This is a genomic window from Yersinia rochesterensis, assembly GCF_003600645.1.
In the GTDB taxonomy this organism is placed as follows: Bacteria; Pseudomonadota; Gammaproteobacteria; order Enterobacterales; family Enterobacteriaceae; genus Yersinia; species Yersinia rochesterensis.
Window position 1 is genome coordinate 2,304,246 of the sequence record NZ_CP032482.1, and the last position, 56,791, is coordinate 2,361,036.

Here is a 56,791-nt window from a genome sequence, read left to right on the forward strand (position 1 = left end):
GGTCAGGACGGCGTTGCCTTTGCCACTTTCCCCCGCCGTGATGACATTAATTCGCGCCTCAATGGCGGTTTGGTCCAAGCCCTTATCCCAGTCATACAATGTCAGATTCACCCCCCCGCTGAGGGGTTGCAGCTCATAGGGCCATTGCCATTGGCCGTTGATTATCTGAATTTTTTTCGGGGATAAGCGCCATGGCAACCGCGCCAGCGGGGTATCATCACCGCGCTCTGTCAGGGTTAAAACCCCCTGTTGCTGTTGCCAACTCAGATTCAATAATAACGGTTTAGACAGATAGCCCGTCGTCAATACCCCGTCGAGTGCACCTTGCTCTGGCCAATCATCCAGCGACAATGGAATTTTAATTCCACCACTCAGTTCGAAAGGTTGCGGGGTACCGGGAACAGCAATCGAGAATTGATGCAGACTAAGTTGCTGTTCTTCATCCAGTGTGGCGGCGAAGCTCAATTGTGGGCCCTGATAACGCAATTCTTGGGTGAGTTTTTTATTGTCTGGCGATGTGAGGGCCGGTTTACCAGAGAATGTCAGTTTACCGGCGTATTGCTGCCACGGCGTAATCTGCAAATTGTTGATATTCAAGTCAAGCACGGAGAGCTGCTGCTGCCAATAGGCTAAATCTTGCGGCGCACTCTCGCCACTGCTCGGTAATTGGCTCAAGCAAGCGGTATCCACAGCGACGGTATTGGCCCCTAGCTGCCAACGGCCTTGGTGATAGCCGACACTCAATTGCCCAATATTTGCCAAGGTGCAGCCCTGCACCCGGTAACCCAATTGTGAAATACGCAATGCGCCATCATGCCAAACCGGCGGGCTAGCCAAGACCAGTTGGCTACCCGCAGGCAACCAGTATTGTGCAACTTTTGGTAGCCACTGCGGCAAGGTTTTCCATAATATTCCTAAAGAAATTGCGCTGATTAACAACAACCAACCCATTATTTTTGCGCATTTAGTCATGACTTGCCTTGTTTAATACCCTAAATAATTCCAATTGCAGAAAGGCGGCAAATGAAAGCACCCCGATGAACTTACACAGGTAAGTTATTCGGGTAATTGAGCGCAGCCAACACACCGACAGTTTGAAGCATGACGGATATATCACTCACCCGACGTCCGGTGTGCTTTAATCAATCTACTGCAATCATTCTACTGCAAGAATAGATAACGCTATCCTTGTAGATTAAACAGAACTGTTGCCATTGAAAGTTGGAATAAAAACCTTACTTCATTGGCATAAGAAAGTGACATACACCCTACTTAACTTATTACTGTGCTATTTAACTTATTATTGTGCCAAATTGTATGATTTATTCAAACCTGTTAAATTGATCACAATATTTTGGCGGAGACATCACGATGAAATTAGCCGTTTACAGTACCAAACAGTATGACCGCAAATACCTCGAATTGGTCAACAAAGATTTTGGCTTTGAATTAGAGTTTTTCGATTTTCTGTTATCCCCCAAAACGGCGAAGATGGCTGCGGGCTGTGATGCAGTTTGTCTTTTCGTCAATGACGATGCATGTCGCACGACATTGGAAGAATTGAAAAACGTCGGTGTGAAGATTCTGGCTTTGCGCTGTGCGGGCTTCAATAATGTGGATTTGGTGGCGGCGAAAGAGCTGGGTATTCAGGTTGTTCGTGTGCCGGCCTATTCTCCTGAAGCTGTGGCTGAACATGCAGTCGGAATGATGATGAGCCTCAACCGCCGTATTCACCGTGCTTATCAACGTACGCGTGATGCCAACTTCTCGTTGGAAGGTCTGATAGGTTTCAATATGCATGGCCGCACGGCGGGGATTATTGGTACCGGTAAAATTGGTGTCGCCACCATGCGCATCTTAAAAGGCTTTGGTATGCGGTTGTTAGCCTATGACCCCTACCCAAGCCAAGCGGCTTTGGATTTGGGCGCGGAATATGTTGACCTCAAAACCTTGTATGCCGAATCGGATGTTATTTCACTGCATTGCCCGATGACCCCAGAAAATCATCATTTGCTTAATAAACAATCATTTGAACAAATGAAAGATGGCGTAATGATCATCAATACCAGCCGCGGTGGCCTGATTGACTCAACAGCGGCGATTGATGCACTGAAGCAACAGAAAATTGGCTCGCTCGGCATGGATGTCTATGAAAATGAACGCGATTTGTTCTTTGAAGACAAATCTAACGACGTCATTCAGGATGATGTTTTCCGCCGTTTGTCTTCTTGCCACAACGTATTATTTACTGGGCATCAAGCTTTCCTGACAGAAGAAGCCCTGACCAGTATTTCTGCCACTACTATGCAGAATATTGCCCAATTGAAAAACGGCGAACATTGCCCGAATATTATTACCGCCTAATATATCCAGAAAGTCCGCAGGGTGAGTCTCAAGGATGAGGCTCATTCATCCCGATAAGCTGACTTATATTTTATAAGTGATTCGGTAATTGAGCGCAGCCAACACATCTGCGGCTTGAAAGATGGAGATAGCTATATACCCAATAGATTTCGAGGTGCAGGAAGGCGGCAAACGAAAGCATCCCGATGAGCTTACATTGGTAAGTGATTCGGGTAATTGAGCGCAGCCAACACATCTGCGGCTTGAAAGATGGAGGGTATATCAGCGAGCCGGGCAAGCGCCGCGCATTAATGCCGATTCTTCACAACGTTTGCCATCCGGTAACTGACACATTCCTACACTGCCGCCATTGAGTTGCTTAGCCACCGTCAATATACCGCCCGCATTCGCACAATTAACGGCGGCAGGATTAGACATATTCAGATTATGATGAACATTGGCACTGGTGGCTTGTTGCACCGGCTCACTGGTCTCATTGCTGTTTAAAAATCGAGCGGCTGGAACTGTCTCTATTGGGTCATTGCTGCTGCAAGCGGCTAAAAAGAACACAGCCCCGCCCACAAACCAAGATAATGCATTCATTCTTTTGCTCCGGCATGAATAATATATAGCGCTATAATAGGTTCATATAATAACTGTTATAATTAAAACACAACATAAATAAACAGAATTCGCTAACTTAATTTCGTGTCGAACAATACTGATATAACAATCAGAGAAAAAATCAAACACCTACCGAGGGTAAAAAATAAAATGGGAGCCATTATGATCACTGATTTACTACTAAGAATTACTTTGGCGGGTGCATTAGGGGGGTTAATTGGGTTAGAGCGTCAATTGCGGGCGAAAGATGCGGGATTACGCACACATATTTTGGTTGGTATCGGCAGTGCCATGTTTATGATTGTTTCAAAATACGGTTTTGAGGATTTACTAACCTTAGAACACGTCAGCTTTGACCCCAGCCGAGTCGCGGCGCAGGTCGTGAGTGGCATGGGGTTCCTCGGTGCTGGGACTATCATGATCCAAAAGCAGATGGTCAAAGGACTTACCACGGCGGCGGGAATGTGGGTCACGGCAGCAATTGGTCTGGTGATTGGTAGTGGCCTGTATGAAATTGGTATTTATGGCACGATGGTGACGTTAGTTGTGCTGGAAATCTTCCGCCAGTTAAGTAACCGCCTGATTGGAGAGCATCATTTTGTCGCGATTAAACTGCTGCCAGACAGTGTGCCACGTATTTTGGTTGCTATGCAAAAATTGCAGCTTCGCCCGATGAACCTGTCTGTCACCCACAAACCAGAGAAACATGAGCCAGACTGTGAACTCACTTTAGAAGTGACATTGTCACCGAAAAAAAGTTTGGATCTGGTGTATGAAACATTGTTAGCCGTCGAGGGAGTACATCAGTTGGATATTAAATAGTTTGACTGTATGCGCGGCGATAAAAATCACCGTTATCCCCGTGCATGCAGCTTGTAGTATGACGGGTATATGATTAATGCATCGAAGTCTTAGACAATAGATTAATCACCAACACACCGGCAATAATCAAACTCATGCCCGTCATTGCAGCCCAGTCCAACTTCTGTTGGTACATAAATACCGCGGCAACTGACACTAAAACAATTCCCAACCCTGACCAAATAGCATAAGCAATGCCTAGGGGCATAGTTTTAACCACCTGTGATAATCCCCAGAAAGCAATGCCATAGCCAATCACGACCACAATAGAGGGCACCAAGCGGGTAAAGCCATCGGAGGATTTTAACATCGTGGTTGCCACGACTTCAGCAACAATCGCCATCATTAAATACATGAAACCACTCATTATCGACCTCTCATTTCAGTGTTGGGCAGACATTATGCCCATCCGCAATTAAATGTTCATTAAATCGATTTGTACTTCACAAATATTTCACAACCAAGCCAAATTACAGCGCATTTATTGTGCTGTTCGTAATAAGTGAAACCTCATTGTTATTATAAATAGTTTTCTAATTGTAATAATTATTATCTGAAAGCCCCAATATACCGCCAGCCCCGCAATTCACCTTATTCTCCACATAATCTGGCGGCCCCGCCGTCACACAAATGCGATAACTGACAAAAATACTCTCTGCTAGAATTTCGCTATTAGTTCAAATAATCAGATAACAGTCAGAGACGCCCCCATTAGCACTTTTATTCTCTGCATGATAAGCAATGTGAAGGTATAAATTAATGATTACTACTGACGGCAACAGTGCAGTAGCTTCTGTGGCCTATCGTGCCAGTGAAGTTATTGCTATCTACCCTATTACGCCAAGCTCTACCATGGCCGAACAAGCTGATGCTTGGTCTGGCGATGGCAAAGTCAATATCTGGGGGGATGTTCCCCGCGTAGTTGAAATGCAGTCTGAAGGCGGAGCCATTGCTACTGTGCATGGCGCACTGCAAACCGGCGCATTATCGACCTCGTTTACCTCCTCGCAGGGATTACTGTTGATGATCCCCACCCTCTACAAGCTGGCGGGCGAGCTGACACCTTTTGTCCTCCATGTTGCGGCCCGCACCATCGCGACCCACGCGCTGTCTATCTTTGGTGACCATTCTGATGTGATGGCGGTGCGCCAAACCGGTTGCGCAATGCTATGCGCCAGCAGCGTGCAAGAAGCACAAGATTTTGCTTTGATTTCCCAAGTGGCCACACTCAATAGCCGCATCCCATTTATTCATTTCTTTGATGGATTCCGCACCTCGCACGAAATCAATAAAATTGTACCACTCAGCGATGACACACTGCGCCAGCTATTGCCACAAAAAGGGATAGACGGCCACCGCAGCCGGGCGCTTTCGCCAGACCATCCGGTGGTGCGCGGTACCTCCGCTAACCCGGATACCTATTTCCAGTCTCGCGAAGCGACCAATCCTTGGTATAACAATACTTACCAACATGTTGCCGATACCATGCAGGCTTTTGCCGCGGCCACCGGGCGCGAATATAAGCCATTTGAATATTACGGCCACCCACAGGCGGAGCGCGTTATTATTCTGATGGGGTCAGCCATTGGCACTTGTGAAGAAGTGATTGATAGCCTGCTCACGCGCGGTGAGAAAGTCGGCGTGTTGAAAGTGCGGTTATTCCGTCCTTTCTCTGCTAAACATCTTCTCAGTGTCTTGCCGCCATCCGTGACTAAAATTGCCGTATTGGACCGCACCAAAGAACCCGGCGCACTGGCCGAACCGCTTTATCTCGATGTCATGACCGCGCTGGCGGAAGCTTATAGCCGGGGTGAGCGGGCAACATTGCCGAAAGTGATCGGCGGCCGCTATGGGCTGTCCTCCAAAGAGTTTGGCCCCGACTGTGCGCTGGCGGTATTCAAAGAATTATCTGTTGACCTGCCGCGCCCGCGCTTTACCGTGGGGATTTTTGATGACGTGACCGGCCTGTCATTGCCACTCACCGATGAGAAAATCGAGCAACGTGCCACTTTGGAGGCGCTGTTCTACGGCCTTGGCAGTGACGGCTCGGTTTCGGCGACCAAAAATAATATTAAGATTATCGGCAACAGCACCTCACTGTATGCGCAAGGCTATTTTGTCTACGACTCGAAAAAGGCCGGTGGCCTGACGGTCTCTCACTTGCGAGTCAGCAAAACGCCGATTAACTCAGCCTATCTCATCAGCCAGGCCGATTTTGTCGGCTGTCACCAGTTACAGTTTATTGATACTTATCAAATGGCTGAGCGCTTAAAACCGGGGGGGATTCTCTTAATTAACACCCCGTTCAGTGCGGATGAAATGTGGCAGCGCCTGCCGCAAGAAGTTCAGGCGGTACTGCACCAGCGCAAAGCCCGCTTATTTGTGATTAATGCGGCAAAAATTGCCCGCGAATGCAAACTGGGCGCGCGTATTAATACCGTCATGCAGATGGCGTTCTTCCATCTGACGCAAATCTTGCCCACCGCCATGGCGCAGGAACAATTACGGGCGGCCATTGACCGCAGCTACAGTAATAAAGGGCCGGAAATTGTTACCCGCAACTGGCAAGCGCTGGATGCTACCCTGGATGCATTAGTCGAAATTCCATTGCAACCGATTGATGAAAATAGCCCGATGCGCCCACCGATTGTCTCTGATCAAGCGCCCGATTTCGTTAAAACCGTCACCGCCACCATGCTGGCCGGTTTGGGCGATGCCCTGCCCGTTTCGGCCTTCCCACCTGATGGCACCTGGCCGGTGGGCACCACCCAGTGGGAAAAACGCAATATTGCTGAAGATATTCCTATCTGGCAGCCGGATCTGTGTACCCAGTGTAACCACTGCGTTGCTGCTTGCCCGCACTCGGCCATTCGCGCCAAAGTAGTACAGCCGGATGCTATGTTGGGTGCGCCAGACAGCTTACAATCGCTGGATGTCAAAGCCCGTGATATGCGGGGGCAGAAATATGTATTGCAAGTCGCCCCAGAGGATTGCACCGGATGTAATCTTTGTTATGAAGTCTGCCCGGCGAAAGATCGGCAGAACCCAGAAATCAAAGCCATCAATATGCAGCCACGGCTGGCACATCTGGTGGAAGAAAAAGCGCACTATGATTTCTTCCTCAAACTGCCGGAAATCGATAAAACGCAAATGGAGCGTATTGATATCCGAACTTCACAGCTGATTTCGCCGCTGTTTGAATATTCCGGTGCTTGCTCCGGTTGTGGAGAAACACCGTATATTAAATTACTGACTCAGTTGTATGGCGATCGTCTGTTGATTGCTAACGCCACCGGTTGCTCCTCAATCTATGGTGGCAACCTGCCCACGACGCCGTATACCACCAACGCGGATGGCCGTGGCCCAGCTTGGGCTAACTCACTGTTCGAGGATAATGCCGAGTTTGGTCTGGGCTTCCGTCTGACGGTTGACCAACATCGCCAACGTGTCACTCGCTTGATAAACCAGTTAGCTCCACAGTTGCCGCAGGATTTGGTTGGGCAATTACTCAATGAGGATGCAACACCCGAAGTCCGCCGTGAACAAGTCATCCAACTGCGCCAGCTATTAAAAGAGATTCCGGGCAATGATGCCCAACAATTAGCCACGGATGCAGATTATCTGGTCGATAAATCTATCTGGCTGATTGGCGGCGACGGCTGGGCCTATGATATTGGCTTTGGTGGTTTAGACCATGTACTCAGCTTGACCGAAAACGTCAATGTGCTGGTACTGGATACCCAATGTTACTCCAATACCGGTGGTCAGCAATCCAAAGCCACCCCGCTGGGGGCGGTGACCAAGTTTGGTGAGCACGGCAAACGTAAGGCACGCAAAGATTTGGGTGTTAGCATGATGATGTACGGCCATGTCTATGTCGCGCAAATTTCGTTAGGTGCGCAGCTTAATCAAACGGTTAAAGCTATTCAGGAAGCCGAATCCTACCCCGGCCCATCATTGATTATTGCCTATAGCCCTTGTGAAGAGCACGGTTATGACTTGGCCTACAGCCATGATCAAATGAAGCAATTAACCGCCACCGGTTTCTGGCCACTGTATCGTTTTGACCCACGCCGTACCGACGAGGGCAAAGTGGCCTTAGCACTGGATTCCCGCCCACCAAACAGCGATTTGACCATATATGGACGCCCCGGATGTTACAAGTACTGGTTCGATACGGTTTGCGACCATATATCCGGCGTCATAAGTAGGTAAAGTTACCTGCGCCATGATGTTATCCGAACCCTGTTTCCTTATCACTACACCGGTATATTATTACCCAGGTCAACTTCAGGCTGTTACAGGGACGGTAGCCGTTTTCTCATCAGTGCCTGCAAACTCAGAGAGACATGTTTTCTTTAACGAGTATTGAGTTAATTCGCAGTAAAAGCCTTGCTCATATTAAAATCAACGCCATCGGTCAGTATTCGCCAGATGATTCTGGTCAGTTTATTCGCCAAAGCTACGGTGGTTTTCAGAAACCCTCGCCTTGCCTCGAGCCTCTTCAGCCAAAGACCTAGGTTGTCATCACGTTTTTTCACGCAGCGCATCACTGAGCGCGCGCCATGGATGACTAATGTTCTCAGGCTGCGATTGCCGTTTTTGGTCACAGAAGACAACCTTTGTTTTCCTCCTGAACTGTGCTGCCGGGGAACCAGGCCGCACCATGCGGATAATTCTCTGCCGTTGGAGAATTGTACTGCATCAACTTCACTGATAAATGCTGCAGCGATAAGCGGGCCAACACCAGGGACTGTTAATAAATGGCGATATGCTGTTTGTTGTGAAGACAATGCAGCCATTTCTTTATCCAGATAGGTAACGCGTTCATTGAGCGCCTGCATATCTTCCCGCAATAAAGAAAGCAATCGGCGAAGTGTGAAAGTTAAATTGTTAGATGCATCTTCAATAAGTTCAGGTAGCTGCTGCTGGAGACGCTGGATCCCAACGGGAAGAATGAGGCCGTTTTCAGCGAGCAAAGAACGAAGCTGGTTAGCCAGCGCGGTTCTCTGCTCAACCATCAGTTGACGGGTATTCCGCAGTGCTTTGATATCCTGCTGTTCCGTGGTTTTAACCGGAACAAAGTGGATACCAGGGCGGCATGCTGTTTCACAAATTGCCAGAGCATCGTTTGCATCGTTCTTCTGGCTTCTGACAAATGCTTTCACGTGCTGTGCGGGTATAAGCCTTACGCTATACCCCATAGAACTGAGGGTTCGCCCCCAGAAATGAGAGGTTGAACAAGCCTCCATCGCGATTAAAGTACCCGGCTCAAACTGGCGAAGCGTATCCAGCAATTTCTGACGTGATATTTTTCTGTTCCAGGCAACGGAACCATCAACCATCCAAACACATACCTGAAAAACAGATTTGGCAATATCGATACCAACAACTCTGATTGTGTTCATGTGGTGTTACTCCCAGATTAATTCAGTCAGTAAAAGTATGGCACTGACTACCTTAGGAAGGGGCGTCCATCACATCACCACATTACTCAATGAGCAGCGCTTCCGGCGGCTCAACACACAAGAGCCAGATGTGGCGGCGCGGTTGTATGCTGAGGCTGAAAAAGACCTGAAAAAACGCTATGACTTCCTTAGCTTGTTAGCCGGAAAACCGGATAAAACGCCGACCGAATAATGGTCTAAATTAATGCGCCAGCCCCACAAGCCAGTCAGTTATCTACTGACTGGCTTTTTATTTGGTGATGATTTCTATTACTCCTACATCTAAATTTGGAATGTCCACAGAATAACTCACTGGGTTACTTTCGGCTCTCACTGACAAGGAGGATATTATGAACATGAAAAATTGGATGTCCCGGCTGAGTGATTCACAGTTATTAAGCCAAATTTCCATTCCTGGAACACATGATTCCGCATCATTTCGCTCCAATGTATTAGGTGCTGGATTTACGCAAACACAAACATGGAATATAAGAGAGCAACTTGAACATGGCATTCGATTTTTAGATGCCAGATGTCGCCTTATTAATAATGTATTCACTATGCACCACGGAGCTGTTTTTTTAAAACAACAATTTGGTGATTTTCTCACTACCTGCATTGACTTTATTAAACGCAACCCGACAGAGTTCATTATTTTATCGGTTAAACAAGAACATACCACTGAAAAAAGCACTAAAGGATTTAATGAAATTATGCAGGAGAGATATATCAATCCGCATAATAAATTATTTTATCTGCAAAATAAAATACCTAGCATTGGGGATGTAAGAGGAAAGATAGTATTATTACGGCGTTACTCTGGTGATAAAGTGGGCATTAATGCCTCTCGCTGGAAAGATGACGCCACATTTGAAATTAAAAACAAAGGCTTTAATATTTATGTCCAAGACAATTATGATGGTTATACCGCATTAAGCCTTCATTTTAAAAGAAAATTTATTGATATTCTGCTCAAAGATGCACAGAAAAAACGTGCCCAAGATATATATATTAACTTCACCAGTATATCCGGTTTGTTAACACCCTATTCCGGGGCGCAAGGTCATCATTTAATAGATGGAATGAACATTTGGTTCTGCAAACAATATCGAGAAAAACAAATAATGGGGATTATCGTTGCCGATTTTGTTGATGTTCAGGATGGGGCAATTATTAAAACAGTGGTGAATTCAAATGTTTTCGTATAAATAATCACTCAGGTCACCATGAAAAATGACTCATTAATAAATTAAATACACCTTAAATAATTCGAGTTGTTGGAAGGCGGCAAGAGAGAAACAAATCGATCGGGAACCGATTTGAACAGCATTTATGCTAGCCCGCAGGGTGAGCCTCAGGGATGAGGCTCATTAATCCCGATGAGCTTACATGAGTAAGTGATTCGGGTTATTGAGCACAGCCAACGCGCATACAGCTTGAAGTATGACGGGTATATACACTTATTGGATGATAAACTTGTGTCATAGCAACATGCCCTGTCATGCCTCTAACTGGATATGAGTCACGAACAAATGCAAGAGAAACAAGTGGTTAATAAAAAAGAACACTACGATTTGAACAAGTTAAACAAGCGTCTGCGCCGCAATGTGGGTCAGGCAATTGCTGATTTCAACATGATTGAAGAAGGTGACCGCGTGATGGTTTGCCTGTCAGGAGGCAAAGACAGTTACACCATGTTGGATATTTTGCAAAGCCTGCAAAAAAGCGCGCCGATTAACTTCACCCTCATCGCCGTTAATTTGGATCAGAAACAGCCGGGCTTCCCTGAAGATATCCTTCCGGCCTATCTGGACAAACAAGGTGTTGAATACAAGATTGTCGAAGAAAACACTTACGGGATTGTGAAAGACATTATTCCGGAAGGGAAAACCACCTGTTCACTCTGCTCGCGCCTGCGCCGTGGGATTTTATACCGCACTGCAACTGAGCTAGGGGCAACCAAAATCGCGCTTGGTCATCATCGCGATGATATTCTGCAAACGCTATTCCTGAATATGTTTTATGGCGGGAAGCTGAAAGGCATGCCACCAAAATTGATGAGCGACGATGGCAAACATGTGGTTATCCGCCCATTGGCCTACTGCCGTGAAAAAGATATTGAGCGTTTCGCTGTTGCCAGAGAATATCCAATAATTCCTTGTAACTTATGTGGCTCGCAACCCAACCTGCAACGCCAGGTTATCAAAGATATGCTACGTGACTGGGATAAACAGTATCCAGGGCGGATTGAAACTATGTTCAGCGCGATGCAAAATGTCGTGCCGTCACATTTAAATGATCACCAGCTATTTGATTTTAAAAATATTACACACAACAGTGAAATCGTTGACGGCGGAGATTTAGCTTTTGACCGCGAAGAGTTGCCACTGCAACCTGTTGGCTGGCAACCAGAAGATGATGAAGATAGTGAAAAACAGCCACTGGTTCGTCTCGACGTGCTAGAAATAAAATAAACCACTGACTGATATTGCCTCTCGACAATAAGAGTTGAGAGGCAACGCTCTCGCCCTATCCTACCTCATTGTTTTCACTAAAAAATGCAAAAAAAATGCCGATATTGAGATAACATCGGCATCGTAACAATTATGTGCTATGCAGTAATTCAAAATAAAAGTATTACAAATATGGAGCGCAACGCCCATCGCTTGACGTTGCATTCACCTGCAAAATGATAATGCCTCAGCCATCACTGCCAAATGTTGATATTGCTCAATTTTACAGTGATTAGCGCCCTATCTGACACACTCTTTTACTCAACCGTCAGTGACTCATTAGAGCCATTTACTGCGTTTTAACCACCACGCAACACCTACAACCAACAGCACCAACATCATACAAAATGTCGCAAAACCAAAAGAATAGGTATTCCCAGGAATGCCACCGAGGTTAACACCAAATAAGCCGGTCAAAAAAGTGGTCGGTAAAAACACCATAGCCAACATTGACATAGTATAGGTGCGCCGGTTCATCGCATCGGCCATTAATGAGCTAATTTCATCGGATAACACCGCAGTACGCGCAATGCTAGAGTCTAAATCCTCTAAGCCTCGCCCCAAACGTTCTGAGATTTCCTGCATACGGCGTCGATCGTCATCATTCATCCACGGCAAGCGCTCACTGGCCAACCGGGAGAAAACATCGCGCTGTGGTGCCATATACCGGCGCAATACAATCAACTGCTTACGAAGCAAAGCCATTTGCCCACGTTGTGGAATTTTTTGTTCCAGTAAATCATCTTCAAGATCGATGATTTTATCGTGTAAATCTTCAATAAATTCATTGGCATGGTCGGTCACGCCATCAGCAATCTCCACCAGCCAGTTGCCGCTGTTAGTCGGGCCGGTGCCACTTTGTAAATCATTCAACACATCATCAATAGAGTAAACTTTGCGATGTCGGGTCGAGACAATCAACTTATCCGTGATATAAACCCGGATGGTGACTAATTGGTCTGGGCGAGCATCATTATTAAAATTGATGCCCCGCAACGTTATCATCGTGCCATCACCCATGCGAGTCACTTTCGGGCGGACGCTTTCACCAGCAAGACCATCCCGAACAACCTCTGGGAGTAACGGAGTATTTTGCAGCCAGGCAGCACTTTCTGGGTGTGTGTAATCCAGATGCAGCCAGCAAGGCTGCTCTGCGGTGGCGATGGCATCGGTATCAATGGAAGTCACGCCCCCTTTACCATCAAGTTGATAGGCATAAACGGCATCAGAAACCTGAAGTGCTTTTCCTTCGACTAGATCCACGACAATTTCCTCTATTTCAGCATTTATCCTGCAATAGGCTCAGTGTAACGTCCGCAACTCAATCTTTAAAGGTAATGCATCAGGATAACTTACTGTTCCATAAAATAATCAAGGCCGTTATCTATTAATCATTTAGCAGCAATAGCAGATACATTCAGTATAAGTTTTAGGACGACAGAACTTATATCTTTAACAGTGGAATTAAGGATACATAATGATAAAGGCACAAGGGTCATGCACAGCTTTGATGTACAATTCTTGCAAATTATCAACACGATATATTCAAGGGATATTGATTATGGAAACCAACTTCATTACGTTAATGAAAGCACTCATTGGTGGCGCAGGAGCGGGATTTGCATTTACCGGTGGCCTGTCTTTTTTAGTGCCCGCATTGACAGTGACCACTTCCCTTGCATTTACATTTTCAGCTATTGGGAGCGTATTAATTGCAGGTTTTTATCTAAGCAAAGTTTGGTGAACGACATTGGAGTCACTATCTTCCCACTGGTACTCACCGCAAACCACTGATGAGTTGGCAAAATTCTATTGTATTATTTGTGTTTCTTACATGTTAGTTCATATTGCATGGGATTGTATTTCCAAAAAAACACCGCCATTTGCCTTGGAAAATCTACAATATAAACTTAACGAATTATATTCATCGTCAACATTTGCCACAAGCATATTCTTATTTGTAATAATTTTAGATATAAACAACCCACTAAGAACATCTGATGCATTTATATTTCCACTGATAGTCGCATCACTAACCGGATTTATGATCTCGATATCGGCCATTGTTCCTAAGCGGCGCAGCCGTAAATAGCCTATTTGTTTTATATGATAATCATTATATAAACATAATCCGCCACTTATGCTGGCGGATTATGCTTTTATCAACATTAACTACCAAACGTTAACCATAAAAAAACACCCATTAGTGCTTGATGATATAAATCATTTGGCTATAAGCCACATCTTCAGGATTAGTTATCGGGTAACCTTTCACCCAGGGTTTAATTAAACGCCCATTTGTGAATTGATATATGGGTGCTATTGGGACTTGTTCAGCAATAATCTGCTCGGCTTTATTATAATCATCACTTAGCGCTTTAGGATTAGTTTGCTTACCCGCTTCGCTCAGCAAACGATCATAATTTGCACTCTTAAATTTAGCGATATTCCCACTGTGAGTAGAGGTCAATAATGACAAGAAGGTGGACGGCTCATTATAATCCCCGACCCATGATGCGCGGACTACATCAAAATTACCGGTATTTCGGCTATCGATATAGGTCTTCCACTCTTGGTTAATCATTTGAACATCCACCCCCAATGTCTTCTTCCACATTGAAGCAATGGCAATGGCTAACTTCTGATTATTATCCGAAGTATTATATAGCAAAGATAATTTCAGTGGTTTATCCGGCCCGTAACCCGCCGCATGCAACAGTGCTTTAGCTTGTGCGTTGAGTTCTTCCTGGTCTTGCTGCTGCAATAAATTGGCTACCGGATGATAACCAGCAGTGACATCGGGGGTAAAGTGATACGCAGGTTTCTCCCCCGTACCCAAGACTTTTTCAGCAATAATTTTGCGGTCTATAGCATAAGATAATGCTTTGCGCACCCGAACATCATTGGTTGGCGCACGTTGGGTATTAAATGCGTAATAATAAGTGCCTAGCTGATCCGGCGTATAAACTTGATCAGGAATATCTTTTAATAGTTTCTGATACAGATTTTTTGGGAAGGACTCGGTAATATCAATATCACCAGCTTGATAGCGCTTGGTGGCATTGGCTTCCTGATTGATAGGAATGAAAGTCACTTTCGTTAGAACAGTATGGGCATGATCCCAATAATAGTCGTTGGGCACCAAGACTAATTTCTCATTTACAACTCTATCTTGTAATTTAAATGCGCCATTCCCTACCAAATTACCCACTTTAGTCCAGTCATTGCCATATTTTTCAACCACGCTGGCGGGGACTGGGAATAAACTGAAGTTTGCAGTCAAACTGGGGAAATAAGGCACCGGCTTACTGAGTTTAACTTTAAGGGTGTAATCATTAACTGCACTGACCCCAAGAGCTTCTGGCGGCATTTTCCCCGCAATAATCTGTTGCGCATTTTCCATTCCGGCCAGTTCGGCAAACCAGGCGAAAGGAGATAAACTTTTAGGGTCAACCAAACGGCGCCAACTATAAACAAAATCCTGCGCGGTCACAGGCTGACCATTCGACCATTTAGCCTCTTTGCGCAACGTGAATATATAGGTTTGGTTATCTGCCGTTTTCCAGTTGGTCGCAACACCGGGAATTATCTGGCCATGCGCATCTTGATTAACCAATCCTTCAAACAAATCACGGGCAACCTGCGCCTCGATTAACCCCACAGCTTTCATCGGGTCGAGAGAGGCTGGCTCGTCTTTAATATGACGAACAAGTTCTTGTTTATCAGCCAGTATGGTGCCCGCAGGGACATCAGCAGCATTTGCCGCGCCCAGCGTTGCACCAACTAATGCGGCACACAATGCATAACGGAAATAGCGCATGATTAATAACCTTTTCGTTGTCGATCCATTTCAGCGAAATTAGTAACAATATCTCATCAACATAAACTAGCAGATTAGGGGCCACCATGACGATGATAAAATAAAAATACTGTCTCCAGTCGCGCTATAGAGTGCAATTCTGCCATCAGAAACCAAATGCAGTATGCATCACTAATTAGGCGCATTAGTTTACCCATCACAAAATAACTTATTGATTCAATATGATAATATTAAATGCTATGTTAAATACAATACGCACCTATTCGGAATAACAGAGAATATTATGAGCCAATATCGCCCCCGAACTGCACGGGGAAATCTGGTCACTTTAGGGCAACGCTACGGCACATCCCGCTTGGGCGCGCCGCTGCTTTATTTCCCGGCCCCCACCCCATCCGCACAAACTGGGCTGATTATTGCCGGAACCCATGGCGATGAAAGTGCAGCAATTGTGGCGCTATCCTGTGCATTGCGCAGTATTTCACCGGAACAACAGCGCCACCATGTCATCTTGGCAGTCAATCCTGATGGATGCCAACTGGGGTTGCGGGCGAATGCCAATGGTGTGGACCTTAATCGTAATTTTCCGGCAAAAAACTGGCAGGCGGGCGAAACGGTATACCGTTGGAATAGTGCGGCGGATGCACGAGATGTGGTGCTATCAACCGGCGTATATGCAGGTTCAGAGCCCGAAACTCAAGACTTGTGCGCATTAATAAGCCAACTGGCCCCGCGCTGGGTGGTTTCCTTTCATGAACCATTGGCCTGTATTGAAGACCCCGACAGCTCAGCGCTAGGTGAGCGACTGGCGGCGAATCTTGACTTGCCCCTTGTCACCAGTGTGGGTTACGCCACGCCGGGGTCATTTGGTAGCTGGTGTGCAGACATTCACTTACCCTGTATTACCGCAGAATTACCGCCCATTTCTGCCGATGCCGCCAGTGAATGTTATCTGCCGGCTCTGATTGACTTGCTGACCCTGGCAGATTAAGCCGACAAATCGATAGCGCCAGTCGAAAAATGTAACCCGTCATCGACATCCTGTTGTAGCCAGGTAGGGCCATCGAGATCAACAAAACGAGCACCTGGAGCCAGGGGTAATGCAGCACGAACAGCCCGTGAAGTGCACAACATGCAGCCGAGCATAATGGCAAATCCGAGCGATTTCGCTTGTTCGGCTAACAACAATGCTTCTGTTAACCCGCCACTTTTATCCAGCTTGATGTTGACCATTTCATAACGCCCCACCAGACCCGCCAAATCAGCACGTGTATGGCAACTTTCATCAGCGCAAATAGGCAATGGGTGAATAAAATTCTGTAACGAGTCATCCTGCCCTGCGGGCAGAGGTTGCTCCAACATTGCTACGCCTAAATCTGCCAATAATTGGCAACGCGCAGCCAAGCCCTCTGGACGCCAGGACTCATTGGCATCCACAATCAATGTCGCGTCGGGGGCCGCGCTACGAATAGCCACCAAACGCTCAGCAATAAGATGGTCATCCAGCTTTATTTTCAACAGCTTGGCACCCATATTCACCAATGCACTCGCACTGTACGCCATGGCTTCCGGGGTACCGATACTGACTGTCTGGGCCATCGAGAGATGGAGGATGGGTGTCGTTTGAGTCATAAGCCATAAACTTTGCTGATTTTGCAAACATTCCAACTGCCATAATGCGCAATCTACCGCATTCCTGGCGGCTCCAGCGGGTAATAGCTGTTGTAAGGTCTCACGCGAAATGCCCTGCTCTATGGCACTGACTACCAAGGCCAACTGCGCCATCACCGAAGATTCACTTTCTCCATAATGTGGGTATGGGGTACATTCACCAACAGCACGAATACCCGCCTCCTCAATCTCGACAACCACAACTTTTGCTTCACTGCGGCTTCCGCGGGAAATAACAAACGCAGAATGGAGAGGCCAAGCCTCTGGATAGCAACGCATGGTTCTCATTATGACTCCTCAGAAAATTCGGGTGCGGACATTCAGTATTAGAACCTAACGTCAGTAAAATCTGAATTATTTAGCAAATTTCTCATATCCAAGCTGCCATTGTTACCTTAAACTGAACTTCGTGTTACACATCTGTAAAAGGGATCAAATAATGACACAGACAGTACATTTCCAAGGCAATCCAGTGACCGTTGCAGGTCAACTGCCACAACCCGGCGATAAAGCCAAAGATTTTACTTTGGTCGCGAAAGATTTATCCGATGTTGCCCTGAGCAGCTTCGCGGGTAAACGTAAAGTTTTGAATATCTTCCCAAGTATTGATACCGGTGTTTGTGCCGCGTCCGTACGCAAATTCAATCAATTGGCTGGCGAACTTGAGAACACTGTCGTTCTTTGTATCTCCTCTGACCTGCCATTTGCCCAATCCCGTTTTTGCGGTGCTGAAGGCCTGAGCAACGTCACCACCTTGTCAACTTTGCGTGGCGCAGATTTCAAACAAGCTTACGGTGTAGCGATTACTGAAGGCCCATTGGCAGGTTTGACTGCACGTGCTGTCGTGGTTCTGGATGGTCAAGACAAAGTTATCTACAGTGAGTTAGTTAACGAAATCACCACCGAACCAAACTATGATGCCGCTTTAGCAGCACTGAAGTAATTTTCTCTACTTTAGTTTAATAAAGTCTAGTTTTAATAAAGTCTAAATTTAATACAAACGGCTGGCCCATCTGGGTGCAGCCGTTTTTTATAGCAATCTATGTCTTTATAGCAATCTATGTCTTTATAGCAATCTATGTTATCGCAGCTTATGCCACGCTTTATTCTTCTTCGCTTTCATCACTGGCAGGCCGTTTACTGCTTAAACCGTATTCGCGTAGTTTATTGGCAATCGCGGTGTGAGAAACCCCTAGCCGTTTGGCAAGTTTACGTGTGCTCGGATAATTGCGATAAAGGCGAGTTAAAACAGAACGTTCGAACCGTTTACTAATATCGTCGAGTGAGCCATCAAGCACTTCATCCCCTAGCGCCGCTTCAACTTCAAACTCCGGTAAGACGATATCCTGTGGCCGCAGCTCGGCTCCATCCAATTGCGTCAAAGCACGATAGATAGCATTTTTCAGTTGGCGCACATTACCTGGCCAACCATAATTTGTCAGGAAACTGCTCAGTTCAGGCGCCAACTTTGGCCGCGGCACACCTTGCTCGTCAGAAAAACGGGCAACAAATAGCGCCGTCAGGGGCATGATATCCGCTTGTCGCTCACGCAACGGCGGTAGAGTGATGGTCAACACATTGAGGCGATAATAGAGATCTTCACGGAATTCACCGCGTTGTACTAATTCCACTAAATTCTTTTGGGTGGCACAGATAACCCGCACATCGACATGCACCTCATGCTCTTCGCCGACACGGCGGAAAGTTCCGTCATTAAGGAAGCGCAACAGTTTGATTTGCATACGAGGCGACATTTCGCCGATTTCATCTAAGAGAACTGAACCACCGTTTGCTTGCTCAAAGAACCCTTTTTTACCTTCGACTGCATTGGGATAAGCCCCGGCGGCATAGCCAAATAGCTCACTTTCTACCACATCGTCGGGTAAGGAAGCACAATTAAGGCCGAGGAAAGGCATTTTCCCGCGCGGGCTGCGCAAATGGCAAGCGCGAGCCAACAAGTCTTTGCCAGTACCGGTATCACCGATTAACAGTAACGGCGCATCCAGCATCGCTAATTTACGTGCTTGTTCAAGCACTTGGCGCATCTTAACGCTGGTGGCAACTATCTGTTTAAATTCAGTATCATCGTTTACTGATAAAGTTTGCAGTTGTTGCCCCATGCGCACAGTGGATTTTAACATGACCACAGCACCCACCGTTTGATTCTGCTGATTTTCGTCTTCTAGCTGAATCGGGGTGATCTCCAGCAGGTAATCCTGATTGTTGATCAGCACACGTTCGGTATGAGGCGCGGTTTCTCCACCTTCAAACCAACGGGCAAAGTTATATCCCCCCAGTAGGCTACCTGCTGTTTTATGACGAATTTTCTCCTCATTGAGGGAAAACAACTCGCGGGCAGCGGGATTAGCTAACTCAAGGTTACCTTTTAAATCGATAGAAAATACCGGCTCTGGCATGGATTCAAGCAGTGCCCGCAGTGAGCGGTGCTCCCGCTCTGATGGCATAAAGGAGACGGTGCGAACATCGGTAACACCATCAATACGCCGGATGTCCATCATTAATGCACTAAATACACTGAAATCCAGCTGTGAGAAATTCAGATAAATACGGCCAATCGGATCAATTTCGATCCCGCGTAAGTCAATACCGCGTAAAACCAAGAGATCAAGCAACTCTCTCGTGAGACCGATTCGGTCTTCGCAAAAAACTTCCAAGCGCATCAGTATCGCCCTTATATATGGCAGGTGCGGAATATCTGCCTATGATAATACCCTGTCCCCCCTTGCTGATGAAGCAGTCTGTCAGCAAAAGTTGACAGGAATCGGCTTTTCGCTATTTTTTTTATCCAATCAAACTCACCAAGATAAGAGGATCACCCCCTATAGCCATCATATATAGCGAGTTATTACTTTTTATAGCAATAAGTTAGAATAATATAATGATAAGTAGCGTCAACATCCTCGTCAAGAACAGGTGACACTTTGCTTTATATCGGCCATCTGGCTATAGTATACATAGCCAATTGACCGAGGAGGTTACATGAGAGCATATCACCCGACCCCAGCGACCAAAACTGGGGCGCTATGGCGAGAGATTGGTTTGCCCGCCAGCCGCGGCACTGTATTGGTCGATAGTATCAAAATGGGTTTTTCAGTTGATGTCATCGACGGTATCCATTTATGGGCTTCTATCCCTAAAGCTGAAATATTGCGGGCCACGGGTATTCCCAGCCGCAGTCTGACCCGCAGACGCACACATGATGGCCGTTTCACCCCTGAAGAGAGTGAGCGAATTGCCCGTTTCGTCCGGGTAATGGATGCCGCAGTTGATCTATTTGGCGGTGATAAGGGCAAAGCTATCGCCTGGATGTCTACCCCGATTAAAGGTCTTGGTCACCGCAGCCCCGACTCCTTGCTGGAAACGGAAACCGGTGCACTGGAAGTCTGTGATTTAATTGGGCGTTTGGAGCACGGTGTATTTTCATAACTCAGTGGCGCAAGGAATAGGCCAAAGGGAAAGTAAACTATAAGGATCTGTAGATTATGAATAAAGCCCCAATAGGCTGGCACTTATGAAGTTCTACCGTATTGTGATGCGCCGTTATCTGGCGTCAACCTGGACCGGTTATGGCGCCGAAATCTATGGTGGCCGTTGGAATCATAAGGGGCACGCCGCCATCTACTTAGCCAGCAGTGTGTCTTTGGCGATGCTGGAAACATTGGTACATATCCAAGATAGCTCAACGCTGAGCGAGTTCGAGCTATTCCAGATTGAAATCGAAGATAGCCATATTCTGTTACTTCAACCGCAAGATTGGCCTGCTGACTGGCGCAGTGATCCCGCGCCGGCGACCACAATGGATATCGGCACCGAATGGTTAGAGCTGGAATCATCACTTGCATTACTGGTTCCATCCACTCTGGTGCCGTCAGAAAACAATCTACTGCTCAACCCTCGGCATAAAGATTTTCAAGCTTGCTTAAACAGTGTTAAACCACTCTCTTTTGCCTTTGACCCACGGCTGAAATAGTTTTTATTACGGAGTCGCTTTATCTTTCTTTGGTAATGTATTTTTCAACTGGCTGATCAACTGCCGGCGGAAATCCCCCAATTTGGGTTTATCATCTCCTAACCACGGTAATGGCCTGCACAATTCCATCGCTTTAATACCCAGTCGGGCAGTTAACAACCCCGCCCCAATACCTTGCGCGGCACGTGCCGACAAACGCGCGGCTAAATCTTGCGATAACCAATCCATGCCAACCTCACGCACCAATTCAGAGGCACCCGCAAAGGCGATATTGAGCAACACCAAACGGAACAAACGCAGGCGGCTGAAATACCCCAACTCAATACCATACAAAGCGGCAATACGATTAATTAGACGAATATTCCGCCATGCGATAAATGCCATATCGACCAGTGCCAATGGGCTGACGGCAATCATTAATGCCGACTCAGCGGCATAGCGGCTGATTTCAGCCCGCGCCAGATTATCAAGTGAAGGCTGCACCAGTTTGGCATACAATTCAACAACTTCGCGATCATTATGAGTTTCATGTAGCGAAGCATGCCAGCGCTGAAGTGCCGGATGCCCTTGATCCAGCCCCGCCTGACGCGCCAGCTTTTCACAAAATACGCGCCCCTGGCCGATTCCGTGACTCACCAGAAGTTCTCGTGCAATATCACGCTCTTCTGCCCGTTGCCGTAGGCGATATAACCGCCGCCACTCCGTCACCACCGAGCCAACTCCCGCCAGCACGATAAGCCCTCCGGCCGTAGTGGCTCCCAGCGCAATCCAATCCTGCTGTTGCCAGGCCTGATTGACCCATTGCACTGACTGAGCAATTACACTGACACCAAAGAGTGCCAACCCCACAGTGACCATTTTGCGCCACAAGCTGCGTTTGGGTTTCAATGCGGCATTAACCAACCCCTCTACCCGACCTTCTTCATTTTCTGCGTCCAGTTCCGGGGCCGCTGGATAGAAATTCTCAGCGGCATGTTGGTCAAAAGCCTGTGCGGCTTTTAATACTGGCTCATCTAAGGGTTGCAACGGCTGCTCAAAATCGATCCGTGGTTTTAAAGGTTCGCTCATCGCAGTTTATCTCCCAATAAGAATTCCATTACCGCGTCGAGACGAATATGCGGTAACGGGCTGTCAACATGTACGGTTTGAGGGCGAAACTCGTCAAAATGGAACCCTTGCTGCTGCCAAAAAGCAGGGCCGGGCAAACGCGCAGGAACATCGCCGGGGAAGACCGTCAGCGGCAGACCATCGCCCAATCGGTGACCGCGTAACGCGGGGATTTTTTGCCCCTGATGGTCAACAATTCCACTTTCCGTCGCCTGCACCGAGGCCAACCCGACACAATCCATGCTGATCCCTTCAAATGCAGCATTCTGCCAAGCTTCCTGTACCAATTGTTGCAGCAAAGAGACCAAATTAGCGTGTTGATCGGCTGTCACATGGTCGGCTTTGGTGGCGGCAAACATTAGCTTATCAATACACGGAGAGAATAAACGGCGAAATAGTGTGCGCTTTCCATAATGGAAACTCTGCATCAATTGTGTCAAAGCCAGGCGCATGTCGTTAAACGCCTGCGGCCCGCTATTCAGCGGTTGCAGACAATCCACCAGCACGATTTGCCGATCAAAACGCACAAAATGCTCTTTGTAAAAACCTTTAACCACCGAGTTGCAATAATAGTTAAAACGGGCGCGTAACATCCCTAAATTGGAGTGTTTATCGGCCTGAGCTAGCCGTGATTCACCAAGGCCACTCACATCCGGCCATGGGAAGAACTGCAATGCAGGTGCCCCCGCCATATCACCCGGTAGCACAAACCGCCCCGGCTGAATGAAATGCAGCCCTTCATTTTTGCAACGAATCAGATAATCAGTATAAGCCTGAGCAATCGCCGCCAGTTGATTTTCATCGGCAGCGGCCAGCGGATCACACTGCTGACAAAGCTCCAGCCAGGGTTTAGCCCACTCAGCACGGGAACCTTGTAACAAGCCCGCCATTTGATGCGACCAACTTAAATAATCTTGTTCCAGCATGGGTAAATCCAGCAACCATTCACCCGGATAATCGACAATTTCCAGATACAAGGTTGAGGTCTCTTTAAAGTGGCGCAAAAGAGAATCGCTGGAACGAAAACGCAGCGCCAAACGAATCTCACTGACGCCACGGGTCGGAGTCGGCCAATTTGGCGGTGTACCATATAAAGAGGCCAGCCCTTCGTCGTACCGAAAGCGCTGAATGCCCAAATCTCGTTGCGGTACCCGCTTCACGCCGAGTAGGCGCTCTTCGCGCACAGCAGAAAACAGCGGTAAACGTGCGCCGCTGTGAACATGAAGTAATTGATTCACTAAAGAAGTGATAAAAGCGGTTTTCCCGCTGCGGCTCAGGCCGGTTACAGCCAAGCGCAGATGTCTATCCATCCCGCGATTAACCAATGATGTAATCTCATTTTGCAGTCGTTTCATGCTTCTCCTTAGCAAATTGGCCCACCGCTGCTCCCATCGCACGTTTCAGCATGGGTTCCAGCATCATCAGCAGTAACCAACGCAAGGGTTTACGGCTGACATTCTTGACGATAAAGCCCGCGGCACCCGCTGGGCCATAGGTCAAAGCAACACTAAAAATTATTTTAATTAGTGTAGTTAATACTACACCTGCGCGGGGACGAGCAGAGTTATTGTTCATATTTATGCCCTCCGGCAGGCTTCACTGTGAAACGAATAGGTCACATTACAACTGACGAAAACGGCTCTGTACTCCGAAAGTTTCGGAAGTCACATAGCGCTCGACCTGGCGCAAGCGTTGTTCCCCAGCCCCCAATTCATATTCTAACTGGTCAAGAAGCTGGCGCGGTGTTGCTTCCTTATGCGCACTGAAACTAGACGCAGGTGCCGGTTCCAGCATAAAAGTCAGCACGATATAAGCCGCAATAGTGAAAACAAACAGGCCAAAGAATAGCGACAACACCACCATCACGCGAATTAATCGCACCGGAATATCAAAGTAATGCGCCAACCCGGCACAAACACCTTTGACCATCCCCTCTTCGGGCACACGATAGAGTTTCTTCTTACTTAACATATTGTTTTTAAATGAATCGTTTTTAAATGAATTATTTTTAAACATATCGCCCATTATGATTGCCTCCAGTTCGGATGCTCCGCATCAAGAATTTCCTCCAAAGTCTGAATACGCTCACGCATCCGACGGGCATCGTCAGTTAACTGCGATAACCGTTGCATATCCTGATGGCTGAGTTGAGCACCACTTTGCTGGCGATTGCTGTAATGCAGCCATAACCAAATCGGCGCAACAAACAGCACAAAAATGGTCAGCGGTATAGCAAGAAACAGGATACTCATTCATTCCCCTTAAATTTATGCTCGCGGGTATCCGCGTTGTCGTCATAGCAGGCCGCCTTTCTCCCGACGGCCCGCCCGGTATTTTTCTGCAATTGAGTGCCAACTTACTGAGCTGAATTCATTTTTGCTTTCAGAGCCGCCAGTTGATTGCTGATTTCGTCATCCGCTTTCAGTTCAGCAAATTGGCTTTCCAGTGATTTTTGTTTGCCGATACCCACGGTTTCAGCCTCTGCTTCCATATGGTCGATACGGCGCTCAAACTGTTCAAAACGTGCCATCGCCTCATCCAGCTTGCCGCTGTCTAACTGACGGCGAACATCGCGAGAAGATGCCGCAGCTTGATGGCGCAGTGTCAGAGCTTGCTGTCTGGCCCGAGTTTCAGTCAGTTTACTTTCCAGCTCCGTAATTTCGTGCTTCATCCGGTTGAGTGTTTCATCAACGGTCGCGACTTCACGAGTCAGCGTATCAATCAGCGCCGCCACTTTTTGCTTTTCAATCAGGGCGGCGCGGGCCAAATCTTCTTTATCTTTGCGCAAAGCCAGTTCGGCTTTATCCTGCCACTCTTGTTGCTGACTTTCACTGTGATCAATACGCCGCAGCAATTGTTTTTTCTCAGCCAGTGCACGAGCTGATGTTGAGCGAATCTCTACCAACGTATCTTCCATTTCCTGAATCATCAACCGCACTAACTTCTGCGGATCTTCGGCTTTATCCAGTAATGTATTGATGTTGGCATTCACGATATCGGCAAAACGAGAAAAAATACCCATAATTACATCCTCTTTTAACTTATTGGTTCTTTTAACTGAAGTTAGTTTTTTTAAACTGAAGTTGGCGTTTGGTTGCGCCGCTTCATATAATCTCGATAGTGATATATCAAGAGTCGTGCCAACTTTTAGTGAAAGTTAATAAGCTGAAAAATAACAAAAAAATATTTTTGACTGTTTGAGAATAAAAGGTAGAGTGATTATTCTCACCAACTATTGGCGAATTTCATCATGAGCGAGCAAATAGAAAACCTGTTAGGCGAAGCAAACTCTTTTGTTGAGGTGCTGGAGCAAGTTTCCGGGCTGGCAAAACTGAATAAGCCCGTGTTGGTGATTGGTGAGCGGGGAACCGGCAAGGAGCTGATAGCCCATCGTTTGCATTATTTATCAGACCGTTGGCAAGGGCCGTTCATTTCACTCAACTGCGCTGCACTGAATGAAAACTTACTCGATTCAGAGTTGTTCGGCCATGAGGCTGGGGCTTTTACTGGCGCGCAAAAACGTCATCTTGGCCGCTTTGAACGCGCCGACGGGGGCACGCTATTTTTAGATGAACTGGCCACTGCGCCGATGTTGGTACAGGAAAAACTATTAAGGGTGATTGAATATGGTCATCTGGAGCGGGTGGGTGGCAGCCAACCCTTACAGGTGGATGTGCGTTTAGTGTGCGCGACCAATGATAACTTGCCCGCGCTCGCAGCCGCAGGGAAATTCCGCGCTGACTTACTCGACCGCCTGGCATTTGATGTGGTGCAACTGCCGCCGTTACGTGAGCGTCAGCAAGACATTATGCTGCTGGCAGAGCATTTTGCTATTCAAATGTGTCGGGAATTAGGTTTGCCATTGTTCCCTGGTTTTACGCCTCAAGCCAAACAGCAATTGTTAGGATATCGTTGGCCGGGCAATGTTCGTGAGCTGAAGAATGTGGTCGAGCGCTCAGTATATCGCCATGGCGATAATAATGAGGCGTTGGATAATATTATTATTGATCCCTTTGCTCGCCGGCCAAGCAGAGAAGATGAAAGTCTCGAGAGCAATAATCCTGGCACCGCAACCGGCGAATTACCCTCCCTGCCCCTTAATCTTAAACATTGGCTACATAATAGCGAACATCACATGCTCCAACAGGCCTTGGAACAGGCGCGGTTTAATCAGCGGAAGGCCGCCAGCTTGTTAGGATTAACTTACCATCAATTACGTGGCATGCTAAAAAAACACGCAATATTAATGGGAGAAAATGAACCACAATAATAAACTCATGCACAAACTATTCAGGCCAATGTGAATATACTCGCCTGATGAAGATTTAATTAACACCTTCAACTCCCCGGAGATACTTATCTTTTACACACACATTAACCTTTAAATTAATTAGATAAGCAGCTTGAGCAAAGTTGGACATCCCTTTTGACGAATCACCATGCGTTGTATCTTCTGCAATAGCGCCGTACCAATTATCATTAACTTTTATATTAACAGCATTCACTGGAGAGCGCCCAGGACGCCACATCACACTCGCATTAAATTTCTGTATCACTTTATTATAAAGCATAGTGCCGTTATCAGCATCACATTGTGATTGTAAACTACCCGGCACAACTGCAAAACTAACGCTATTGAATATGGAAATAACAATCACAATACTATAGTTGATTACTTTCATGAGTTAACCTCTATTATATTTTCTGATGGATGAAAATATTAATTTATGACTACAAAATTGTTATTAGCATGAACATTCTATTATCCCCACCTCTGTGCTCGTGAGTGTCGCGTTTAAATTCTGTATGTTCTAAATTTCCAAAACATGCATTTACCATGGGATTGGTTCCTAATCTCATCATCCAGCTACGCGCCCATTGTATTACTGGCCTTCTGGTAAACACCGTGGGGAATGGCCCATCATTAGCTGTTGATCGTGTTTGTACAAATCTGGCATTGTGAAAGATAGATTCACTGCGTATCGTCCCCCGATAGATATAATAAGCTGTTTGAGAGGCTATCTGCTCTGGTTCAATTCTGTTATGCGCCATCCACTCTGATAAGTAGGGTGTATAGCGTAATATTCTCGATATTTCGTGATGTTGACCATGGTCATAGCCCCGTAATAAAAACTCTAATGTAGTGCCTGCGCTATACATATTTTCGGTTGCCCGAATTTGATAAATGTAAACTTGTGCATTAACATCACCCTGCGCATTCATACCACGTAAAATTCGCTCAGCATAATGATAGGCAAAATTGCGATTAGATGTCGTCGAAATAAAAGAACTACTGACGCTCCCGCCACCATGCTGATGACAACTTCTGCCAGTGAGATGTTCAACAATATTATTGTTATTACCCGCCGCACTAAAACCATTATTGAATACATCGTCTAAATCACGCGTATCAACTCGCCAGACAATATCCGGTGGTTTAGCCTTGCTATTAGGCATTATCAGAGTACTCATTAAATATAATACGATAAATTTAACTAATATCATTCACAACCTCTCATGAAATATATTAATATCTAATTCTCAATCAGATGAAATATAAATAGACATAAAATGATCAAGAAAAATATATCTCAAAATCACGGTATTTTATAAACCAAAATTCCTTGATATATACATAAAACATATAAATACCAAGGTGGATTGTTGGGATTGATACTTGTTATCAATATATAAGGGAGTCATAGGTAAAAAAAAAGCCAGCACCCGAGCTGGCTTAAAAAACACTGGAAGCAATGTGAGCAATGTCGTGCTTTTCTGTCAAAAGCCTGAAACTTTAGGCCTTGTCCCGAAGAGCAAAGCGATGATAATGGTTATCAATAGCACTTGCAAACACTTTGTTGAGAATTTTTCTCATTACCATACTGATTATGATGAGATTATGCGCGACCTCAGAATAAAATATCTCTCCGCCTAACGATAGACATCCATGATTTCCCAATGAATAAACCATCATTTACTGTTTATTGCTGCAACAAGCAGCAGACGGCGCAGTTGTTTTGCTCAATGGATTGGGGGGAGTGTCAGATTACGGTACAATGAGAGTATTGCTTACTGACTGCGAAGCGTTTATGCGTGCTTTATTTATTTGGATGCTGTCGATTTGGATGCTGTCGCTGGCTTGCCTTGCGACCCCAGCACTGGCGCAACCTACCCCGGCCGCCGCCCCCACTCAACCACTGCCGGATATCCGCCAGCGTGGATTTGTCTATTGTGTCAGTGGGATACTGAATACTTTCAACCCACAGATGGCCAGTAGCGGATTAACCGTCGACACTCTCGCGGCGCAGCTTTATGACCGTTTGCTGGATGTCGACCCTTATACTTACCGGTTAATTCCTGAATTAGCAGAGCGCTGGCAAGTGCTGGATAACGGCGCGACCTACCGTTTTCATTTGCGTAAAGATGTTCCTTTCCAGACCACTGATTGGTTTACTCCCACGCGAAAAATGAATGCTGATGACGTCGTTTTCAGTTTTCAGCGAGTATTTGATCCAAAGCATCCTTATCATGATGTCAACGGTGGTGAATATCCCTACTTTGATAGTTTGCAATTTGCTGACGCGGTACAAAGTGTCCAAAAGCTTGATGACTATACGGTTGAATTTAAACTGAAAGCCCCCGATGCGTCCTTTCTTTGGCATCTGGCGACCCATTATGCGCCAGTGCTTTCAGCTGAATATGCTGATGTCTTAGCCCAAAAGGGCCGACAAGAACAAATTGACCGCGAACCAGTCGGCACTGGCCCTTTCTTGTTAAACGAATATCGGTCTGGGCAATATATCCGCTTGTCCCGTAACAGTGACTATTGGAAAGGTTTGCCGCGCATGCCGCAGGTCGTCATTGACTTGGGCGTAGGAGGAACCGGTCGGTTATCCAAATTATTGACCGGCGAATGTGATGTATTGGCCTATCCAGCCGCGAGCCAGTTATCTATTTTACGCGATGATCCCCGCCTGCGCCTGACGCTACGCCCAGGAATGAACGTCGCCTATTTGGCCTTTAATACCCGCAAACCGCCGCTAAATGACCAACGCGTCCGGCAAGCCATAGCTTTATCAATCAACAACCAAAGATTGATGCAATCAATCTATTACGGTACAGCTGAAACCGCAGCGTCCATTTTACCTCGAGCATCCTGGGCTTATGATAATCAGGCTCAAGTAACTGAATATAATCCAGAAAAAGCCAAAGAAATTCTCAAAGAACTGGGCATTACTAAACTGCAACTCAACTTATGGGTGCCGACGGCATCGCAGTCCTATAACCCCAGCCCGTTAAAAACAGCCGAGTTAATACAGGCCGATTTAGCGCAAGTCGGGATTACGGTGAATATCGTGCCAGTCGAAGGCCGCTTCCAGGAAGCTCGCCTGATGGAGATGAACCACGACCTAACACTCTCTGGCTGGTCAACCGACAGTAATGACCCGGACAGTTTCTTCCGCCCATTATTAAGCTGTGCAGCAATTCGTTCGCAAACAAACTATGCTCACTGGTGTGACCCTGAATTTGATGAATTACTGCAAAAAGCCTTACGTTCCCAGCAATTATCGGCACGTATTGAATATTATCAGCAGGCCCAGCGTATTCTGGAGCAACAGCTGCCATTGTTACCCTTGGCGTCATCCTTACGGTTGCAAGCATACCGATATGATATTAAAGGTTTAGTGTTAAGCCCGTTTGGTAATTCTTCTTTTGCCGGTGTGTTTCGCGAAAGTCAATCTCGCGGAAGTCAGAGCGACGAGGGTAAAAAGCCATGATAATCTTTACGTTACGGCGCTTATTGCTGCTGGTGATAACGTTGTTTATGTTGTCATTAGTCAGTTTTAGTCTGAGCTATTTTACCCCTCACGGCCCGTTAAGCGGCGCATCGCTATTGGATGCTTACCAGTTCTATTTCAGCAGCTTGTTCCAGTGGGATTTTGGTGTTTCCAGCATTAATGGTCAGCCGATCAGTGAGCAATTACGCGAAGCTTTCCCCGCCACCATGGAACTCTGTGTTTTAGCTTTTACTCTGGCCCTGTTTGTCGGCATTCCGCTGGGAATTATTGCCGGGGTGATGCGCGGCAAATTTGCTGATATTGCCATTAGCTCAATTGCGCTTCTTGGTTTCTCTATTCCGGTGTTTTGGCTTGCGCTGTTATTGATGCTGTTCTTTTCACTGCATTTGGGCTGGCTGCCAGTCTCTGGGCGGTTTGATCTCTTGTATCAAGTCAAACCCGTCACCGGGCTGGCCTTGGTCGATGCCTGGTTATCAACCTCGCCCTATCGTAAAGAGATGATGCTCAGTGCGCTTGAGCACATGATTTTGCCCATCACGGCTTTAGCCGTGGCCCCCACCACAGAAGTTATCCGCTTAATGCGCACCAGCACCGATGATGTTATCGGGCAAAACTACATTAAGGCGGCGGCCACCCGCGGTTTATCCCGCTTCACCATTATTCACCGACATGTCCTGCACAATGCGTTGCCCCCCATCATTCCGAAATTGGGCTTGCAGTTCTCAACCATGCTGACATTGGCGATGATAACCGAAGTGGTTTTTAACTGGCCGGGGCTAGGCCGCTGGCTTATCAACGCCATTCGTCAACAAGATTACGCCGCTATCTCCGCAGGAGTGATGGTAGTCGGCTCGTTGGTTATCGTTGTTAATGTGCTATCGGATATTCTGGGCGCGATGATGACGCCGTTAAAGCATAAGGAATGGTATGCCCTTCGATAATGTCTACCGCGAGAAGAAAATGCCCAGCCCGCTGTTGTATACCTGGCGGCTTTTCTATGCTGATGGCCTGGCGATGGTGGGGTTTTACGGTGTCCTGGGGTTGTTGGCCCTGTGTCTGTTGGGCAGCACTCTGGCCCCTTATGCCCTCGACCAACAGTTTTTGGGCTACCAATTACTGCCGCCCTCCTGGTCACGTTACGGTAATGTCTCTTTCTTTCTGGGCACTGATGATTTAGGGCGCGATATTTTAAGCCGCTTATTGGCCGGTGCGGCATCGACTTACGGCTCCGCGCTGCTGGTGACGGTGGCGGCAGCCCTGTGTGGCGTGGTGTTGGGGGTTTTTGCGGGCATCACCCATGGTTTTCGTTCGGCGATTCTTAATCACGTGCTGGATACATTGCTCTCTATTCCATCACTGTTGCTGGCCATCATTGTGGTGGCCTTTGTCGGCCCCAGTTTAGAGCACGCGATGTTCGCCGTCTGGCTGGCACTGTTACCCCGCATGGTGCGCACCATTTATAGCGCCGTGCATGATGAACTGGATAAAGAATATGTGATTGCCGCTCGTCTGGACGGCGCTTCCACCCCGCATATCTTGGCCTACGCCATTTTTCCTAATATTGCATCGGTGTTAGTCACTGAATTTACCCGGGCGTTATCGATGGCGATTTTAGATATTGCGGCATTGGGTTTTCTCGATTTGGGCGCACAATTACCCTCACCGGAATGGGGCGCGATGCTCGGGGACTCGCTGGATTTAGTCTATGTCGCCCCGTGGACAGTAATGCTGCCCGGCGGAGCCATTTTGGTCAGTGTGTTGTTGGTTAACCTATTAGGTGATGGTATGCGCCGGGCGATTAATGCGGGTGTTGAATAATATGGAGTCGAATAATGCCGTTACTTGATATTCGCAACCTCACGATTGAGTTTATGACCGCTGAAGGAATGGTGAAAGCCGTTGACCGCATCAGTATTACCCTGACTGAGGGTGAGGTTCGCGGGCTGGTCGGCGAGTCAGGGTCAGGTAAGAGTTTGATTGCTAAAGCCATCTGTGGAGTGAGCAAAGACAATTGGCGCATTACCGCTGACCGCTTTCGTTTTGATGACATTGATTTATTGCAATTGACTCCGCGTGAGCGCCGCAAGGTGATCGGCCATAATATTTCGATGATTTTTCAGGAACCGCAATCTTGTCTAGACCCATCCGAAAGTATTGGTCAGCAATTGGTGCAAGCTATCCCCGGCTGGACATACAAAGGCCGCTGGTGGCAACGATTTCATTGGCGCAAACGTCGGGCCATCGAGCTACTGCACCGGGTGGGGATTAAAGACCATAAAGATATTATGCACAGTTATCCTTATGAGTTAACAGAAGGCGAATGCCAAAAAGTGATGATTGCTATCGCGCTGGCCAATCAGCCCCGCTTGTTGATTGCCGATGAGCCGACCAATGCGATGGAACCGACCACTCAAGCGCAAATTTTCCGCCTGCTGGCGCGACTTAATCAAAATAACAACACCACGATTTTGCTGATAAGCCATGATTTACAGATGATGAGTAAATGGGCCACTCGGGTTAATGTGCTGTATTGCGGTCAGACTGTAGAAAGTGCAGTTTGCGAAGATCTGTTGGCTACCCCGCACCATCCTTATACTCAAGCGCTAATCCGCGCCATGCCCGACTTTGGTCGCGCTCTGCCACATAAAAGTCGGCTGAATACTTTGCCGGGAGCCATTCCGTCGCTGGAACATTTGCCGATTGGCTGCCGTCTGGGGCCGCGTTGCCCTTATGCACAGAAAACCTGCATTGAAACACCGCGCTTGCGCTTGGTGAAAAACCACGCCTTTGCCTGCCACTTCCCCTTAAATCTGGAGGAGCAATAATGGCCGAGACGTTGCTCGAAGTCCGAAATCTGAGCAAAACTTTCCGTTATCGTACCGGATTATTTCGCCGTCAACATGTCGAGGCGGTTAAATCGGTCAGTTTTACCTTGCGCGAAGGCCAGACTCTGGCGGTGATTGGTGAAAATGGCTCGGGTAAATCCACCTTGGCGAAAATGCTGTCGGGCATGATTGAGCCGACCGACGGTGAATTGCTGATTGATGACCATCGTCTGGTGTATGGCGATTATGCTTATCGCAGCCAGCGTATCCGGATGATTTTCCAAGACCCCAGCACCTCATTGAACCCCCGTCAGCGTATTGGTCAATTGCTGGATGCGCCGCTGAAACTGAATACCGATTTAGATGCCGCGGCACGCGAACAGCGCATTTACCAGACGTTACGCCAAGTGGGGCTGTTGCCGGATCATGCTAATTATTATCCTCATATGTTAGCCTCCGGCCAAAAGCAGCGGATCGCACTGGCGCGGGCCTTGATCCTGCAACCTAAAGTGATTGTTGCCGATGAAGCTTTGGCCTCGTTGGATATGTCCATGCGCTCACAGATTATTAATCTGATGTTGGAATTACAGGAAAAACACGGCATATCCTATATTTATGTAACCCAGCACTTGGGCATGATGAAACATATCAGTGACCAGGTGATTGTGATGCATGAAGGGGCGGTGGTGGAGCGCGGCAGCACCGCCGAAGTGCTGGCAGCGCCCTTGCATGACTTGACCAAACGATTGATTTCCAGTCATTTTGGTGAAGCGCTCACCGCAGATGCTTGGCGGCGGGATACCGCGAACTTCTGACTGACTCACTGCTGACCATGAGCGCCAACTCGGTTTTGGCGATATTGAATCTGACTCCGCGATCTCTTGATCGCGGTTTTTTTATACTCCTAAGCTGCCCTTTACCCGGTTACTGGCTAACGTAATAACATTTTTGTTATATATAATAATATGTTATTACTTTTGGTTATTGATTATGGTTTAACGTTATTTTATCTCGCAAACCCAATCGGTAATGATATCCACTGTGTTCATTCTATAAAACAACAGGATATTTCGCCGATGCTGAACCCCCGCTTCTGCCATAACGCCCAACCAGATACCCCGCGACTCGCCCTGTTCATCATTCATCCGCACCCGTCGCAAGGGGCTGCGGCGTGTCACCTACATTTTTTAACTTTGGCGTGTTGCTGCCCTTAACTTGGAGGTCACTATGGTGCAATTTAGACGGCAAGATAATGCTCATTGGTATCATGAAACTCAGCGCAGTGGCCGGGCTATTAGCGCGCAAATTACCGACGAAAATGACACGGCACATAGCGGTAACATCAGCAATCCCTATCATGGTGAAAACCTCATTGAACAAGGTGTCTTCCTGCTCGGCTTAGCCAACGATATCCCCACCCCTTTAGGTGATATCTTACAACACCATGCCGCAATTTTATCTGCTTCAGATGCCATGTATCAGGCGCTTTTCCCTCCGGTTGTGGCGTTAGACCCCGAAAATACCTTTTCTCTGTATGACCGGTTAAGTAGCGCCTTGACTGTTGCTCAGGTTACCGGAGTCCAACGATTATGCAGCCACTATGCCGCCCGCCTCACCCCACTTTCCAGCCCGGATGCCTCGCGGGAAAGTAATATACGGCTCACACAAATCACCCAGTATGCACGCCAACTCGCCAGCCAGCCGACCTTGATTGACCGGCATGCGCTGCAACAGTTAGCAGAGGTGGGGCTGACAAATGCAGATATTATTGTTTTATCGCAGATAATTGGTTTTATCGGTTTTCAGGCCAGAGTTGTCGCCGGTTTTTCTGCTCAAGCGGGTTATCCGACCGTCATGCTGCCCGGTTTCCCGCGGATGGAGGATGCCCCCTCAAGCCCATTACCCGAAAGTCAGCCACAATGGCAAGGTTGGTTGTCCTCACTGGCGGAAAATGAGTCTATTACCGCAGAAGAATCACCGGTTGATGTCGAGGTCACACTCAACCAACTGCTCGCATACCATCAAGAGAGTTTGTCAGCCTATAACGCGATTACCGCGCAGTTAGATAACCCAGCGCGAGTTCCCTTTTCACCGACCAGCGAATCTGACTGGCAGGAATTAGTCTCGCTGGTCAGTGCCCGAATCAACGGCAGCCTCTATTGCCAAACCCGGCATCAGCATAATTTGCAACAACTGCCCGGAAATAACTCATTATTAACCGCGCTACAGATGGGGATTAATTCGGCTTTGATTGACAGTGCATTAGCCGCCCAGCCCAATAAACAAATGACTCATCAGCTTATCTCTGTTACGGCCGAGCTGACCCGCGCCCCGGAGCGCTTTAGCCACCAGCATATTAGCCCGTTGCTGGCCTTGGGTCTCAGTGATAAACAGCTACTCAGTATTATTTTTTGTATTGCCTCGGCGGGCTGGGCCAACCGCCTACGCCATACACTGGGGCAAACTGTTTGACTCAAGCCCCGTTGCTACCATTATTCTCGGTGGATAATGAGCCATTCTTGGGCAACATCAAAGAAGTGCTGGGCCAGCGGTGTCACCCGCCCTGGCTCAGCTACCGCCACCGCAGCATGGCGGTTCATCTTAGGAATATCCACCGACCTGCGCTGTAACGCTGGGGACATTTCTTCCAGCAAACTGCCTTGCGGGAATAAACCACAGCCCAAGCCGACAAAAATCCCTTGTAGCAATTGGAAGATAGAGGTGCTTTCCAGCCGAATATGTAATGACAGCTCTGCATCGCGAAAATTATTATCCAGATAGCGGCGGAAATAGCGGCTCGGCTCCGCCAAACAAAGTGGCAATGCGGCTACCTGGGAAAGTGTTAGCGGCTCAGTGCCAATCAATTCAGGGAAATGTTCCGGGTGGAATAGCAACTCAACCCCACCATCAATGAGCGGTTGAGCTTGAAAATGCAGTTCATTCAAAGTGCTCAGTTCGAAAAAACCGATTCCCACATCAACCGAGTGCCCCGTCAGGGCTTCCAGCAGTTGATCAGCACTTAACACTGAGACCCGATAGTCCAGATGGGGGTAGCGCTCACTGGCACTTTTCAGCAATTGCGCCAATGAAATGCTGCATTGCGGCACTATACCAATCCGTAGCGTGCCATTCAGACCGTGCTTAAGTGATTCCACCTCCAGCTTTAATCCTTGATAGACAGAGACAATTTCTCTCGCCCAGGCTAAAACTCGCTCACCTTCAGCAGTAAATCCTTCAAAATTATTGCCACGGTTTATCAGTGGCACACCCAGCTCCCGCTCCAGATTTTTCAAGCGCATTGACAAAGTTGGCTGGCTGACAAAGCTGGCTTCTGCTGCACGACCAAAGTGCCGTTCGCGCTCCAAATTACACAGATAGATAAGCTGTTTGATATCCATACAAAATCTCAGATTTTCATGATTCGATGCAGTATACCATCGTGCTTCCATCCGGTGTTTTGCCGCACTGCCGTTTTTTAGACCAAAAATTTACATAACTCTGGGATCCAGCACTCAGTTTGCTGCTCGACTCAAGAACTTGCCTGATTAACATTTAACCTAATTTTGGATAATTTCAGACTTTTCATTATAAGCACAATATTGATTTGACTATTCACATACATTTAACGATATGAACCATGAAATGGGTAAATAGCAGAATATATGCCTGAATAAAATCAGTTCAGCTTTTAATCAAAACAAAAAATCGCCAAAGAGCTAAAACATAAACGTTAATTCTGCATAACATTTGCAACATAGCTGCATCGCGCTGACTGGGATAAATGTAACAGAACATTGCAAAACCCTTGTCTCGTTGACAAAGATAGTGAACATTAACCGCCGCTAAACATCTTATAACAACGCAAAAGGATGCCATCTCGCGCATTCACTTTTGTCTTTTCTGTCATTTATATCTATGTCAGGTAGTGAAAACAGGGGTTTCCGTGTCAACAGCAAACAACCATCAACAACCAAAAGATAGCCAACAGCCACCAAACGGCAGTCAACCCGAAATCAGTTTGAATGCTTTCAAGCAACCGAAAGCGTTTTATCTGATCTTCTCTATAGAACTTTGGGAACGTTTTGGTTATTACGGCCTGCAAGGGATCATGGCCGTTTATCTGGTAAAAATGCTCGGGATGAGCGAAGCCGATTCGATAACCTTATTCTCCTCTTTCAGCGCCCTGGTCTATGGCTTCGTTGCCATTGGTGGTTGGTTAGGGGATAAAGTTCTCGGTGCGAAACGCGTTATCGTGCTGGGTGCGCTGGTGCTGGCGGTGGGGTATTCCATGATAGCCTACTCCGGCCATGATATTTTCTGGGTCTATCTGGGCATGGCAACCATTGCTGTTGGTAATGGTTTATTCAAAGCCAACCCATCCTCCTTGCTGTCAACCTGCTATAACAAAGACGACCCGCGTTTGGACGGTGCATTCACCATGTACTATATGTCCATTAACATAGGTTCGTTCTTCTCTATGATGGCAACCCCATGGTTGGCAGTGAAATATGGCTGGAGCGTCGCATTTTCACTGAGTGTTATTGGGATGCTAATCACTCTGGTGAACTTCTGGTTCTGCCGTAAATGGGTGAAAAATCAAGGTTCTAAACCTGACTTCGCGCCGTTGCAATTTAAAAAGCTGCTGATGGTACTGGTCGGCGTGGTAGCGCTGATTGCGCTGTCCAGTTGGCTGCTGCATAACCAAATAGTTGCCCGCTGGGCGCTGGCGCTGGTGTCTCTCGGCATCATCTGTATTTTTGCCAAAGAGACATTTTCACTGCACGGCATCGCGCGCCGTAGAATGATTGTGGCATTCCTGTTGATGCTGGAAGCGGTGGTGTTCTTTGTGTTGTACAGCCAAATGCCAACATCACTGAATTTCTTCGCCATTCATAACGTTGAACACTCCATCTTGGGGATTAACTTCGAGCCGGAACAATTTCAAGCTTTGAACCCATTCTGGATTATGGTTGCCAGCCCAATACTGGCCGCAATCTATAACAAAATGGGCGATAGCCTGCCCATGCCGCACAAATTTGCCTTCGGCATGGTGCTCTGCTCCGCCGCCTTCCTGGTACTGCCATGGGGCGCAAGCTTAGCTAACGAACACGGTATTGTCTCTGTCAATTGGTTAATCCTCAGCTATGCATTGCAAAGTATTGGTGAACTGATGATTTCTGGCCTGGGTCTGGCAATGGTGGCGCAATTAGTGCCGCAGCGCCTTATGGGCTTCATCATGGGGTCATGGTTCCTGACCACCGCGGCTGCCGCGATGATCGCCGGTAAAGTTGCCGCATTGACCGCTGTGCCAAGTGATATCACTGACGCCCATGCATCACTGGCCATCTATAGCCATGTGTTTATGCAGATTGGTATTGTAACTGCTATCATCGCGGTTCTGATGATGCTGACTGCACCAAAATTATATCGCATGACATTAGCACCGAGTGACAGCAACAAAGCACCGTCCGCCACAGCCGTTTAATCTGCTGGTTGGTTAAAAGCGCTCCTTCGGGAGCGTTTTTTTGTTTAACATCCGCGGGCGGTCAGTTATTTGACCATACCGCCAACTGATAGCCGTCTGGATCGGTAAAGTGGAAACGCCGCCCACCGGGGAAAGCAAATACCGGAATAACAATCTTGGCACCCGCCTGTTCCAGACGTTTTTGCGTCTGTGCTAAATCATCAGCATAGAGAATGACAAGTGGCCCACCATTGGGCTTAACCTCGCCCAAAGTAAAACCCCCGGTCAATCGACCATCAGTAAATTCACAATAGCTCGGCCCGTAATCCGTAAACCGCCACTGAAAAACCGCCCCGTAGAAGTCTTTCGAACGGGCAATATCACTGACAGCAAACTCTATATTATCGATTCGATTATCATTTCCCTGAATACTCATAGCGGCTCCGGTAATTAACGCATTAATTAATGTCACGGTTTAATCTTAAACATTTACTCAATTGATATCTCCATTATCACCACAGCCAATGTGAATAACGCCCCTCTTTTGTACAAAAAATAAACTACACTTTAAAGTGTTCCAGGTGCATTAACCCCGAGAAGCTTACTGTAGTCGGTGATAATGAGGTGATTTATGATCAACCATGTTTGGGGACTTATGACCCATCCCGGTCAGGAATTACAGCAAATCAAACGTGAGGGCGAAAGCGTACGCCACATGTATGCTCATCACATTCTCCTGATGGCGGCTATCCCGGTGATTTGCGCATTTATCGGCACCACGCAAGTCGGTTGGAGCTTTGGTGACGGCCAGAGCATAAAACTAACCCCGCTAACCGCGCTCTATTCTGCTGTGATTTTCTATGTGCTGATTCTGGCCGCCGTGGCACTGATGGGCCGGGTCATTTACTGGATGGCCCGCCGTTATGAAAGCCGACCGAGTTGGCAAAATTGTACTCTGTTCGCTGGATATGCCGCCACACCGATGTTTTTGGCGGGTGTAGTTGCCCTCTACCCAATCATCTGGTTGTGCTTATTGGTCGGGGTGATTGCACTTTGTTATGCCGGTTATCTGATGTATCTGGGGATCCCCACTTTCCTGAACATTGACCGGCAAGAAGGTTTTATTTTCTCCGGCTCGACCTTTGCCATCGGGGTGCTGGTGTTAGAGTTACTTCTGGGCCTCACTGTCTTATTGTGGGGTTATGGTTCGCGCCTGCTGTAATCATTGATAGCGGCAATAACTGATGACAGTAACAACTGAATTCTGTGACACTGTCACTGGTGGCAACGCGTCGCTCTCCAGGCAATGTCTCAGTGAACAGCCCTTAAATGGTTTTTTTTAAAGTCGCTAACAGGCTTTTATGGTGATTAATGTCGCCTGGATCGCAATCTCTTACATCCCCGCACAGAATAAGGTTGTACACTGTGTGTGACTGATGCAAACAAGGCAAAAAAAATGAAAAAGCTGACATTAAAAGAAATGACCGAAAGTGAGCAACGCGATGTCAAAACGCAACTCGATAAAGCCAGGATAAATTTAGGAAGGGCACTAACCAATTCAGAACAAAATAAAGTCAAAGACGAAGCAATAGAAAAAATCATGAACGCCCGAGAACAAATCGCCAAGTTAACCCGCGTAGAAAGAAAAACCAAAAAAACAGCACCAAGCACAACCACCTTTAGCTGGTCAGCCTCTATCAGCACACGTCCACCACGGTAACAACTCGTCCACTGACAGAAAATAACTGTCATGGATGGCCTACAGTGGCGGAAATTCACTGCTGTAGGTCAATTTCTTACTTCCCGCATAATTATATTACATTGTACTAGCTGCATTTTTTACCTCCCTGCCTTAGGATTAATAGAAGCTTTTATCTTTCAGTTCGCTATTAAGGAGTCTGTGATGAAATTGTTCTATAAACCCGGTGCCTGTTCTTTGTCCCCCCATATTGTATTACGTGAAGCGGGGCTAGATTTCAGTATTGAAAGCGTCGATCTGGCGACTAAAAAAACTGAAACGGGTGAAGACTATTTGCGCATCAATCCAAAAGGACAAGTTCCTGCTCTGTTACTGGATGACGGAAGCCTACTCACCGAAGGTGTGGCTATCGTGCAATATCTGGCAGACATCGTGCCCGATCGTCAGCTAATTGCACCATCAGGCACCCTTTCTCGCTATCACGCCATTGAGTGGTTAAATTTCGTGGCGACTGAATTACATAAAGGCTTCAGCCCACTGTTTAACCCGAAAACACCCGATGAATATAAAGCGATTGCTCGTGAGCGGCTGGATAAACAATTCAGCTACGTCGATAGCGAATTAGCAAAACATGATTATCTGTTAGGCTCAAAATTCAGTGTAGCCGACGCCTATCTATTTACGGTCACCCGTTGGGCGAATGCACTGAAGCTTGATATTAAGCAGCGCAGCCATTTAGACAAATATATGGCGCGGGTAGCTGGCCGCCCGGCAGTAAAAGAAGCCTTGGCAGCAGAAAAGATATAAAGAAATAAGTCATTAGCGGGATTAAAGTGCCCCTGATTAAGGGGCACTTTAGCAACAGATTATAATTTCGTCGCCGTGAATTGGCAGCCAGGATTAACAATCGCATCCTGCGCCGCAACCACCTGAAGTTCATACTCACCCATCTCCTGAGTTTTCAGCATCACTTCATAGACTGCGGCAGTCACATGCTCAAGCGCTTTATCCAATGGTTCGCCTTTGAGCAAATTGACCAGCAATAATCCGCTCGTCAAATCACCCACACCGACTGGCTGGCGTGTACCAAAATCCACCAGCGGGCGGCTAATGTGCCAGGCATCATCAGCGGTCACTAATAACATTTCAAAACAGTCCAGGTTATAGCCGGCGCGGCTCAAATGCTTGACCAAAACAACTTTCGGCCCTTTAACACAAAGGTCACGGGCGACCTTAACAGCTTGTTCGACATTTTCGACTCGCGCACCACTGAGTTGCTCCAGTTCGAGCAGATTAGGCGCAATAATGTCGCTGGCAGGTAATGCCTCTTGGCAGAAAAACTCTGCTACACCCGGTGCGACAATACAGCCTTTTTCAGGATGTCCCATGACCGGGTCACAAAAATACCAGGCATTAGGATTGGCCTGCTTGACGCGCGCAACGGCCGCCAAGATATGGCCGCCTTGTTCCGGTGAACCAATGTAACCACTCAATACGGCATCACAATCTTTCAGCCGATCAATATCGGCAATACCTTGAACAATTTCAGTCAGATGGCTGGCTGGCATGACACATCCCGTCCAGTGACCATATTGAGTATGATTCGAAAACTGGACAGTATTCAGAGGCCAGACATTAACACCCATCCGGCGCATAGGAAACTCAGCCGCACTATTACCCGCATGGCCGAAAACAACATGAGACTGAATTGAAAGTATATTTTTCATTGGTACGGCCTAAAGTGAATAAACCATCAGCAAAAAAATAAGGAGCACACTTGCCCCTTATTTTCTTTTACTCTTACAGCCAGCTAATCAGGCAATAATGTTTTTTGCCACGGCGCAATAAGGTATAGCGCCCAAATAGACGATCGCTATCCGTGAACGTGTATTCCGGATCGGATTGTTTCTCACCATTGATAGCCACGGCATTAGAGTTAATCATGGCGCGCGCTTGACCGCGGGACGGAACCAACTCCGCATTGACCAACGCTTGCTGCAAATCAGCATCACGGGTCAGTTCAATGGTCGGCATGCCATCTTGCGCCAACTGAGCAAAGTCAGCTTCTGTCATCTGGTTTAAATCACCGGAGAACAAACTTGCGGTGATACGTTTAGCCGCCGCCAGCCCCTCTTCGCCATGCACCATGCCCGTGACATTTTCTGCCAACACATACTGAGCGCGCGGGGCTTTGCCGCTATTTTTATCTTCTTCTTCCAACGCATTAATCTCTTCCAAACTCATGAAAGTAAAGAACTTCAGGAAGCGATAAACGTCAGCATCTGCGGTATTGATCCAGAACTGGTAGAATTTGTAAGGGCTGGTTTTCTGCGGATCAAGCCATACCGCGCCACCTTCAGTTTTACCGAATTTGGTGCCATCTGCTTTGGTGATCAATGGGACGGTCAGACCATAAACCTGCTGCTGGTGAAGGCGGCGAGTCAAATCGATACCCGAGGTAATGTTACCCCATTGGTCAGAACCCCCAATTTGCAGCGCCACACCGTGCGCTTTATTCAGGCAAGCAAAATCATAAGCTTGCAGCAAATTGTAGGAAAACTCAGTAAATGAAATACCGCTGTCGTCACGATTCAAGCGCTGTTTAACGGCTTCTTTATTAATCATCTGATTAACAGAGAAGTGTTTACCGATATCACGCAGGAAAGTCAGCACATTCATGCCACCAAACCAATCATAGTTGTTGGCGGCAATAGCGCTGTTTTCACCACATTCAAAATCCAGGAATGGTGACACTTGCCGGCGAATTTTCTCCACCCACTCATTCACCGTATCTTCAGTATTCAGTTTACGTTCGCTGGCTTTGAAGCTTGGGTCACCAATCATACCGGTGGCACCACCGACTAAAGCGACCGGGCGATGCCCCGCCAGTTGGAAGCGCTTTAAGCATAACAACGGAACCAGATGACCCAAATGCAAGCTGTCTGCGGTCGGATCAAACCCGCAATACAGTGAAATTGGCCCTTGCGCCAGTCTCTCTGCTAACGCGTCTTCATCCGTAACCTGGGCAACGAGGCCCCGCTCTTGCAATTGTTTAATCAGGTTGCTGCTGGTCATCAACGACTCCATTGTTTTTCACAAAAATTGTTTTTACAAAAATTTGTCTTTTACGAAGGGTGCTAAAGGAAAGGCATAGAATAAAGCGCCCGCCGCACGAGCGCCAGAATTTCATCATTCTCAGGGCGCTAAACGGTCAATTTCCCATGCATTTGCATCCCGTTGATAGATAAAACGGTCATGCAACCGGTGTTCGCCGCCTTGCCAGAATTCGACTGAGTCGAATTTAACGCGGAACCCGCCCCAAAAACTGGGCAGCGGCACATCACCTTGCTGGAATTTTTGCTTTAGCTCGAAAAATTTACTTTCCAGCACCCCTCGGGCAGAAATTCGTGAAGATTGCTGGGATACCCAAGCGCCAATCTGGCTGTCTTTCGGACGGGAACTGAAGTATTTCAACACTTCGAGGGTGGAAAGGCGCTCTGCTTTACCAAGGAAAATGACTTGTCGGTCGAGCATATGCCAGGGGAATAATAAACTGATATGCGGATTTTCAGCTAATTGCTGCGCTTTGCGACTGCCTAAGTTGGTATAAAACACCAAACCCTGATCGTCATAATGCTTCAACAGCACAATCCGCTGATAAGGCTGACCATTCGCATCGACGGTGGCCACGCACATGGCCGTCGGGTCAGGCAAGCGTGCATCACAGGCCTGTTTGAGCCAGCGCTCAAACAACTCCAATGGATTTTCGGTTAAATCGCTACGGCGTAGACCACCGCGAATATATTCACGGCGCGAGTCTGCCACATCAAATTCATTCTTGTCAGTCATGTAAGCTCGATCATGCACAGGAAAGCAGTGATTATTATTCTGCCCTTGCAGCAGCAGAATCACAATCACCTTGAGCCAGCAACAGCCTGATTACTTGATCAAAGTATTTATTTTATCAATACGCAGTCATTGATAATGACTTTTTCGTCACGCTCAACAAAAGCCGTATTCCCTTTCGACCAGAAAGTATAGTGACCATCACTGTATTTGGCACCAGACGCCGCGCGCACTTGTGGCAAGGTCAGTTGTTCACCATCTAAAACAAAGCTGACTTTATCTTGTTTATTGTCTTGCAACACTTTCAGCTTGGTGGTGCCACATTGATAATGCAAGGTTTCGCTCTTCGTGGGTTCTACCAAACTGCACCCCGCCAGCATCAATACGGCCACAGCGCCGAAGATGGTTGTCGTGCCCATTAAATATTTCATTTTGCCGTCCTTATTGCGTGAATAAACCAGCGTAACCTAGGGCAGCTTAACACTGTCATCGTAAGGATACAGGATAGACAGCTCCTAAAATGGTCTCACAACTGGCGCCGGTCACCGAGGGCAAATTGCCCGATTTACCGGATAAAGTTCGGAATGCCAGCCAGGCGAAGGCCAATGCTTCCATATCATCGCCACTGACGCCAAAATCATCGGTGACACACACTTCAGTACCCGGCAGCAAGGTTGACATCCGCGACATGACTAATGGGTTGCGCGCCCCGCCCCCGCAGACCAATAACCGCTCACAGCCTCCGGCTAACTGCACTTGCTCAGCAATAGACAGTGCGGTTAGCTCCGCTAATGTCGCCTGAATATCCTCAGGTTTTATGCCCGGAATTTTAGTCAATTGCTCATCCAACCATCCTGCATTGAAATATTCGCGCCCGGTGCTTTTCGGCGCGGGTTTGGCAAAGTAGGGATCACTGAACATTAGTTTCAGGAGTGGCTGATTAACCCGCCCTGACTGGGCCCAAGCGGCGTCTTTGTCATAAGGTAAGGAGCGATTGCGCCAAATCCAGCTATCCATCAGCATATTCCCAGGCCCGGTATCAAAACCGCGCACCGGCGAATCAGGTAATAGCAGAGATAAATTCGCAATGCCGCCAATGTTCAACACCATCCGCCGCTCAGTGGAATGGGCTAACAATGCATGGTGGAAGGCCGGAACCAGAGGTGCGCCCTGCCCGCCATAGGCCATATCCCGGCGACGAAAGTCCCCGACAGTGGCAATTTTTGTCATGGCAGCAATACGGTTGTTATCACCTAATTGCAGGGTAAAGGCCGGCTCTCCCAGCGGCTCATGCCATACTGTTTGCCCGTGACAGCCAATGGCGGTGATATCTTGCCCCGTCAACCCCTCTTTGGCCAATAGCGCCAACACGGCTTCGGCAAATAACATCCCCAATTGGGCATCGAGCTTACCCACTGCGGATAGTGTGGTCGACTGCCCCTGGCACATGCCAAGAATGTCGTTCTTCAGCTGTAGCGGCATCGGGTGGCAATAACTGGCCTGCTGAGCCACCATGCGCTCATCAATGGCAGCCAGCACGACGTCAACGCCATCCAGACTGGTTCCTGACATAACTCCAATAAAACGGCCTGATTTCATAGCAATGACCTTATTTCCCGTTGAGGGACAAAATAGCAACAAGACTTTACGCCAGCTTAGTCAGAATAATAAAATTAACACCATGAAAAGATATACTTTTTTAAGTGTATACCGCCATAGGGGCATGTCTTAAAGAAGGTTTTCTATTTGCAGGAAGAATCACATAAAAGTTATTGATGCTGACATTTTCGTTTACAGCATGATATTTCTGACTTTAAGAAAGTTAAACCGCCGTTTAATATTGGTTGAGCTATCACCCGCTAAGCTGCGGATCCATTAATGTGGTCGAAAACTTAAACGACCATCAAAAATAAGTTAAGTAGTGAAATAAATACTGGGGTAAGCCATACTTTATGCAAATACTAGGCCGTCAATAGGCTGGATTTGGATATACCAGACATACTGAACCCTAATACGGTTATGCATTTTAATAGGAGTTTTTATGATCAAGCCATTAATCGCCATCGCTATTGCTGCGGTAACTCTAACCGGTTGTGCCAACAACAGCACCTTGTCTGGTGACGTTTTTAGTGCATCACAAGCCAAACAAGTACAGACGGTGACTTACGGCACATTGCTTTCCGTTCGTCCGGTCACCATCCAAGGCGGCGATGACAACAATGTTATGGGCGCTATCGGTGGTGCTGTTCTGGGTGGTTTCCTGGGGAATACTGTGGGTGGCGGTACCGGACGTAGCCTGGCGACCGCAGCGGGCGCAGTGGCCGGTGGTATGGCAGGACAAGGTGTTCAGGGTGCAATGAACCGTACTGACGGCGTGCAACTTGAAGTGCGTAAAGATGATGGCACAACCATTCTGGTGGTTCAGAAACAAGGCCCAACCCGCTTTAGCGTTGGCCAGCGCGTTATGCTCGCCAGCAGTGGTAGCACCGTCACTGTTAGCCCGCGTTAATTAATACCGCATGCGACAATACATCAGTAACAGTGCATTAATAACAGCACACGCGTGATGTCATCGATAAAAGCCAGAGATCATAACGATCTCTGGCTTATTTTTACGGCTAAAAATTTTCTTTCTGCTGTGAATAGAGTCGTAACGCTTTATTTTACTTACTTTGTAATTGAATAATGTTTCTCTCGAGCTTATCAATCAAGCCAGATAATACTTCAACTTCATCTGCTGAGATCCCCCCAAGAATTTCTTTGCGGGTGGAACGTATGACTCCATCAACCTGCTCTATTATCGGTGAAGACTGTTCCGTCAGTTTTATCCTCTTTGCACGCCGATCATTTGCACAAGTATGGCGTGTAATTAGACCTTTCTCCTCCAGTTGATCTAAGGTTCTAACTAATGATGGTTGTTCGATACCAATCGCTTTTGCCAGTTGAATCTGTGATTGCTCAGGTGGTAAACGATTAATGTTATGCAAGGTAACCCAATGCGTTTGGGTCAGTTCCAACGGTTTTAACCGATGGTCGATCAGTGCGCGCCAAACGCGAACTAATCGTGCTAAATCAGATCCTAATGTCGATTCCAATTGCCCCTCCTTTTATTTAGCGTGCTAGCATAACTACCAGAGTCCAGTCTATTTTGAGTAATTAACATTAAAAACACAAATGTATATATACCGTCGATGCTAGGACAATAGCAATAAATACGGAAAATCCTTTAAAAATATTTATGAATTTACTTAAATTACCACTTAAGGATTAACCTTATGTATGTATCAATATTATCCGCAAAGGCACCCTTATCAGATTTGGTATTAGGTGCGTCTATCTATTTCCCACCAATATTCAAGGCAGTTATACTCGGTTTGGTGCTATGGCTATTGATCCATCATGTGCTGCGGAATTGGATCTACTCTGGTGATATCTGGCATCCAATATTAATGGATCTATCCATTTTTGTCATTGCGGTCAGCGTTTCTTTATGGATATTAGCCAGTTGGTAAATTGATATGAATCATCCGTCACTTAAATATTTCTCTTCAGTCATCGTGTTCGCCCTCGCACTCTGTGCCGGTTGGTGGATGTGGAATTATTATATGCAATCACCCTGGACTCGCGATGGTAAAGTCCGGGCAGAATTAGTCAGTATCACACCAGAAGTCTCTGGTCGATTGGTTAAAATATTAGTTCATGATAACCAGTTGGTAAGCTCGGGTAGCTTATTATTTGTGATTGACCCACAACCCTACCAATTGGCTCTGGATAATGCTCAAGCGGCCGTAGTGCGTGCTCAGGCTGAATTAGCTAAAGCCAATCATGAGGCCGAACGTCGCCGAAACTTACCCAAAAACATCATTTCAGGTGAAGATCTTGATATCGCCAACCTAACAGCGGACAGCATGAAAGCGGCCTATCAAGGCGCGTTGGCAAGCCTCGAGCAAGCGAAGTGGAACCTTAGCAAAACTAACATTTATGCCCCAACCAACGGGTACATCACCAACTTGCAAACCCGCGTAGGTGACTATGCCACTACCGGTACGCCATTAGTCGCGCTAATCGATACTGATTCATTCTATGTGATGGGCTATTTCGAAGAAACTAAGCTCAGACACATTAGAGAAGGTAATAAAGCTAATATTGTTTTGTATAATGGAAACATTCCTTTACAGGGAGTGGTGGAAAGTATTGGGCGCGCCATTTATGACCAAAGTGTCGATACTGGCGGTAATTTATTAGTGGATGTGAAACCGAATGTGCCCTGGGTGCGTCTGGCACAGCGAGTTCCGGTGAGGATTAAATTGTTGGATGTCCCGGCTGATGTCACATTGATTGCTGGCACCACCTGCACCATTTCGCTGGTGGATTAAACCATGCGCCTCACTCTCCCCTCATGGCAACAAACGCCTTGGGGCAAGGCTAATGCGGGTCAGTGGCGTTACGCACTGCGTAATTCGCTGGCTATGTGTTTATCCCTATGGATTGCGTTTACGCTGAATTTAGATGAGCCATACTGGGCGATGACCTCCGCAGCGGTGGTCAGTTTCCCGACCATCGGGGGCGTCATCAGCAAGAGTATCGGGCGAGTTATTGGCAGCCTGATTGGTGCTGCGGCATCATTGATAATTGCCGGCCATTGCCTAAATGACCCCTGGCTGTTTACTTTTGTCATTGCCACTTGGATTGGCCTGTGCACATTTGTCTCAAATCACTATCAAAATAACGTTTCCTATGCTTTTGCTTTAGCCGGCTACACCACCGCGATCATCGCTTTCTCTACCGTCAATACCACTGACACACAACAAATCTTTGATATCGCCCAGGCCCGAGTCTGTGAGGTGATTACCGGCATTCTCTGCGGCGGTCTGATGATGATGCTGCTCCCCAGCACTTCAGACGGCGAAGCACTGCTGACATCATTGCGCCGTATGCAATCGCGCTTGCTGGAACACGCAGAATTATTGTGGCAAACCGAACAAACGCCACAAATTCGCACTTCACATGAGGGAGTCATTGGGCAGATCCTCACCATGAATCTGCTGCGTATTCAGGCTTTTTGGAGCCATTACCGCTTACGGCGGCAAAATAATGTATTGAATTTTATTCTGCATCGCCAGCTACGCATCACCAGCGTGATTACCAGTTTGCGCCGCATGCTAGTTAACTGGCCATTGCCGCCAGAGAATCTGCCAGCCGTGCTCGCGCAATTGCTAGCGGCCTTGCAGCAACCGGGCTGTGATAAATACCAGATAGCCAAGATCCTGCAACAAATTGCTCCTCATGATGAGTTTGATTATCGCCATCGGGCTTTTTGGTTAAGATTGCGGCATTTTTGTTGGCTTTATTTGCAGGTGAATCGCTGGCTGGCGCAACTGGATAAAGAACCTGAAATCGGCATGGTGTTACCGCCGCCAGTGACCTCATTGGCGCGCCATACTGATACTTATGAGGCCGCTTATAATGGTCTGAGAACCTTTGTTTGCATTGTTATCGGCTGTGCATTCTGGATACATACTCAGTGGAGCTCAGGCAGTGCCGCGCTGGCATTGGCGGCGGTGAGTTGCGTGCTCTACTCCGCCACTCCCTCACCGACAGAAAGTATTGCCACGCTACTGAAAGCCATTGTTTTGCTCTCTATTAGCTGCTTTATTCTGAAGTTTGGCGTGATGGTGCAACTTGATGATTTTTGGCAATTTGCCGTGCTGTTATTCCCGATTCTAATCACCATGCAAATGATGAAACTTCAGCATCCGACTTATACCGCCCTGTGGGGGCAATTGATTGTTTTTATGGGGTCGTTTCTGAGTGTGACCAACCCGCCCAGCTATGATTACCAAGACTTTCTAAATGATAACCTCGGCAAGCTAGTGGGCGTCATGTTGGCGGGCGTTGCATTTCAGCTACTGCGCCCTAGCTCCGATAAACGCAAAAGTCGGCGAATTATTCGTATGTTACGGCGTGATTTTATCGACCAGCTCAGCAGCCATCCGCAACAAAGCCAGAGTCAGTTTGAATCACTGATATATCACCGCATTAATCAACTCAATCTCAGCAAAGATCAACCGGCGCGCTTGTGGCTGCTCCGCTGGGGCATGGTGCTGCTCAATTGCAGCCATGTGGTGTGGCAGTTGCGTGATTGGCAAACCACTTCAGCCCCTTTATCCGCGGTGCGGGATGTGTGTATTCACTGTCTGAAAGGCTGCATGACCGAAAAAGGTGTTCAGCCCAGTTCACTGCAAGCCACGTTGCAGGAATTACAGCGCATGAATGCAATTCTAGGACAATATCCGGATGCCTCTGGCCGAGAGTTGGCCGGGCTTATCTGGCGATTGTATTGCTCGCTGACTCAACTTCAGTTGGCAGTGCCGGGTGAGGAAAATAGTGCTGGCGAGGAAAATAGTGCTGATGAGAAAGATAAAGTTGCGCCAGCCTGAAGCTCGCTGGCGCAGAGAACTCACTTAAGGCACGTCATAGCCCAGCGCAGCACGGCGAATACGGAACCATTGCTGGCGTGTCATTGTGAGAGAGAGTGACGCCCATGCGGATTTAACCCGCGCTATCTTACCAGAACCAATAATTGGTAATGGCGCCGAAGGCAAACGTAGCACCCAGGCATAAACCACTTGTTCAATACTTTCAGCGTCGATTTCGTCCGCTACTGTCTGTAATTCATTACGCAATGTTTGGAACTCAGGGTCACTAAACAGGCGGCCACCGCCCAAACAAGACCATGCCATGGGCTTAATACGCAACTGTTGGCAAGCATCAAGTGTCCCATCCACAATCGCGGGCTGATGCAGCGGTGAAATCTCTACCTGATTCGTGACCAATGAGAATGGCAGCCGTGATTGCAGTAAACTGAATTGCGCAGGCGAAAAGTTTGAAACGCCAAAATGTTTTACTTTGCCGCTTTGGTGTAACTGAGTGAATGCCTCAGCCACTTCGTCTGCATCCATCAATGGATCTGGGCGATGAATTAGCAACAAATCAAGGTAGTCTGTATGCAGATGCGTCAAAGATTGTTCTGCACTTTCAATGATATGAGAGCGGTCAGTAATATAATGTCCCAAGGCATGCTCTGGCTTAGCTGTGGTGGCAATGCCACATTTACTGACTAACTCCAGTTGGCTGCGTAGGGAGGGTTTAAGACGTAATGCTTGCCCGAATGCCTGTTCGCATTGATAACCGCCGTAAATATCAGCATGATCCGCAGTTGTGATACCCAACTCAATATGTTGCTCGATAAAAGTCAACAATTGCGCCGGAGTCATGTCCCATTCCATCAGCCGCCAATAACCGCAAATCATGCGAGAAAATTCAGGCCCGATCGGAGCCAGTTGACTACGTGTATCCATTATTAGCTACCTCATTTATTTATCTGCCCATAAGCATACACAACCCGCAGAAAGGTTAAATCCTCCCAGGGCAATGAATTGGGGCTGATCAACGAAACCGCCATAATCGCTAAACACTAAGGCAAAATAATGACGCATCAGAATAATGAAGGTTGTTCTGGTAAGGGATCATCCTGTTGTTTGTTAGCCCGCTGCAAACGCAACAGCCGTTGACGACACAACCGCAGGACATCTCGCTTTTGCGGGTCACTCATTTTTATCCAATGAAAGCGCTCATCCCGGCTACGCATACACCCACGACAAAAGCCACGGTCATCTGTTTGGCAGATACCGCGGCACGGGCTGGGGATGTCAAAAAACTCAAGTTGCTGAGCCAAATCGCCTCCTGCTGCTGACATACCTGAAGAACTTGAGATTGCAGCTAACACCCCTGCGGCCCCAAGTACAAGAGGTATACTTTAATTGAAGACTGCTTCACGGCGGGTGACAAGTCTTATTATTCATCATTCCTCACAAGGCACCCTGATGACTAAGGTTATCTTAAGTTTTATTCAGTAGCATTCTGTCAATTAGTAAACTGTAGGGTCTTATTTTCACAATGAATGCTCGATATAAGTTACAGTGTAACGATTTGGTTTTTATTTTAGCCAATGCTCTGTTTTTTACTCTCTTCCAGAATGCGCTGTTTATTGATAAAGCTTGGTCGCTCATTCACTTTGACAGCAGTGACAGTTATTTCTTTGCCGCCACTATACCGGTGGTCATTTTCTGCGCTCTTAATATTATTTTCAGCCTGTTGGCCGTACCCGTGTTACGCAAGCCCATTATTATTCTGTTTCTGCTCGGAGGGGCCGTCAGCAACTATTTTATGTTCAGTTATGGTGCCGTTATCGACGCCAATATGCTGCAAAATGCTTTTGAAACCAATGCGCAAGAAGCTACCGCCCTTTTCACACTGCGCATGGCTTTGTGGCTGCTAATGTTAGGTATCTTCCCCGCCACTCTTGTCTGCTTGGTGCGCATCAACGCAACGCGCCCTTGGTGGTATATGCTGGGGCTGCGAGCTGCCAATATCCTGCTATCAACCGTCATTATCATGCTTGTCGCAACACTGTTTTATAAAGATTACGCCTCGCTTATCCGTAATAATAAAAGCATCGTTAAGATGCTCACACCGAGTAATTTTGTCAGCGGCAGTGTCCAGTTCGCCAAACATAAGTATTTCGCCAGTAATATGGCGCTAGTGACAATAGGCGAAGATGCCCATAAAGGCCCTTTAATTAGCGGGCAACAAAAGAAAACCTTGGTCATTTTAGTGGTGGGTGAAACTGCCAGAGCAGAGAGTTTTTCCTTGGGCGGCTATGGCCGAGAAACTAATCCACGCTTGCAAAAACAAGGTGTTATCTATTTCAAAAACGCATCGTCATGCGGGACTGAAACTGCGGTTTCGGTACCCTGCATGTTCTCCAATATGTCACGTAAAAATTATGATGCCACACTGGCCAGCCACCAGCAGGGCTTGATGGATATTCTGGCTCGCGCCGGGTTAAATTTGTTGTGGCGCGAAAATGACGGCGGCTGTAAAGGTGCTTGCGACCGCATTCCCCATCAAGACGTCACCCAGTTACAACTCACTACCGATTGTGAGAATGGTGTCTGTTTGGATAACGCATTGCTCTACAAGTTAGATAATTATATCAATGGAATACAAGACGATAGCGTGATTGTACTGCACCAAATGGGCAGTCATGGCCCAGCCTATTACCGCCGCTCAACACCCGAGATCCGTCAGTTTTCGCCAACCTGTGATAGCAACCAAATTCAGGATTGTACCTCCCAGGAGTTGGTGAATACCTACGACAATTCCATTCTTTATACTGATGCGATGCTAGACAGCACCGTTAAATTGCTGCAACAACATCATGATAAATTTAACACCGCGCTGGTCTATCTCTCTGACCACGGCGAGTCATTGGGTGAGAATGGCCTGTATTTACACGGAACGCCCTATATGTTCGCCCCCAGCCAGCAAACACACATACCTTTATTGATGTGGTTATCTCCTGAATATACAAAAAACTATGGCATTAATCGCCAGTGTTTATCAGATAGCGCCCAACACGATGAAGTTTCACAAGACAATCTCTTCCACACCCTCCTGGGGATGATGAATATTCAAACTACTGAATATCAGCCTGGAATGGATTTACTACAGAAATGCCGGAGTTAAGATTAATCGGTAAAATGCCCCAATAAATAGCCAAACTTAGTGCCAGTTTCTCCTCTGCTGGCATTTTTTTCTTGACCTAGACCAATCGGTCTATTAGTCTTTTAAGCATGAACAAAATACAGCACGCACATGTAGACACCCGTGAACATCTGTTAGCAACCGGTGAGAGCCTCAGCCTACGCCTCGGCTTTAATGGTATGGGTCTCAGTCAGTTGCTCACCACTGCGGGTATCCCGAAAGGGTCGTTTTATCACTATTTCCGCTCGAAAGAAGTATTTGGTGAGGCGATGCTACAGCGCTATTTTGATCGCTATGATGCTGCAATGGAAAACCTATTGACAGGTTCACAAGGTGATAAACGTCACCATCTGCTGCACTATTTTGCTCAATCTATTGCTAACTATTGTGGCAGTGAATGTCACAATGCTTGTCTGGCGGTTAAACTATCAGCCGAAGTGAGTGATTTATCCGAACCTATGCGCCACGCGCTAGATATTGGCACCTCTCGCGTCATTGGTCGATTGCAAGATGCTATCGAAGCCGGTGTTGAAGAAGGCTCTTTGCGTATCATGCTGTCCCCTGCTGCGACTGCAGAAACGCTCTATGCCTTATGGCTCGGCGCGTCACTGCGAGCCAAGGTGAAACGCTCCGTTACGCCGCTGACCTGTGCGCTAGAAAGTATCGAACTGATTTTACAACCAGCCCAATAATCCAATGATCCTGAGTTTACTATTTTTTATTTTCAGGATTTATCCAGTCACTAGTCGACTGGTCTATTAATATAGGATGCACCATGAAGACTGCTAAACTGTTCTCCCCTTTGAAAGTTGGCGCGCTCACTTTGCCGAACCGTGTATTTATGGCCCCGCTGACGCGCTTGCGCAGTATTGAGCCAGGTGATATTCCAACACCATTGATGGCTGAGTATTATCGTCAACGCGCCAGTGCGGGTTTGATTATCACTGAAGCAACACAGATTTCTTTCCAGGCGAAAGGTTATGCCGGGGCTCCGGGGTTACACACGCAAGAACAGTTAAACGCATGGAAAAAAATCACCCAAGCCGTTCATGATGACGGCGGACATATTGCCGTACAGTTATGGCATGTCGGTCGTATTTCGCACAGCAGTTTACAGCCGGGCCAACAAGCCCCTGTTGCGCCCTCAGCAATTGCTGCAGACACTCGCACGACGATCCGTGATGAATCCGGGGCTTGGGTTCGTGTTCCCTGCTCTACCCCGCGCGCGTTGGAAACGGAAGAGATTCCAGGCATCATTAATGATTTCCGCCAGGCGACAGCCAATGCTCGTGAAGCTGGGTTTGACTATATCGAATTGCATGCGGCACACGGCTATTTATTGCATCAATTTATGTCTCCGGCATCAAACCAGCGTGCCGACCAATACGGTGGTAGCATTGAAAACCGTACTCGCCTGACGTTGGAAGTGGTTGATGCCACTGCGGCTGAATGGGGTGCTGAACATATTGGTATCCGTATTTCACCGCTGGGGCCGTTCAATGGTCTGGATAATGGTGAAGATCAGGAAGAAGCGGCGCTGTATCTGGTTGAAGAATTAAACAAACGCAATATCGCGTTTCTGCACATTTCTGAGCCAGATTGGGCGGGTGGCAAGCCTTATTCGGATGCATTCCGCGATGCTGTGCGCGCCCGCTTCAAAGGTGTGATTGTCGGTGCCGGTGCTTATACTGCAGAAAAAGCTGAAAACCTGATTGAGAAAGGATTTATTGATGCCGTCGCCTTTGGCCGCAGCTATATTTCCAACCCGGATCTGGTTGAGCGGTTGCAACAAAATGCGCCACTGAATGAACCTGACGGCGAAACTTTCTACGGCGGCGGTGCTAAGGGCTATACCGACTACCCGACCTTGTAATCTATCAATCTATTGGTTTCATAACGGTCAGGCTATGCCTGGCCGTTCTTATTTGCACCACATAAACTGACCGTCATAGGGTAGTGAGTGCAATGATATTACTATATGATTATAAATTAGCTTTGATTTGCAATGAATTTTCAATTTTAAATTATTGATAATAAAGAGGTATTATGAAGCGCTTACTCCATACCATGATCCGCGTTGGTGACTTACAGCGTTCCATCGATTTCTACACCAAGGTATTAGGAATGTGTTTGCTGCGTACTAGCGAAAATACCGAGTATAAATACTCACTGGCATTCGTCGGCTATAGCGATGAGAGTGAAGGCTCAGTCATTGAGCTGACTTATAACTGGGGTGTAGATAGCTACGAAATGGGGACTGCATTTGGTCACCTGGCACTGGGTGTGGATGATGTTGCCGCCACCTGCGACCAAATTCGTCATGCGGGGGGCAAAGTGACCCGCGAAGCTGGCCCGGTAAAAGGCGGTAATACAATTATTGCTTTTGTCGAAGATCCCGACGGTTACAAAATCGAGTTAATCGAGAATAAGAGCGCTGGACACGGCCTCGGAAACTGATTAACCAGAGGGCACCAACAAGGTGCCTTTTTTCTCATCGCGATATCCCCCTGCATCCCACGCCAAAATTTGACATAATGCGTGCTGAATTCGTTGAAGATAAGAAACTGATGGCAGATAAAAGTGACCTTAACGCCCTGAGTGGCCGTTTTCGTGGGTATTACCCCGTAGTAATTGATGTGGAAACCGCCGGTTTTAATGCTCAAACCGACGCATTACTCGAAATTGCCGCCGTAACCTTGCAAATGAACAAGGATGGCTGGCTGTTGCCTGATGAAACGCTCCATTTTCATGTAGAGCCGTTCGAGGGTGCCAATTTGCAACCGGAAGCGCTGGCATTTAATGGGATAGACCCCACCAATCCATTACGGGGTGCGGTCAGTGAACATGATGCTTTACACGCCATTTTCAAAGCCGTTCGTAAGGGATTGAAAGATAAAGGCTGCAACCGCGCCATTATCGTTGCGCATAATGCCCACTTTGATCACAGCTTTGTGATGGCGGCGGCTGAACGCGCTAGCTTGAAGCGCAACCCGTTCCACCCCTTTGCCACCTTCGATACCGCAGCGCTCAGTGGGTTGGTTCTGGGGCAAACCGTATTGGCAAAAGCTTGCCTGACGGCAGGTATTCCGTTTGATAGCAGCCAGGCACACTCTGCTTTGTACGATACAATGCAAACGGCAAAATTATTCTGTGAGTTAGTCAATCGTTGGAA

Annotated in this window: 56 protein-coding genes and 2 pseudogenes (2 of these 58 only partly in view); 31 read left to right on the top strand and 27 right to left on the bottom strand. The window is 47.3% G+C overall.

Features of this window, described 5'->3' with window-relative positions; all coding sequences use genetic code 11:
- Positions 1–972 carry the beginning of a YdbH family protein gene (locus DXZ79_RS10755; protein WP_038632759.1) on the bottom strand. The gene continues 1,689 nt to the left of window position 1, outside the view, so only the first 972 of its 2,661 coding nucleotides appear in the window; it begins with the start codon at positions 970–972; the stop codon falls past the left edge of the window.
- Between the two features lie 399 nt (positions 973–1,371).
- On the opposite strand from DXZ79_RS10755, the gene DXZ79_RS10760 reads away from it, so the two are divergent.
- Complete coding sequence (locus DXZ79_RS10760) at positions 1,372–2,364, top strand: 2-hydroxyacid dehydrogenase (protein ID WP_038632757.1); 993 nt, start codon at positions 1,372–1,374, stop codon at positions 2,362–2,364.
- Positions 2,365–2,625: 261 nt separating this feature from the next.
- On the opposite strand, the gene DXZ79_RS10765 is transcribed toward DXZ79_RS10760, so the two are convergent.
- Positions 2,626–2,946 carry a putative hemolysin gene (locus DXZ79_RS10765; protein WP_038632755.1) on the bottom strand — a complete coding sequence of 107 codons (321 nt, stop codon included), beginning with the start codon at positions 2,944–2,946 and terminating at the stop codon, positions 2,626–2,628.
- Between the two features lie 183 nt (positions 2,947–3,129).
- Between DXZ79_RS10765 and DXZ79_RS10770 the strand changes: the two genes are divergently transcribed.
- Complete coding sequence (locus tag DXZ79_RS10770; RefSeq protein ID WP_050291693.1) at positions 3,130–3,789, top strand: MgtC/SapB family protein; 660 nt, start codon at positions 3,130–3,132, stop codon at positions 3,787–3,789.
- A gap of 73 nt (positions 3,790–3,862) precedes the next feature.
- On the opposite strand, the gene DXZ79_RS10775 is transcribed toward DXZ79_RS10770, so the two are convergent.
- Positions 3,863–4,195 (bottom strand): DMT family transporter, encoded by a 333-nt coding sequence (locus DXZ79_RS10775; RefSeq protein WP_038632751.1) that lies wholly within the window; start codon positions 4,193–4,195, stop codon positions 3,863–3,865.
- 392 nt (positions 4,196–4,587) lie between these two features.
- Here DXZ79_RS10775 and nifJ point away from each other — a divergent pair.
- A pseudogene (gene nifJ, locus DXZ79_RS10780) lies at positions 4,588–7,965 on the top strand (pyruvate:ferredoxin (flavodoxin) oxidoreductase); the annotation flags it as partial.
- A 236-nt stretch (positions 7,966–8,201) separates the two neighbouring features.
- On the opposite strand, the gene DXZ79_RS10785 reads toward nifJ, so the two are convergent.
- Positions 8,202–9,236: an IS110 family RNA-guided transposase gene (locus DXZ79_RS10785; RefSeq protein ID WP_038633883.1), complete on the bottom strand. Its 1,035-nt coding sequence runs from the start codon at positions 9,234–9,236 to the stop codon at positions 8,202–8,204.
- A gap of 76 nt (positions 9,237–9,312) precedes the next feature.
- Between DXZ79_RS10785 and DXZ79_RS10790 the strand changes: the two are divergent.
- The 3 genes and pseudogenes from DXZ79_RS10790 to ttcA all read left to right on the top strand — a co-directional run.
- A pseudogene (locus DXZ79_RS10790) lies at positions 9,313–9,468 on the top strand (thiamine pyrophosphate-dependent enzyme); the annotation flags it as partial.
- A 157-nt stretch (positions 9,469–9,625) separates the two neighbouring features.
- Entirely contained in the window at positions 9,626–10,483 is an 858-nt protein-coding gene (locus DXZ79_RS10795) for a phosphatidylinositol-specific phospholipase C (RefSeq protein WP_038632746.1), read from the top strand.
- A gap of 324 nt (positions 10,484–10,807) precedes the next feature.
- Positions 10,808–11,749 (top strand): tRNA 2-thiocytidine(32) synthetase TtcA, encoded by a 942-nt coding sequence (ttcA, locus tag DXZ79_RS10800; RefSeq protein WP_038632744.1) that lies wholly within the window; start codon positions 10,808–10,810, stop codon positions 11,747–11,749.
- Between the two features lie 318 nt (positions 11,750–12,067).
- On the opposite strand, the gene zntB is transcribed toward ttcA, so the two are convergent.
- Entirely contained in the window at positions 12,068–13,051 is a 984-nt protein-coding gene (gene zntB / locus DXZ79_RS10805; protein ID WP_038632742.1) for a zinc transporter ZntB, read from the bottom strand.
- A 298-nt stretch (positions 13,052–13,349) separates the two neighbouring features.
- Here zntB and DXZ79_RS10810 point away from each other — a divergent pair, with 298 nt between their 5' ends.
- Entirely contained in the window at positions 13,350–13,532 is a 183-nt protein-coding gene (locus DXZ79_RS10810; protein ID WP_038632740.1) for a hypothetical protein, read from the top strand.
- 459 nt (positions 13,533–13,991) lie between these two features.
- On the opposite strand, the gene DXZ79_RS10820 is transcribed toward DXZ79_RS10810, so the two are convergent.
- The gene (locus DXZ79_RS10820) at positions 13,992–15,608 is read right to left on the bottom strand and encodes a peptide ABC transporter substrate-binding protein (protein WP_050291691.1); all 1,617 of its coding nucleotides are present in this window, start codon (positions 15,606–15,608) and stop codon (positions 13,992–13,994) included.
- A 283-nt stretch (positions 15,609–15,891) separates the two neighbouring features.
- Here DXZ79_RS10820 and mpaA point away from each other — a divergent pair, with 283 nt between their 5' ends.
- A complete protein-coding gene (gene mpaA, locus DXZ79_RS10825; protein ID WP_038632734.1) occupies positions 15,892–16,599 on the top strand; it encodes a murein tripeptide amidase MpaA in 708 nt (235 codons plus the stop codon).
- Here the strand turns inward: mpaA and ycjG are convergent.
- Positions 16,596–17,567, bottom strand: coding sequence for an L-Ala-D/L-Glu epimerase (gene ycjG / locus DXZ79_RS10830; RefSeq protein WP_038632732.1), 972 nt, complete (start codon positions 17,565–17,567; stop codon positions 16,596–16,598). The two genes, mpaA and ycjG, sit on opposite strands and share 4 nt — an antisense overlap.
- 151 nt (positions 17,568–17,718) lie before the next feature.
- Here ycjG and tpx point away from each other — a divergent pair, with 151 nt between their 5' ends.
- Positions 17,719–18,222 carry a thiol peroxidase gene (tpx, locus tag DXZ79_RS10835; protein WP_038632730.1) on the top strand — a complete coding sequence of 168 codons (504 nt, stop codon included), beginning with the start codon at positions 17,719–17,721 and terminating at the stop codon, positions 18,220–18,222.
- A gap of 160 nt (positions 18,223–18,382) precedes the next feature.
- Here tpx and tyrR read toward each other — a convergent pair whose 3' ends face one another.
- Positions 18,383–19,960 (bottom strand): transcriptional regulator TyrR, encoded by a 1,578-nt coding sequence (gene tyrR, locus DXZ79_RS10840; protein WP_038632728.1) that lies wholly within the window; start codon positions 19,958–19,960, stop codon positions 18,383–18,385.
- 319 nt (positions 19,961–20,279) lie between these two features.
- Here tyrR and xre point away from each other — a divergent pair, with 319 nt between their 5' ends.
- Both xre and DXZ79_RS10850 read left to right on the top strand, forming a co-directional pair.
- Complete coding sequence (gene xre / locus DXZ79_RS10845) at positions 20,280–20,726, top strand: type II toxin-antitoxin system antitoxin Xre (protein WP_038632726.1); 447 nt, start codon at positions 20,280–20,282, stop codon at positions 20,724–20,726.
- Positions 20,727–20,811: 85 nt separating this feature from the next.
- The gene (locus tag DXZ79_RS10850; RefSeq protein ID WP_038632724.1) at positions 20,812–21,270 is read left to right on the top strand and encodes an RES family NAD+ phosphorylase; all 459 of its coding nucleotides are present in this window, start codon (positions 20,812–20,814) and stop codon (positions 21,268–21,270) included.
- Positions 21,271–21,276: 6 nt separating this feature from the next.
- On the opposite strand, the gene DXZ79_RS10855 is transcribed toward DXZ79_RS10850, so the two are convergent.
- From DXZ79_RS10855 to pspA, 6 genes are all read right to left on the bottom strand, one after another.
- Positions 21,277–22,338, bottom strand: coding sequence for a YcjF family protein (locus DXZ79_RS10855; RefSeq protein WP_038632723.1), 1,062 nt, complete (start codon positions 22,336–22,338; stop codon positions 21,277–21,279).
- On the bottom strand, positions 22,335–23,732 hold the full coding sequence (locus tag DXZ79_RS10860; RefSeq protein WP_038632717.1) for a YcjX family GTP-binding protein: 1,398 nt from the start codon (positions 23,730–23,732) through the stop codon (positions 22,335–22,337). Before DXZ79_RS10860 ends, DXZ79_RS10855 begins: the two co-directional genes overlap by 4 nt.
- On the bottom strand, positions 23,713–23,952 hold the full coding sequence (gene pspD / locus DXZ79_RS10865; protein ID WP_038632715.1) for a phage shock protein PspD: 240 nt from the start codon (positions 23,950–23,952) through the stop codon (positions 23,713–23,715). Before pspD ends, DXZ79_RS10860 begins: the two co-directional genes overlap by 20 nt.
- A 45-nt stretch (positions 23,953–23,997) precedes the next feature.
- Positions 23,998–24,402 (bottom strand): envelope stress response membrane protein PspC, encoded by a 405-nt coding sequence (gene pspC, locus DXZ79_RS10870; RefSeq protein ID WP_042562376.1) that lies wholly within the window; start codon positions 24,400–24,402, stop codon positions 23,998–24,000.
- A complete protein-coding gene (gene pspB, locus DXZ79_RS10875) occupies positions 24,402–24,629 on the bottom strand; it encodes an envelope stress response membrane protein PspB (protein ID WP_038632713.1) in 228 nt (75 codons plus the stop codon). Before pspB ends, pspC begins: the two co-directional genes overlap by 1 nt.
- A 104-nt stretch (positions 24,630–24,733) precedes the next feature.
- Positions 24,734–25,399, bottom strand: coding sequence for a phage shock protein PspA (pspA, locus tag DXZ79_RS10880; protein WP_050291690.1), 666 nt, complete (start codon positions 25,397–25,399; stop codon positions 24,734–24,736).
- A 228-nt stretch (positions 25,400–25,627) separates the two neighbouring features.
- Here pspA and pspF point away from each other — a divergent pair, with 228 nt between their 5' ends.
- Positions 25,628–26,647, top strand: coding sequence for a phage shock protein operon transcriptional activator (gene pspF, locus DXZ79_RS10885; RefSeq protein WP_038632709.1), 1,020 nt, complete (start codon positions 25,628–25,630; stop codon positions 26,645–26,647).
- Between the two features lie 55 nt (positions 26,648–26,702).
- Here the strand turns inward: pspF and ytxB are convergent, their stop codons facing one another.
- Positions 26,703–27,059 (bottom strand): putative AB5 enterotoxin binding subunit YtxB, encoded by a 357-nt coding sequence (gene ytxB, locus DXZ79_RS10890; RefSeq protein WP_038632707.1) that lies wholly within the window; start codon positions 27,057–27,059, stop codon positions 26,703–26,705.
- Positions 27,060–27,108: 49 nt separating this feature from the next.
- The gene (gene ytxA / locus DXZ79_RS10895; RefSeq protein WP_244942280.1) at positions 27,109–27,834 is read right to left on the bottom strand and encodes a putative AB5 enterotoxin ADP-ribosylating subunit YtxA; all 726 of its coding nucleotides are present in this window, start codon (positions 27,832–27,834) and stop codon (positions 27,109–27,111) included.
- A gap of 632 nt (positions 27,835–28,466) precedes the next feature.
- Between ytxA and sapA the strand changes: the two genes are divergently transcribed.
- Genes sapA through sapF form a run of 5 tightly spaced genes read left to right on the top strand, consistent with a single transcriptional unit; the run spans position 28,467 to position 33,816 of the window.
- Positions 28,467–30,155, top strand: coding sequence for an ABC transporter substrate-binding protein SapA (gene sapA / locus DXZ79_RS10905; protein WP_038632703.1), 1,689 nt, complete (start codon positions 28,467–28,469; stop codon positions 30,153–30,155).
- The gene (sapB, locus tag DXZ79_RS10910; protein WP_038632701.1) at positions 30,152–31,117 is read left to right on the top strand and encodes a putrescine export ABC transporter permease SapB; all 966 of its coding nucleotides are present in this window, start codon (positions 30,152–30,154) and stop codon (positions 31,115–31,117) included. Before sapA ends, sapB begins: the two co-directional genes overlap by 4 nt.
- Positions 31,104–31,994: a putrescine export ABC transporter permease SapC gene (gene sapC / locus DXZ79_RS10915; protein WP_038632699.1), complete on the top strand. Its 891-nt coding sequence runs from the start codon at positions 31,104–31,106 to the stop codon at positions 31,992–31,994. The genes sapB and sapC overlap by 14 nt, the downstream gene beginning before the upstream one ends.
- A 14-nt stretch (positions 31,995–32,008) precedes the next feature.
- Positions 32,009–33,001, top strand: a complete 993-nt coding sequence (sapD, locus tag DXZ79_RS10920; RefSeq protein WP_038632697.1) for a putrescine export ABC transporter ATP-binding protein SapD — start codon at positions 32,009–32,011, stop codon at positions 32,999–33,001.
- Positions 33,001–33,816: a putrescine export ABC transporter ATP-binding protein SapF gene (gene sapF / locus DXZ79_RS10925; RefSeq protein ID WP_120011271.1), complete on the top strand. Its 816-nt coding sequence runs from the start codon at positions 33,001–33,003 to the stop codon at positions 33,814–33,816. Before sapD ends, sapF begins: the two co-directional genes overlap by 1 nt.
- A gap of 186 nt (positions 33,817–34,002) precedes the next feature.
- On the opposite strand, the gene DXZ79_RS20665 is transcribed toward sapF, so the two are convergent.
- Positions 34,003–34,146, bottom strand: coding sequence for a hypothetical protein (locus DXZ79_RS20665; protein WP_155409527.1), 144 nt, complete (start codon positions 34,144–34,146; stop codon positions 34,003–34,005).
- An 82-nt stretch (positions 34,147–34,228) separates the two neighbouring features.
- On the opposite strand from DXZ79_RS20665, the gene DXZ79_RS10935 reads away from it, so the two are divergent.
- Positions 34,229–35,473: a CMD domain-containing protein gene (locus DXZ79_RS10935; protein WP_038632693.1), complete on the top strand. Its 1,245-nt coding sequence runs from the start codon at positions 34,229–34,231 to the stop codon at positions 35,471–35,473.
- 20 nt (positions 35,474–35,493) lie between these two features.
- On the opposite strand, the gene DXZ79_RS10940 is transcribed toward DXZ79_RS10935, so the two are convergent.
- Complete coding sequence (locus DXZ79_RS10940; protein ID WP_120011272.1) at positions 35,494–36,399, bottom strand: LysR family transcriptional regulator; 906 nt, start codon at positions 36,397–36,399, stop codon at positions 35,494–35,496.
- 545 nt (positions 36,400–36,944) lie between these two features.
- On the opposite strand from DXZ79_RS10940, the gene dtpA reads away from it, so the two are divergent.
- Positions 36,945–38,486, top strand: coding sequence for a dipeptide/tripeptide permease DtpA (gene dtpA, locus DXZ79_RS10945; protein ID WP_038632689.1), 1,542 nt, complete (start codon positions 36,945–36,947; stop codon positions 38,484–38,486).
- Between the two features lie 61 nt (positions 38,487–38,547).
- On the opposite strand, the gene DXZ79_RS10950 is transcribed toward dtpA, so the two are convergent.
- Entirely contained in the window at positions 38,548–38,901 is a 354-nt protein-coding gene (locus DXZ79_RS10950; protein ID WP_050291686.1) for a VOC family protein, read from the bottom strand.
- 195 nt (positions 38,902–39,096) lie between these two features.
- Between DXZ79_RS10950 and DXZ79_RS10955 the strand changes: the two genes are divergently transcribed.
- The 3 genes from DXZ79_RS10955 (at position 39,097) to gstA (ending at position 40,971) form a co-directional block, all read left to right on the top strand.
- Positions 39,097–39,687 (top strand): Yip1 family protein, encoded by a 591-nt coding sequence (locus DXZ79_RS10955; protein ID WP_072082674.1) that lies wholly within the window; start codon positions 39,097–39,099, stop codon positions 39,685–39,687.
- Between the two features lie 234 nt (positions 39,688–39,921).
- Positions 39,922–40,185 carry a YjbD family protein gene (locus tag DXZ79_RS10960; protein ID WP_004706625.1) on the top strand — a complete coding sequence of 88 codons (264 nt, stop codon included), beginning with the start codon at positions 39,922–39,924 and terminating at the stop codon, positions 40,183–40,185.
- A gap of 183 nt (positions 40,186–40,368) precedes the next feature.
- Complete coding sequence (gene gstA, locus DXZ79_RS10965; RefSeq protein ID WP_038632685.1) at positions 40,369–40,971, top strand: glutathione transferase GstA; 603 nt, start codon at positions 40,369–40,371, stop codon at positions 40,969–40,971.
- A 59-nt stretch (positions 40,972–41,030) separates the two neighbouring features.
- Here gstA and pdxY read toward each other — a convergent pair whose 3' ends face one another.
- The 5 genes from pdxY to anmK all read right to left on the bottom strand — a co-directional run bounded on the left by pdxY (position 41,031) and on the right by anmK (position 45,609).
- Entirely contained in the window at positions 41,031–41,891 is an 861-nt protein-coding gene (pdxY, locus tag DXZ79_RS10970) for a pyridoxal kinase PdxY (protein ID WP_038632683.1), read from the bottom strand.
- Positions 41,892–41,964: 73 nt separating this feature from the next.
- Positions 41,965–43,239, bottom strand: a complete 1,275-nt coding sequence (gene tyrS, locus DXZ79_RS10975) for a tyrosine--tRNA ligase (protein ID WP_050291684.1) — start codon at positions 43,237–43,239, stop codon at positions 41,965–41,967.
- Positions 43,240–43,359: 120 nt separating this feature from the next.
- Positions 43,360–44,013 (bottom strand): pyridoxamine 5'-phosphate oxidase, encoded by a 654-nt coding sequence (pdxH, locus tag DXZ79_RS10980; protein ID WP_050291723.1) that lies wholly within the window; start codon positions 44,011–44,013, stop codon positions 43,360–43,362.
- A 107-nt stretch (positions 44,014–44,120) separates the two neighbouring features.
- Positions 44,121–44,441, bottom strand: a complete 321-nt coding sequence (locus tag DXZ79_RS10985; protein ID WP_038632679.1) for an MliC family protein — start codon at positions 44,439–44,441, stop codon at positions 44,121–44,123.
- 55 nt (positions 44,442–44,496) lie between these two features.
- Positions 44,497–45,609 carry an anhydro-N-acetylmuramic acid kinase gene (gene anmK / locus DXZ79_RS10990; RefSeq protein ID WP_120011273.1) on the bottom strand — a complete coding sequence of 371 codons (1,113 nt, stop codon included), beginning with the start codon at positions 45,607–45,609 and terminating at the stop codon, positions 44,497–44,499.
- Positions 45,610–46,051: 442 nt separating this feature from the next.
- Here anmK and DXZ79_RS10995 point away from each other — a divergent pair, with 442 nt between their 5' ends.
- Positions 46,052–46,519, top strand: coding sequence for an outer membrane lipoprotein (locus DXZ79_RS10995; protein ID WP_038632675.1), 468 nt, complete (start codon positions 46,052–46,054; stop codon positions 46,517–46,519).
- 154 nt (positions 46,520–46,673) lie between these two features.
- On the opposite strand, the gene rovA is transcribed toward DXZ79_RS10995, so the two are convergent.
- Positions 46,674–47,105, bottom strand: a complete 432-nt coding sequence (gene rovA / locus DXZ79_RS11000) for a virulence master transcriptional regulator RovA (RefSeq protein WP_038632673.1) — start codon at positions 47,103–47,105, stop codon at positions 46,674–46,676.
- Between the two features lie 180 nt (positions 47,106–47,285).
- On the opposite strand from rovA, the gene DXZ79_RS11005 reads away from it, so the two are divergent.
- From DXZ79_RS11005 to DXZ79_RS11015, 3 genes are read left to right on the top strand one after another with little or no spacing between them, the layout of a single operon-like run.
- Positions 47,286–47,522, top strand: a complete 237-nt coding sequence (locus DXZ79_RS11005; protein ID WP_032819688.1) for a DUF1656 domain-containing protein — start codon at positions 47,286–47,288, stop codon at positions 47,520–47,522.
- Positions 47,523–47,528: 6 nt separating this feature from the next.
- The gene (locus DXZ79_RS11010) at positions 47,529–48,386 is read left to right on the top strand and encodes an efflux RND transporter periplasmic adaptor subunit (protein WP_038632670.1); all 858 of its coding nucleotides are present in this window, start codon (positions 47,529–47,531) and stop codon (positions 48,384–48,386) included.
- Between the two features lie 3 nt (positions 48,387–48,389).
- Positions 48,390–50,450, top strand: a complete 2,061-nt coding sequence (locus DXZ79_RS11015; RefSeq protein ID WP_120011274.1) for an FUSC family protein — start codon at positions 48,390–48,392, stop codon at positions 50,448–50,450.
- Positions 50,451–50,474: 24 nt separating this feature from the next.
- On the opposite strand, the gene DXZ79_RS11020 is transcribed toward DXZ79_RS11015, so the two are convergent.
- Both DXZ79_RS11020 and DXZ79_RS11025 read right to left on the bottom strand, forming a co-directional pair.
- Positions 50,475–51,371: an aldo/keto reductase gene (locus tag DXZ79_RS11020; RefSeq protein ID WP_120011275.1), complete on the bottom strand. Its 897-nt coding sequence runs from the start codon at positions 51,369–51,371 to the stop codon at positions 50,475–50,477.
- A gap of 137 nt (positions 51,372–51,508) precedes the next feature.
- Entirely contained in the window at positions 51,509–51,748 is a 240-nt protein-coding gene (locus DXZ79_RS11025) for a DUF1289 domain-containing protein (protein ID WP_038639486.1), read from the bottom strand.
- Positions 51,749–51,969: 221 nt separating this feature from the next.
- Here DXZ79_RS11025 and eptA point away from each other — a divergent pair, with 221 nt between their 5' ends.
- The 5 genes from eptA to rnt all read left to right on the top strand — a co-directional run.
- On the top strand, positions 51,970–53,601 hold the full coding sequence (gene eptA, locus DXZ79_RS11030) for a phosphoethanolamine transferase EptA (RefSeq protein ID WP_120011276.1): 1,632 nt from the start codon (positions 51,970–51,972) through the stop codon (positions 53,599–53,601).
- A 107-nt stretch (positions 53,602–53,708) separates the two neighbouring features.
- A complete protein-coding gene (locus tag DXZ79_RS11035) occupies positions 53,709–54,311 on the top strand; it encodes a TetR/AcrR family transcriptional regulator (protein WP_038632661.1) in 603 nt (200 codons plus the stop codon).
- A gap of 83 nt (positions 54,312–54,394) precedes the next feature.
- Positions 54,395–55,492, top strand: coding sequence for an alkene reductase (gene nemA / locus DXZ79_RS11040; RefSeq protein WP_038632658.1), 1,098 nt, complete (start codon positions 54,395–54,397; stop codon positions 55,490–55,492).
- A gap of 173 nt (positions 55,493–55,665) precedes the next feature.
- Complete coding sequence (gene gloA / locus DXZ79_RS11045) at positions 55,666–56,076, top strand: lactoylglutathione lyase (protein ID WP_072089097.1); 411 nt, start codon at positions 55,666–55,668, stop codon at positions 56,074–56,076.
- Positions 56,077–56,186: 110 nt separating this feature from the next.
- Positions 56,187–56,791 carry the 5' portion of a ribonuclease T gene (gene rnt, locus DXZ79_RS11050; protein WP_072089114.1) on the top strand. The gene runs 46 nt beyond the window's last position, so the window shows 605 of its 651 coding nt (coding positions 1–605); its start codon is at positions 56,187–56,189; its stop codon lies beyond the right edge, outside the window.

What these genes read in the sequence shown, in the direction of transcription:
- DXZ79_RS20665 (WP_155409527.1), bottom strand. Translation starts at nt 34,146, where the DNA reads ATGAATGATGAACAGGGCGAGTCGCGGGGTATCTGGTTGGGCGTTATG.
- pdxY (WP_038632683.1), bottom strand. Translation starts at nt 41,891, where the DNA reads ATGAAAAATATACTTTCAATTCAGTCTCATGTTGTTTTCGGCCATGCG.
- DXZ79_RS11035 (WP_038632661.1), top strand. Translation starts at nt 53,709, where the DNA reads ATGAACAAAATACAGCACGCACATGTAGACACCCGTGAACATCTGTTA.
- DXZ79_RS10795 (WP_038632746.1), top strand. Translation starts at nt 9,626, where the DNA reads ATGAACATGAAAAATTGGATGTCCCGGCTGAGTGATTCACAGTTATTA.
- DXZ79_RS11015 (WP_120011274.1), top strand. Translation starts at nt 48,390, where the DNA reads ATGCGCCTCACTCTCCCCTCATGGCAACAAACGCCTTGGGGCAAGGCT.
- xre (WP_038632726.1), top strand. Translation starts at nt 20,280, where the DNA reads ATGAGAGCATATCACCCGACCCCAGCGACCAAAACTGGGGCGCTATGG.
- pspC (WP_042562376.1), bottom strand. Translation starts at nt 24,402, where the DNA reads ATGGGCGATATGTTTAAAAATAATTCATTTAAAAACGATTCATTTAAA.
- DXZ79_RS10775 (WP_038632751.1), bottom strand. Translation starts at nt 4,195, where the DNA reads ATGAGTGGTTTCATGTATTTAATGATGGCGATTGTTGCTGAAGTCGTG.
- sapA (WP_038632703.1), top strand. Translation starts at nt 28,467, where the DNA reads ATGCGTGCTTTATTTATTTGGATGCTGTCGATTTGGATGCTGTCGCTG.
- sapB (WP_038632701.1), top strand. Translation starts at nt 30,152, where the DNA reads ATGATAATCTTTACGTTACGGCGCTTATTGCTGCTGGTGATAACGTTG.
- DXZ79_RS10765 (WP_038632755.1), bottom strand. Translation starts at nt 2,946, where the DNA reads ATGAATGCATTATCTTGGTTTGTGGGCGGGGCTGTGTTCTTTTTAGCC.
- tpx (WP_038632730.1), top strand. Translation starts at nt 17,719, where the DNA reads ATGACACAGACAGTACATTTCCAAGGCAATCCAGTGACCGTTGCAGGT.
- DXZ79_RS10995 (WP_038632675.1), top strand. Translation starts at nt 46,052, where the DNA reads ATGATCAAGCCATTAATCGCCATCGCTATTGCTGCGGTAACTCTAACC.
- DXZ79_RS10810 (WP_038632740.1), top strand. Translation starts at nt 13,350, where the DNA reads ATGGAAACCAACTTCATTACGTTAATGAAAGCACTCATTGGTGGCGCA.
- gstA (WP_038632685.1), top strand. Translation starts at nt 40,369, where the DNA reads ATGAAATTGTTCTATAAACCCGGTGCCTGTTCTTTGTCCCCCCATATT.
- DXZ79_RS10955 (WP_072082674.1), top strand. Translation starts at nt 39,097, where the DNA reads ATGATCAACCATGTTTGGGGACTTATGACCCATCCCGGTCAGGAATTA.
- anmK (WP_120011273.1), bottom strand. Translation starts at nt 45,609, where the DNA reads ATGAAATCAGGCCGTTTTATTGGAGTTATGTCAGGAACCAGTCTGGAT.
- nemA (WP_038632658.1), top strand. Translation starts at nt 54,395, where the DNA reads ATGAAGACTGCTAAACTGTTCTCCCCTTTGAAAGTTGGCGCGCTCACT.
- ttcA (WP_038632744.1), top strand. Translation starts at nt 10,808, where the DNA reads ATGCAAGAGAAACAAGTGGTTAATAAAAAAGAACACTACGATTTGAAC.
- DXZ79_RS11010 (WP_038632670.1), top strand. Translation starts at nt 47,529, where the DNA reads ATGAATCATCCGTCACTTAAATATTTCTCTTCAGTCATCGTGTTCGCC.
- tyrR (WP_038632728.1), bottom strand. Translation starts at nt 19,960, where the DNA reads ATGCGCTTGGAAGTTTTTTGCGAAGACCGAATCGGTCTCACGAGAGAG.
- DXZ79_RS10760 (WP_038632757.1), top strand. Translation starts at nt 1,372, where the DNA reads ATGAAATTAGCCGTTTACAGTACCAAACAGTATGACCGCAAATACCTC.
- eptA (WP_120011276.1), top strand. Translation starts at nt 51,970, where the DNA reads ATGAATGCTCGATATAAGTTACAGTGTAACGATTTGGTTTTTATTTTA.
- ycjG (WP_038632732.1), bottom strand. Translation starts at nt 17,567, where the DNA reads ATGAGAACCATGCGTTGCTATCCAGAGGCTTGGCCTCTCCATTCTGCG.
- pspD (WP_038632715.1), bottom strand. Translation starts at nt 23,952, where the DNA reads ATGAACAATAACTCTGCTCGTCCCCGCGCAGGTGTAGTATTAACTACA.
- DXZ79_RS10820 (WP_050291691.1), bottom strand. Translation starts at nt 15,608, where the DNA reads ATGCGCTATTTCCGTTATGCATTGTGTGCCGCATTAGTTGGTGCAACG.
- pspA (WP_050291690.1), bottom strand. Translation starts at nt 25,399, where the DNA reads ATGGGTATTTTTTCTCGTTTTGCCGATATCGTGAATGCCAACATCAAT.
- DXZ79_RS11020 (WP_120011275.1), bottom strand. Translation starts at nt 51,371, where the DNA reads ATGGATACACGTAGTCAACTGGCTCCGATCGGGCCTGAATTTTCTCGC.
- DXZ79_RS10940 (WP_120011272.1), bottom strand. Translation starts at nt 36,399, where the DNA reads ATGGATATCAAACAGCTTATCTATCTGTGTAATTTGGAGCGCGAACGG.
- gloA (WP_072089097.1), top strand. Translation starts at nt 55,666, where the DNA reads ATGAAGCGCTTACTCCATACCATGATCCGCGTTGGTGACTTACAGCGT.
- DXZ79_RS10950 (WP_050291686.1), bottom strand. Translation starts at nt 38,901, where the DNA reads ATGAGTATTCAGGGAAATGATAATCGAATCGATAATATAGAGTTTGCT.
- DXZ79_RS10985 (WP_038632679.1), bottom strand. Translation starts at nt 44,441, where the DNA reads ATGAAATATTTAATGGGCACGACAACCATCTTCGGCGCTGTGGCCGTA.
- pdxH (WP_050291723.1), bottom strand. Translation starts at nt 44,013, where the DNA reads ATGACTGACAAGAATGAATTTGATGTGGCAGACTCGCGCCGTGAATAT.
- DXZ79_RS10850 (WP_038632724.1), top strand. Translation starts at nt 20,812, where the DNA reads ATGAAGTTCTACCGTATTGTGATGCGCCGTTATCTGGCGTCAACCTGG.
- mpaA (WP_038632734.1), top strand. Translation starts at nt 15,892, where the DNA reads ATGAGCCAATATCGCCCCCGAACTGCACGGGGAAATCTGGTCACTTTA.
- DXZ79_RS10785 (WP_038633883.1), bottom strand. Translation starts at nt 9,236, where the DNA reads ATGAACACAATCAGAGTTGTTGGTATCGATATTGCCAAATCTGTTTTT.
- DXZ79_RS10935 (WP_038632693.1), top strand. Translation starts at nt 34,229, where the DNA reads ATGGTGCAATTTAGACGGCAAGATAATGCTCATTGGTATCATGAAACT.
- DXZ79_RS10855 (WP_038632723.1), bottom strand. Translation starts at nt 22,338, where the DNA reads ATGAGCGAACCTTTAAAACCACGGATCGATTTTGAGCAGCCGTTGCAA.
- pspB (WP_038632713.1), bottom strand. Translation starts at nt 24,629, where the DNA reads ATGAGTATCCTGTTTCTTGCTATACCGCTGACCATTTTTGTGCTGTTT.
- sapC (WP_038632699.1), top strand. Translation starts at nt 31,104, where the DNA reads ATGCCCTTCGATAATGTCTACCGCGAGAAGAAAATGCCCAGCCCGCTG.
- ytxA (WP_244942280.1), bottom strand. Translation starts at nt 27,834, where the DNA reads ATGCCTAATAGCAAGGCTAAACCACCGGATATTGTCTGGCGAGTTGAT.
- sapF (WP_120011271.1), top strand. Translation starts at nt 33,001, where the DNA reads ATGGCCGAGACGTTGCTCGAAGTCCGAAATCTGAGCAAAACTTTCCGT.
- DXZ79_RS11005 (WP_032819688.1), top strand. Translation starts at nt 47,286, where the DNA reads ATGTATGTATCAATATTATCCGCAAAGGCACCCTTATCAGATTTGGTA.
- DXZ79_RS10960 (WP_004706625.1), top strand. Translation starts at nt 39,922, where the DNA reads ATGAAAAAGCTGACATTAAAAGAAATGACCGAAAGTGAGCAACGCGAT.
- sapD (WP_038632697.1), top strand. Translation starts at nt 32,009, where the DNA reads ATGCCGTTACTTGATATTCGCAACCTCACGATTGAGTTTATGACCGCT.
- DXZ79_RS10860 (WP_038632717.1), bottom strand. Translation starts at nt 23,732, where the DNA reads ATGAAACGACTGCAAAATGAGATTACATCATTGGTTAATCGCGGGATG.
- ytxB (WP_038632707.1), bottom strand. Translation starts at nt 27,059, where the DNA reads ATGAAAGTAATCAACTATAGTATTGTGATTGTTATTTCCATATTCAAT.
- pspF (WP_038632709.1), top strand. Translation starts at nt 25,628, where the DNA reads ATGAGCGAGCAAATAGAAAACCTGTTAGGCGAAGCAAACTCTTTTGTT.
- DXZ79_RS10770 (WP_050291693.1), top strand. Translation starts at nt 3,130, where the DNA reads ATGATCACTGATTTACTACTAAGAATTACTTTGGCGGGTGCATTAGGG.
- tyrS (WP_050291684.1), bottom strand. Translation starts at nt 43,239, where the DNA reads ATGACCAGCAGCAACCTGATTAAACAATTGCAAGAGCGGGGCCTCGTT.